General features: G+C 40.4%; 60 protein-coding genes and 1 pseudogene (2 of these 61 only partly in view). 42 read left to right on the forward strand and 19 right to left on the reverse strand.

Annotated elements, in window-relative coordinates; genetic code table 11:
* The 8 genes from menC to ABC374_RS03530 form a co-directional block, all read left to right on the forward strand.
* Positions 1-796 carry the 3' portion of an o-succinylbenzoate synthase gene (gene menC, locus ABC374_RS03495; RefSeq protein ID WP_413015950.1) on the forward strand. 317 nt of this gene lie to the left of the window's left edge, so the window shows 796 of its 1,113 coding nt (coding positions 318-1,113); its start codon lies beyond the left edge, outside the window; its stop codon occupies positions 794-796.
* A 151-nt stretch (positions 797-947) separates the two neighbouring features.
* Positions 948-2,027 carry a YkvI family membrane protein gene (locus ABC374_RS03500; protein ID WP_413015952.1) on the forward strand — a complete coding sequence of 360 codons (1,080 nt, stop codon included), beginning with the start codon at positions 948-950 and terminating at the stop codon, positions 2,025-2,027.
* Between the two features lie 162 nt (positions 2,028-2,189).
* On the forward strand, positions 2,190-3,605 hold the full coding sequence (locus ABC374_RS03505; protein ID WP_413015954.1) for a SpoVR family protein: 1,416 nt from the start codon (positions 2,190-2,192) through the stop codon (positions 3,603-3,605).
* A 169-nt stretch (positions 3,606-3,774) separates the two neighbouring features.
* Positions 3,775-4,260, forward strand: a complete 486-nt coding sequence (locus ABC374_RS03510; protein ID WP_413015956.1) for an arsinothricin resistance N-acetyltransferase ArsN1 family A — start codon at positions 3,775-3,777, stop codon at positions 4,258-4,260.
* A gap of 22 nt (positions 4,261-4,282) precedes the next feature.
* Positions 4,283-4,480: a hypothetical protein gene (locus tag ABC374_RS03515; protein ID WP_137018068.1), complete on the forward strand. Its 198-nt coding sequence runs from the start codon at positions 4,283-4,285 to the stop codon at positions 4,478-4,480.
* 72 nt (positions 4,481-4,552) lie between these two features.
* Positions 4,553-5,008, forward strand: coding sequence for a MarR family winged helix-turn-helix transcriptional regulator (locus ABC374_RS03520; protein WP_413015958.1), 456 nt, complete (start codon positions 4,553-4,555; stop codon positions 5,006-5,008).
* Positions 5,009-5,069: 61 nt separating this feature from the next.
* Positions 5,070-5,255 carry an FAD-dependent oxidoreductase gene (locus tag ABC374_RS03525; RefSeq protein ID WP_413015960.1) on the forward strand — a complete coding sequence of 62 codons (186 nt, stop codon included), beginning with the start codon at positions 5,070-5,072 and terminating at the stop codon, positions 5,253-5,255.
* A gap of 66 nt (positions 5,256-5,321) precedes the next feature.
* Entirely contained in the window at positions 5,322-6,446 is a 1,125-nt protein-coding gene (locus ABC374_RS03530; RefSeq protein ID WP_413015962.1) for an NAD(P)-binding domain-containing protein, read from the forward strand.
* Positions 6,447-6,559: 113 nt separating this feature from the next.
* Here ABC374_RS03530 and ABC374_RS03535 read toward each other — a convergent pair whose 3' ends face one another.
* Positions 6,560-7,654 (reverse strand): NADH:flavin oxidoreductase, encoded by a 1,095-nt coding sequence (locus tag ABC374_RS03535; protein WP_413015964.1) that lies wholly within the window; start codon positions 7,652-7,654, stop codon positions 6,560-6,562.
* 147 nt (positions 7,655-7,801) lie between these two features.
* Here ABC374_RS03535 and ABC374_RS03540 point away from each other — a divergent pair, with 147 nt between their 5' ends.
* From ABC374_RS03540 to arsC, 4 genes are all read left to right on the forward strand, one after another.
* Complete coding sequence (locus tag ABC374_RS03540) at positions 7,802-8,653, forward strand: LysR family transcriptional regulator (RefSeq protein ID WP_413015966.1); 852 nt, start codon at positions 7,802-7,804, stop codon at positions 8,651-8,653.
* A 237-nt stretch (positions 8,654-8,890) separates the two neighbouring features.
* Positions 8,891-9,232 carry an ArsR/SmtB family transcription factor gene (locus ABC374_RS03545; protein WP_350301558.1) on the forward strand — a complete coding sequence of 114 codons (342 nt, stop codon included), beginning with the start codon at positions 8,891-8,893 and terminating at the stop codon, positions 9,230-9,232.
* An 18-nt stretch (positions 9,233-9,250) separates the two neighbouring features.
* Positions 9,251-10,549 (forward strand): arsenic transporter, encoded by a 1,299-nt coding sequence (locus ABC374_RS03550; protein ID WP_413015969.1) that lies wholly within the window; start codon positions 9,251-9,253, stop codon positions 10,547-10,549.
* A 32-nt stretch (positions 10,550-10,581) separates the two neighbouring features.
* Positions 10,582-11,001, forward strand: a complete 420-nt coding sequence (arsC, locus tag ABC374_RS03555; RefSeq protein WP_095391033.1) for an arsenate reductase (thioredoxin) — start codon at positions 10,582-10,584, stop codon at positions 10,999-11,001.
* A gap of 82 nt (positions 11,002-11,083) precedes the next feature.
* On the opposite strand, the gene ABC374_RS03560 is transcribed toward arsC, so the two are convergent.
* A complete protein-coding gene (locus ABC374_RS03560) occupies positions 11,084-11,860 on the reverse strand; it encodes a SurA N-terminal domain-containing protein (protein WP_350301560.1) in 777 nt (258 codons plus the stop codon).
* A 425-nt stretch (positions 11,861-12,285) separates the two neighbouring features.
* Between ABC374_RS03560 and ABC374_RS03565 the strand changes: the two genes are divergently transcribed.
* Together ABC374_RS03565 and ABC374_RS03570 are read left to right on the forward strand one after the other, a co-directional pair.
* Positions 12,286-12,837: a PAS domain-containing protein gene (locus ABC374_RS03565; RefSeq protein WP_350301561.1), complete on the forward strand. Its 552-nt coding sequence runs from the start codon at positions 12,286-12,288 to the stop codon at positions 12,835-12,837.
* The gene (locus ABC374_RS03570) at positions 12,834-13,307 is read left to right on the forward strand and encodes an HD-GYP domain-containing protein (protein WP_413015972.1); all 474 of its coding nucleotides are present in this window, start codon (positions 12,834-12,836) and stop codon (positions 13,305-13,307) included. The genes ABC374_RS03565 and ABC374_RS03570 overlap by 4 nt, the downstream gene beginning before the upstream one ends.
* A gap of 126 nt (positions 13,308-13,433) precedes the next feature.
* Here the strand turns inward: ABC374_RS03570 and ABC374_RS03575 are convergent, their stop codons facing one another.
* Genes ABC374_RS03575 through ABC374_RS03585 form a run of 3 tightly spaced genes read right to left on the reverse strand, consistent with a single transcriptional unit; the run spans position 13,434 to position 16,033 of the window.
* Positions 13,434-13,985, reverse strand: coding sequence for a TVP38/TMEM64 family protein (locus ABC374_RS03575; protein ID WP_413015974.1), 552 nt, complete (start codon positions 13,983-13,985; stop codon positions 13,434-13,436).
* A gap of 1 nt (position 13,986) precedes the next feature.
* On the reverse strand, positions 13,987-14,664 hold the full coding sequence (locus ABC374_RS03580) for a response regulator transcription factor (RefSeq protein WP_413015976.1): 678 nt from the start codon (positions 14,662-14,664) through the stop codon (positions 13,987-13,989).
* On the reverse strand, positions 14,642-16,033 hold the full coding sequence (locus tag ABC374_RS03585) for a HAMP domain-containing sensor histidine kinase (protein ID WP_413015978.1): 1,392 nt from the start codon (positions 16,031-16,033) through the stop codon (positions 14,642-14,644). Before ABC374_RS03585 ends, ABC374_RS03580 begins: the two co-directional genes overlap by 23 nt.
* 410 nt (positions 16,034-16,443) lie before the next feature.
* On the opposite strand from ABC374_RS03585, the gene ABC374_RS03590 reads away from it, so the two are divergent.
* A complete protein-coding gene (locus ABC374_RS03590) occupies positions 16,444-16,566 on the forward strand; it encodes a hypothetical protein (RefSeq protein ID WP_284702813.1) in 123 nt (40 codons plus the stop codon).
* 373 nt (positions 16,567-16,939) lie between these two features.
* Positions 16,940-17,416 (forward strand): chromate efflux transcriptional regulator ChrS, encoded by a 477-nt coding sequence (gene chrS, locus ABC374_RS03595; RefSeq protein ID WP_133349124.1) that lies wholly within the window; start codon positions 16,940-16,942, stop codon positions 17,414-17,416.
* Positions 17,417-17,454: 38 nt separating this feature from the next.
* On the opposite strand, the gene chrA is transcribed toward chrS, so the two are convergent.
* From chrA to ABC374_RS03615, 4 genes are all read right to left on the reverse strand, one after another.
* Entirely contained in the window at positions 17,455-18,006 is a 552-nt protein-coding gene (gene chrA, locus ABC374_RS03600) for a chromate efflux transporter ChrA (RefSeq protein WP_350301567.1), read from the reverse strand.
* Positions 18,006-18,626 carry a chromate efflux transporter ChrB gene (gene chrB, locus ABC374_RS03605; protein ID WP_413015981.1) on the reverse strand — a complete coding sequence of 207 codons (621 nt, stop codon included), beginning with the start codon at positions 18,624-18,626 and terminating at the stop codon, positions 18,006-18,008. Before chrB ends, chrA begins: the two co-directional genes overlap by 1 nt.
* A 324-nt stretch (positions 18,627-18,950) precedes the next feature.
* On the reverse strand, positions 18,951-19,823 hold the full coding sequence (locus tag ABC374_RS03610) for a DMT family transporter (protein ID WP_413015983.1): 873 nt from the start codon (positions 19,821-19,823) through the stop codon (positions 18,951-18,953).
* A gap of 562 nt (positions 19,824-20,385) precedes the next feature.
* The gene (locus ABC374_RS03615) at positions 20,386-20,598 is read right to left on the reverse strand and encodes a hypothetical protein (protein ID WP_350301569.1); all 213 of its coding nucleotides are present in this window, start codon (positions 20,596-20,598) and stop codon (positions 20,386-20,388) included.
* A gap of 388 nt (positions 20,599-20,986) precedes the next feature.
* On the opposite strand from ABC374_RS03615, the gene ABC374_RS03620 reads away from it, so the two are divergent.
* The 3 genes from ABC374_RS03620 to ABC374_RS03630 all read left to right on the forward strand — a co-directional run bounded on the left by ABC374_RS03620 (position 20,987) and on the right by ABC374_RS03630 (position 22,564).
* Positions 20,987-21,349, forward strand: a complete 363-nt coding sequence (locus ABC374_RS03620) for a group I truncated hemoglobin (RefSeq protein WP_241593607.1) — start codon at positions 20,987-20,989, stop codon at positions 21,347-21,349.
* Between the two features lie 95 nt (positions 21,350-21,444).
* Positions 21,445-21,828: a cupredoxin domain-containing protein gene (locus ABC374_RS03625; protein ID WP_350301574.1), complete on the forward strand. Its 384-nt coding sequence runs from the start codon at positions 21,445-21,447 to the stop codon at positions 21,826-21,828.
* Positions 21,829-22,009: 181 nt separating this feature from the next.
* The gene (locus tag ABC374_RS03630) at positions 22,010-22,564 is read left to right on the forward strand and encodes a hypothetical protein (RefSeq protein ID WP_413015986.1); all 555 of its coding nucleotides are present in this window, start codon (positions 22,010-22,012) and stop codon (positions 22,562-22,564) included.
* Positions 22,565-22,622: 58 nt separating this feature from the next.
* On the opposite strand, the gene ABC374_RS03635 is transcribed toward ABC374_RS03630, so the two are convergent.
* Positions 22,623-24,035: a PQQ-dependent sugar dehydrogenase gene (locus ABC374_RS03635; RefSeq protein ID WP_413015988.1), complete on the reverse strand. Its 1,413-nt coding sequence runs from the start codon at positions 24,033-24,035 to the stop codon at positions 22,623-22,625.
* Between the two features lie 391 nt (positions 24,036-24,426).
* Here ABC374_RS03635 and ABC374_RS03640 point away from each other — a divergent pair, with 391 nt between their 5' ends.
* From ABC374_RS03640 to ABC374_RS03665, 5 genes are all read left to right on the forward strand, one after another.
* A complete protein-coding gene (locus ABC374_RS03640) occupies positions 24,427-26,016 on the forward strand; it encodes a bifunctional metallophosphatase/5'-nucleotidase (RefSeq protein WP_350301577.1) in 1,590 nt (529 codons plus the stop codon).
* A gap of 266 nt (positions 26,017-26,282) precedes the next feature.
* Positions 26,283-26,648, forward strand: a complete 366-nt coding sequence (locus tag ABC374_RS03650) for a hypothetical protein (RefSeq protein WP_413015990.1) — start codon at positions 26,283-26,285, stop codon at positions 26,646-26,648.
* Between the two features lie 587 nt (positions 26,649-27,235).
* Positions 27,236-28,591 (forward strand): APC family permease, encoded by a 1,356-nt coding sequence (locus ABC374_RS03655; protein WP_413015992.1) that lies wholly within the window; start codon positions 27,236-27,238, stop codon positions 28,589-28,591.
* A 27-nt stretch (positions 28,592-28,618) separates the two neighbouring features.
* Positions 28,619-30,244 carry an amidohydrolase gene (locus ABC374_RS03660; RefSeq protein WP_413015994.1) on the forward strand — a complete coding sequence of 542 codons (1,626 nt, stop codon included), beginning with the start codon at positions 28,619-28,621 and terminating at the stop codon, positions 30,242-30,244.
* 34 nt (positions 30,245-30,278) lie between these two features.
* Complete coding sequence (locus ABC374_RS03665) at positions 30,279-31,178, forward strand: carbon-nitrogen hydrolase (protein ID WP_413015996.1); 900 nt, start codon at positions 30,279-30,281, stop codon at positions 31,176-31,178.
* Between the two features lie 743 nt (positions 31,179-31,921).
* On the opposite strand, the gene ABC374_RS03670 is transcribed toward ABC374_RS03665, so the two are convergent.
* Both ABC374_RS03670 and ABC374_RS03675 read right to left on the reverse strand, forming a co-directional pair.
* Entirely contained in the window at positions 31,922-33,115 is a 1,194-nt protein-coding gene (locus ABC374_RS03670; RefSeq protein WP_413015998.1) for a chromate transporter, read from the reverse strand.
* A gap of 17 nt (positions 33,116-33,132) precedes the next feature.
* Positions 33,133-33,330, reverse strand: a pseudogene (locus ABC374_RS03675) (PadR family transcriptional regulator); the annotation flags it as partial.
* Positions 33,331-33,738: 408 nt separating this feature from the next.
* Here ABC374_RS03675 and ABC374_RS03680 point away from each other — a divergent pair.
* Both ABC374_RS03680 and ABC374_RS03685 read left to right on the forward strand, forming a co-directional pair.
* A complete protein-coding gene (locus tag ABC374_RS03680) occupies positions 33,739-33,879 on the forward strand; it encodes a hypothetical protein (RefSeq protein ID WP_342604408.1) in 141 nt (46 codons plus the stop codon).
* Between the two features lie 521 nt (positions 33,880-34,400).
* A complete protein-coding gene (locus ABC374_RS03685; protein ID WP_413016000.1) occupies positions 34,401-34,850 on the forward strand; it encodes a hypothetical protein in 450 nt (149 codons plus the stop codon).
* Positions 34,851-35,032: 182 nt separating this feature from the next.
* Here the strand turns inward: ABC374_RS03685 and uraH are convergent, their stop codons facing one another.
* The 4 genes from uraH to ABC374_RS03705 form a co-directional block, all read right to left on the reverse strand.
* Entirely contained in the window at positions 35,033-35,392 is a 360-nt protein-coding gene (uraH, locus tag ABC374_RS03690; protein ID WP_413016002.1) for a hydroxyisourate hydrolase, read from the reverse strand.
* Between the two features lie 9 nt (positions 35,393-35,401).
* A complete protein-coding gene (gene pucL / locus ABC374_RS03695; protein WP_413016004.1) occupies positions 35,402-36,895 on the reverse strand; it encodes a factor-independent urate hydroxylase in 1,494 nt (497 codons plus the stop codon).
* Between the two features lie 15 nt (positions 36,896-36,910).
* Positions 36,911-38,236: a nucleobase:cation symporter-2 family protein gene (locus ABC374_RS03700; protein ID WP_350301586.1), complete on the reverse strand. Its 1,326-nt coding sequence runs from the start codon at positions 38,234-38,236 to the stop codon at positions 36,911-36,913.
* Positions 38,237-38,394: 158 nt separating this feature from the next.
* A complete protein-coding gene (locus tag ABC374_RS03705) occupies positions 38,395-40,011 on the reverse strand; it encodes a PucR family transcriptional regulator (RefSeq protein ID WP_413016007.1) in 1,617 nt (538 codons plus the stop codon).
* A gap of 299 nt (positions 40,012-40,310) precedes the next feature.
* Here ABC374_RS03705 and ABC374_RS03710 point away from each other — a divergent pair, with 299 nt between their 5' ends.
* From ABC374_RS03710 to ABC374_RS03725, 4 genes are all read left to right on the forward strand, one after another.
* Positions 40,311-41,366, forward strand: coding sequence for a Rieske 2Fe-2S domain-containing protein (locus ABC374_RS03710; protein ID WP_413016009.1), 1,056 nt, complete (start codon positions 40,311-40,313; stop codon positions 41,364-41,366).
* 197 nt (positions 41,367-41,563) lie between these two features.
* Positions 41,564-42,811, forward strand: coding sequence for an allantoate deiminase (gene allC, locus ABC374_RS03715; protein WP_413016011.1), 1,248 nt, complete (start codon positions 41,564-41,566; stop codon positions 42,809-42,811).
* A 14-nt stretch (positions 42,812-42,825) separates the two neighbouring features.
* Complete coding sequence (locus tag ABC374_RS03720; protein ID WP_413016013.1) at positions 42,826-44,088, forward strand: pyridoxal-phosphate-dependent aminotransferase family protein; 1,263 nt, start codon at positions 42,826-42,828, stop codon at positions 44,086-44,088.
* Positions 44,089-44,118: 30 nt separating this feature from the next.
* The gene (locus tag ABC374_RS03725) at positions 44,119-45,498 is read left to right on the forward strand and encodes an allantoinase (RefSeq protein WP_413016015.1); all 1,380 of its coding nucleotides are present in this window, start codon (positions 44,119-44,121) and stop codon (positions 45,496-45,498) included.
* A 137-nt stretch (positions 45,499-45,635) separates the two neighbouring features.
* On the opposite strand, the gene ABC374_RS03730 is transcribed toward ABC374_RS03725, so the two are convergent.
* Genes ABC374_RS03730 through ABC374_RS03740 form a run of 3 tightly spaced genes read right to left on the reverse strand, consistent with a single transcriptional unit; the run spans position 45,636 to position 48,001 of the window.
* Positions 45,636-46,082, reverse strand: coding sequence for a PaaI family thioesterase (locus tag ABC374_RS03730; RefSeq protein WP_413016017.1), 447 nt, complete (start codon positions 46,080-46,082; stop codon positions 45,636-45,638).
* Between the two features lie 18 nt (positions 46,083-46,100).
* Positions 46,101-47,651 (reverse strand): solute symporter family protein, encoded by a 1,551-nt coding sequence (locus ABC374_RS03735; protein ID WP_413016019.1) that lies wholly within the window; start codon positions 47,649-47,651, stop codon positions 46,101-46,103.
* Complete coding sequence (locus ABC374_RS03740) at positions 47,648-48,001, reverse strand: DUF485 domain-containing protein (protein ID WP_350301592.1); 354 nt, start codon at positions 47,999-48,001, stop codon at positions 47,648-47,650. The genes ABC374_RS03735 and ABC374_RS03740 overlap by 4 nt, the downstream gene beginning before the upstream one ends.
* A 256-nt stretch (positions 48,002-48,257) precedes the next feature.
* Between ABC374_RS03740 and paaK the strand changes: the two genes are divergently transcribed.
* The 12 genes from paaK to ABC374_RS03800 all read left to right on the forward strand — a co-directional run.
* A complete protein-coding gene (gene paaK, locus ABC374_RS03745) occupies positions 48,258-49,586 on the forward strand; it encodes a phenylacetate--CoA ligase PaaK (protein ID WP_413016021.1) in 1,329 nt (442 codons plus the stop codon).
* A gap of 115 nt (positions 49,587-49,701) precedes the next feature.
* Positions 49,702-49,941, forward strand: a complete 240-nt coding sequence (locus ABC374_RS03750) for a ferredoxin (RefSeq protein WP_133349024.1) — start codon at positions 49,702-49,704, stop codon at positions 49,939-49,941.
* Between the two features lie 125 nt (positions 49,942-50,066).
* Positions 50,067-51,023: a 1,2-phenylacetyl-CoA epoxidase subunit PaaA gene (gene paaA, locus ABC374_RS03755; RefSeq protein ID WP_413016024.1), complete on the forward strand. Its 957-nt coding sequence runs from the start codon at positions 50,067-50,069 to the stop codon at positions 51,021-51,023.
* Positions 51,024-51,041: 18 nt separating this feature from the next.
* A complete protein-coding gene (paaB, locus tag ABC374_RS03760; RefSeq protein ID WP_413016026.1) occupies positions 51,042-51,401 on the forward strand; it encodes a 1,2-phenylacetyl-CoA epoxidase subunit PaaB in 360 nt (119 codons plus the stop codon).
* Complete coding sequence (gene paaC / locus ABC374_RS03765; RefSeq protein ID WP_413016028.1) at positions 51,391-52,191, forward strand: 1,2-phenylacetyl-CoA epoxidase subunit PaaC; 801 nt, start codon at positions 51,391-51,393, stop codon at positions 52,189-52,191. The genes paaB and paaC overlap by 11 nt, the downstream gene beginning before the upstream one ends.
* A gap of 24 nt (positions 52,192-52,215) precedes the next feature.
* Positions 52,216-52,713 (forward strand): 1,2-phenylacetyl-CoA epoxidase subunit PaaD, encoded by a 498-nt coding sequence (gene paaD, locus ABC374_RS03770; RefSeq protein WP_413016030.1) that lies wholly within the window; start codon positions 52,216-52,218, stop codon positions 52,711-52,713.
* Positions 52,714-52,733: 20 nt separating this feature from the next.
* A complete protein-coding gene (locus ABC374_RS03775; protein ID WP_034314904.1) occupies positions 52,734-53,039 on the forward strand; it encodes an EthD family reductase in 306 nt (101 codons plus the stop codon).
* The gene (locus ABC374_RS03780) at positions 53,036-53,812 is read left to right on the forward strand and encodes an enoyl-CoA hydratase/isomerase family protein (protein ID WP_413016032.1); all 777 of its coding nucleotides are present in this window, start codon (positions 53,036-53,038) and stop codon (positions 53,810-53,812) included. The genes ABC374_RS03775 and ABC374_RS03780 overlap by 4 nt, the downstream gene beginning before the upstream one ends.
* A 10-nt stretch (positions 53,813-53,822) precedes the next feature.
* A complete protein-coding gene (locus tag ABC374_RS03785; protein WP_413016034.1) occupies positions 53,823-54,596 on the forward strand; it encodes an enoyl-CoA hydratase-related protein in 774 nt (257 codons plus the stop codon).
* Positions 54,597-54,619: 23 nt separating this feature from the next.
* Positions 54,620-56,137, forward strand: a complete 1,518-nt coding sequence (locus ABC374_RS03790; protein WP_230177277.1) for an aldehyde dehydrogenase family protein — start codon at positions 54,620-54,622, stop codon at positions 56,135-56,137.
* Between the two features lie 120 nt (positions 56,138-56,257).
* Positions 56,258-57,130: a 3-hydroxyacyl-CoA dehydrogenase gene (locus ABC374_RS03795; RefSeq protein ID WP_413016037.1), complete on the forward strand. Its 873-nt coding sequence runs from the start codon at positions 56,258-56,260 to the stop codon at positions 57,128-57,130.
* On the forward strand, positions 57,127-57,671 hold the beginning of the coding sequence (locus ABC374_RS03800) for an acetyl-CoA C-acyltransferase (RefSeq protein ID WP_413016039.1). The gene runs 664 nt beyond the window's last position; the window shows 545 of its 1,209 coding nt (coding positions 1-545); its start codon is at positions 57,127-57,129; its stop codon lies beyond the right edge, outside the window. Before ABC374_RS03795 ends, ABC374_RS03800 begins: the two co-directional genes overlap by 4 nt.

A 57,671-nucleotide genomic window follows, 5' to 3' on the forward strand; every position in this document is an offset into this window, starting at 1 on the left:
AGCCATCTGGGACTTATATGCGAAAGAAAAGAATATTCCATTAAGTATGGCTTTAGGCGGAAAACTGGAAAAAATCGATGTTGGAATCAGTATCGGCATCCAAAAAACGGTACCTGAATTACTGGCGAAAATAGAAGCTGGATTGAAGGATGGGTATAAAAGAATCAAAATGAAAATACAACCAGGTTGGGATGTAGATGTAATCAGGGAAGTACGTAATCGATATCCTGATGTCCCGATCATGGCAGATGCAAACTCCGCCTACCGGCTGAAAGACATCGAATTACTGAAACAACTTGATCAATTTGATTTAATGATGATCGAGCAGCCCTTGTCATCGGATGATATTGTCGATCATGCTACATTACAAGCGGAAATCAAAACACCGATTTGCTTGGATGAAAGTATACATTCCGTCGAAGATGCAAGAAAAGCCCTTGAATTGGGGAGCTGTAAAATCATTAATATTAAGATCGGCAGGGTTGGAGGTTTAACGGAAGCAATGAAAATACATGAATTATGTAAAGAAAGGAATGTACCGGTTTGGTGCGGAGGCATGTTGGAATCTGGTGTCGGGCGTGCCCATAATATCGCATTGACAACACTTGATAACTTCACGATGCCTGGTGATACGGCAGCATCCGCGAATTATTGGCATAAAGACATCATCCAACCAGAGGTTACAGTGGAAGATGGGGTCATAACCGTTCCAAAGGCGGCAGGCATTGGCTATGAAGTTGATTATGCTGCGATCGATGAATTCACTTCCTATAGTAAAAGATATACAAATAAATAAGAATTGGAATAAAAGAAACTCCCAGCTTCATGGACATCAGCCCGTTAACTTGAAGCTGGGAGGCTATTAAAGAACAGGATCATGATGAAAGGGAAGATATTTCTTTTAACTTAAATTATCAGAATAATCATATAATTAGGGGGTATTTGATATGAAAAACAGTATAAATCTTGCAGGAGCATATATTGGAATCATCATTGGAGCAGGTTTCGCTTCAGGACAAGAAGTATTACAGTTCTTCACGAGTTTTGGAATCAACAGTGTATTGGGAATTGTGGTGGCGACAGCTTTATTCGCGTTTTTAGGCATGCAAGTTACCCAGTTGGGGAGCACTCTCCAAACACGCTCCCATAAAAGCATCATCGATCATATTTGTGGCCGCTATATAGGCAGGGTGGTCGATATTATCATCACATTTTTCTTGTTTGGCGTTACAGTCATCATGATTGCCGGTTCCGGAACGATTTTTGAGGAACAATTCGGGATTCCAAGTATAGTCGGTGCAATCGTCATGACGGTGCTCACGATTGGTACGCTTTTACTTAATGTTAATAAAATAATGTCCATCATTAGTGCCATCACACCGTTTTTATTCGTTATCATGATCATTATTTCAGGTTATTCATTTTTCACATCCGAACTAAGTTTCAATCAAATCATTTCATCTTCAAGTAAAGGAACGGCTGCAACCGGGAATTGGATGATGGGTTCATTACTTTATGTTTCATATAATATGACTGCCGGAATTGCCATGCTAGCCGTAATGGGAGGGACCTTCAAAAATAAGAAAGAGGCTGGTATGGGAGGAATTCTAGGAGGTATCGGTTTGGGGATCCTGCTATTCTTGATCAATTTGGGGATGATGTCCGACTTGAAGGGCATAGAAGGTTCAGGAATGCCTACCCTTCATTTAGCGAATCAAATTTCTCCATGGTTGGGATATACCCTATCAATCATCCTTTTAGGAATGATTTATAATACCGCTGTCGGGATGCTGTATGCGTTCACCGCCAGGCTGGTGCCTGCCGAAACGAAACGCTTTAAAATATCCGTGATTATGGTCGGGATACTCGCTTTTCTTGCAAGTTTCGTTGGCTTTATTAAATTGGTTGGGACGGTATATCCAGTCACAGGATACTTAGGTTTTGTCATCATTGCAGCGCTCATCATTTCCTGGCTCCGTTCCAAAACGAAAAAAGAGGCTGTGAATACGGAATTCGCGAAATTTTAATTTCAAAGGGATTGAGTGCAGAACTGCACGAAACCTATGGCCTGACATCTTCTTCGTGGAGGTGTTTTTTTTCTGTTATCGAGGACCTTTCTCATGATCACGGCATTTTTCCTCCTTTTTTTCATACATTAGTTTAAAGGCGAAAGACAAGGGGGATATCGGATGAATGAAGCGGAGCAAAAGGCTCTGGAATATGCCATTAGTGAAATTACTGAAATAGCAACAGGGTTCGGATTGGATTTTTACCCGATGCGTTATGAAATTTGCCCTTCAGAAATCATTTATACATTTGGTGCCTATGGGATGCCTACCCGTTTTTCTCATTGGAGCTTTGGGAAGCAATTTCATAAAATGAAGCTGCAGTACGACTTTGGATTAAGTAAGATCTATGAACTGGTCATTAACTCTGATCCTTGTTATGCTTTTCTGCTGGACTCCAATTCACTTGTACAAAATAAATTGATTGTTGCCCACGTTTTGGCGCATTGTGATTTCTTTAAGAATAATATACGTTTCAATAATACTAAGAGGGATATGGTAGAAAGTATGTCGGCAACGGCAGAAAGAATCCGTGAATACGAAATCCTGCATGGCAAAAAGGAAGTGGAAACCTTCCTTGATGCACTTTTAGCCATTGAAGAACATATCGATCCGTCGCTGATGAGGCCAAAGCTTGCCTGGACGATGGAGGATGAGGAAGAAGAAGAGGAAATAAAACCGACAGCCACACAATACGATGATTTATGGAACCTTGATAAAAAGGATAAACCAAAGAAATCCAACATTAAAAAAAGAAAAAAATTCCCGCCAAGGCCTGAAAAGGATATTATGCTTTTCATAGAACAGTACAGCAGGGATTTAACCGATTGGCAACGGGATATCATGACGATGATCAGGGAAGAGATGCTGTATTTCTGGCCGCAGCTGGAAACGAAAATCATGAACGAAGGCTGGGCATCCTACTGGCATCAGCGCATAATCCGTGAATTGGATCTATCCTCAGGGGAAGCCATTGAATTCGCGAAACTGAACGCAGGCGTCGTTCAGCCATCACGGACCAGCATCAATCCTTATTATCTCGGCTTGAAAGTGCTTGAAGATATTGAAGAACGCTATGATAATCCAACCGAAGAAATGCTCAGGCTGGGCGTCAAGCCTGGATCTGGCCGGGAAAAGATGTTCGAAGTCAGGGAAATCGAATCGGATATTTCCTTTCTCCGCAATTATTTGACGAAAGATCTGGTCATGCGGGAGGATATGTACCTATTCCAAAAGCAGGGCAAGGATTATAAAATCGTCGATAAGTCATGGGAACATGTTCGTGATCAACTCGTCAGTATGAGGGTTAACGGCGGTTTCCCCTATATCACAGTAAATGATGGGGACTTCATGCGCAATGGGGAACTTTATTTAAAACATTGGTATGAAGATATTGAACTGGATCTGAAATATCTCGAAAAAGTCATGCCATATATCTATCAGCTCTGGGGCCGCCCCGTGCATATGGAATCAGTCATGGAAGGAAAAGAAGTCCTGTTTTCCTATGATGGAAAAGGTATTCACCGGAAATATTTATAAAGCTGAAAAAAACTGCCGGTCACTCGGCAGTTTTCTTGTTTCAAGCTCTAATATTCGTTAAGAGCTACTTTGCATAAAAATCTATAATACTTGTAATTTGCAACTATTGATGTTATAAATCAACTATAGAATCTTGAAAAATTCATGTGGCAAACGAAAGGGGAAAGATATGATAATTCGTGAAGCGATCGACACAGACATGGGTTCGGTCAAAGAAATTTACAATCAAGGGATTGAGGATAGAATTGCCACGTTAGAAACGGAACTGAAGGATCAAGCCTACATGGAGGAGTGGTTTGCCAAACACAGCGGTCGATATAAGGTAATTGTCGCTGAACAAGAAGGGGAAATCGTTGGATGGGCTTCCTTGAATCAATATAACAATCGTAGTGCTTATAATGGGGTTGCCGATTTATCCGTTTATATCTCAAGAGATCATCGAGGGAAAGGGATTGGCGATTTATTGCTGCAATCAATCGAAAAGCTCGCAAAAGAAAATGACTTCAATAAAATTGTGTTATTCACTTTTCCCTTTAACCAGATTGGTCAAGGATTGTACAAAAAACGGAGGTACCGCGAAGTGGGAGTGTTTAAGAACCAGGGAATTTTAGACGGGGAATTTGTCGATGTGATGGCTATGGAGAAATTACTTTAAACAATTAGGGGGTAGGAGGATTATGACAGTAAACCATTCAAGCGTATTGTCTGTTGGTTATTTTGATGCTTATTTCAAGCTGGTTTTAGCTTCTCGTGAACCTATGGTGGAAAAGGCAAAAGAATTCATTGAAACAAACTTTTTTAAAGGTGAAGCGTGTTATTATGGCGAGCAAACTCACCGAAATTTCATGGCAGCTTTTAATAAGCTAAAAGGATAAATGAAAAAATAGTTGAATCAAATAGTTGTAAATTGCAAATAATTAGCGTATAAATAAAGTGAGGTGACAGTAATGGAAAATGAAAACCTTAGAGGTCTCTTCCAACTCTTGACTAGGCGGTTTGGATTATTGAATAAAAATTGCTGCAGTGCAGGTGGAATTGAAATTTCACTCGTTCAAAGCCATATCCTGTATGAAATAAACCGACAAAACAACTCTTCCATCCAGCAAATTGCAGAAACACTGGGAACGGACATTACGACCTTCAGCCGACAAATCCAATCCTTAATAAAAATGAATTTGGTCACAAAAACACAAGATGATGAAGATCGGAGAATTTCTATTCTTTCTCTGACCGATGAAGGAATGAAGGTCAATCAATTAATCGATCAGCAAATGAATGATTATTTGAATGAAATCTTCAAGACAATGAATGAGTTTGAAAAGGAATCCGTCGTGCGTTCCCTGAAATTGCTTAATGATAAAATGCTGAAGTCTTCCGTATGCTGTACTACTCCTTGGGGGTAGTATGATTTTTCGGAAATACTTGCAAATTACAACTTTTTTAAATGAAATATAGGAGGGAATAATGATGGTTCAATTTGATAAAAGTGCTTTACCCGTAGCAATTATAGGCGGGGGTCCTGTAGGGCTTGCCGCTGCCGCTCATTTACTGAAAAAAGGGGAGAAGTTTATCGTACTGGAAGCGGGAGATTCGGTTGGTTCCAGCATGCTGGAGTGGGGCCATGTAAGAATGTTTTCCCCATGGCAGTAAAACATCGATCAAACAGCAAAGGAGTTACTTGAGAAGTCTGGGTGGACTTCACCCAACCAAGAAGCTTTGCCAACAGGTCGCGAACTGGTAGAAGAATACCTTCTGCCGCTAAGTAACCTTCCGGAAATTAATGAAAACATCTTATTACAAGCAAAAGTAGTCGGTGTTGCCAAAAAGGCTCACGATAAATTGAAAACCGGAAAACGGGTCACCGTTCCCTTTCAACTGTATGTAGAAGTGGATGGTGACACAAAAGTGGTTGAAGCGAAGGCTGTTATTGATTCATCAGGTACTTGGACCAATCCAAATCCGATCCTTTCCAATGGTATCTGGACGAATGCCGAGAGAAAATTACTCAATCAAATTCACTATGGCATTCCAAACGTCGTCCAATTGGAAAATAGATATCAAAATAAATCGATCATGGTGATCGGGAGCGGTCATTCTGCAATAAATGCCCTATTGGATCTCGCGTCATTACAGCAAAAGTTTACGGATACCAAGATCTACTGGGTTCTTCGTAAAAAAATGATCAATGAAGTGTACGGCGGGCAAGAAAACGACGGTTTGGCAGCTCGTGGAGAGTTGGGCATAAGAATTCAGCAATTAGTGGAGTCTGGACGAATCAATATCCTCACTCCCTTTCATATTAACGGCGTGTATCCAGCAAACGGTAAAATCACTGTTGTGGGGGAACTTGACGGAGAAGAAACCACAATCGGTGAGATCGATGAGATCGTTGTGAGTACGGGTTTCAGACCTGATACATCCTTTTTAAATGAAATAAGGATAAACCTTGATTCAGCTGTGGAAAGCATAGAAGCGCTTGCTCCGCTTATTGACCCCAATATCCATAGCTGCGGAACTGTGCGGCCGCATGGTGAACAGGAATTACGGCACCCTGAAAAGAACTTCTACATTGTTGGCATGAAGAGTTATGGAAGAGCGCCTACATTCTTACTGGCAACAGGCTACGAACAAATCCGTTCCGTGGTGGCTTATCTGACAGGGGATGTCGAGGGGGCAAAAGAAGTGCGCTTGCAACTTCCTGAAACAGGAGTTTGCAGTGTGAATCTGACATCTAGTTCCTGCGATTCTGATATTCCTGCAACTGAAACAAACGATAGTTCTTGCTGTGGCAGTCCGGTTCCAGTGAGATTGGAAATAAAAAATAATTCCTGTTGTGAATGAACTAGAAGACCAGTCTGAAGTCAGGCTGGTTTTTTAATATGGGTACTTTTTATTTCGAGTTGCAGTATTAAATTAGTTTTGGAAAGGCGCTGTTGAACATATTATTTTTTCATTTATAATTCGAAATCTTTAATAACAGCAGTTGGGTGTATTACTTTTTCCGAATCGAATGCTTCTAAAGGTTCTTCATTTTGCACTTTCTTTACCCAGTCGTGATTAGCCAATGCTCCTTTGCCTAAAGTTATAATATCAGCATGACCATTATTAATCATTTCAGAAGCTCTTTCTGGGTTCTCTAACTTTCCATTTGCGATTATAGGTAATTGACTATACTCTTTGGCAAGTGCTACAAGTGAGGTCTTTCCTGTTTCAAATGCTGGCTGCCATGCTTTATATTCTGTTACATGAATATAATCAAGACCTGTTTTTCCTAATGCTCCAAAGATAATTGCGGCGTCCTGCTCTTTGCCTGACCAATGATAGGAGTAATCATTCACTTTTGATTGTGAAATCCTAATACCAATAGTGAAGTCTTCTCCTACCGATTTTCTAACTTCATTAATTATTTCTACTAATAACCTAACTCTGTTTTCTGTTGTGCCACCATAAGCATCAGTACGTTGGTTTGTATATTCCGTTAGAAACGCGTCTAATAAATAACCATTTGCTCCATGTAGTTCTATCCCATCAAAGCCAACGGATTTAGCTCGTTTTGCAGCTTCAACAAAACTGTTTTTAACATAGGCTAATTCTTCTTTTGTTATTTCTCTAGGTAATCGAAATGGTCCTTCACCTAAATAAAATTTTAGCTGTTCTCCTTTTGGTTGAATAGAAGAGGGAGCGACTGTTTCATCAGTGAATCGATTTCCCTGGGATAATGGCCCAGTGTGTTGTAACTGCATAAAGATTGCTGATCCTGCAGAATGAACGGCATTAACAACTTTTTTCCACTCTTGTGCTTGCTCTTCAAAAGCAATACCTGGCTGAAAATCGTACGTTTGACTATACTTATCATCAATATAGGTTCCCTCAGTAATAATGAGCCCAAACCCGCCTTCAGCAAAGGAACTATAATACTTAATCATTTTATCCGTGACAAAACCTTTTTCAGTAGCACTAATACGCGTCATTGGTGCCACGCCCACTCGGTTATTTAATGTAATTGTTCCTATATTAAATGGTTCAAATAATGAATTTATATCCGACATGATGTTTGCCTCCTATTTTTGCATTCTGATTAGTATTTGATTTAACAACTGTTTGATATTAGTTTAAATCCTCTATTTGATTTAGTAAAATTGATATATTAGATAATTTAATTCAAAAAAATTGAACATAAGGAGATAAAATTATAAATGGAGCTCCGTCAATTGATTACTTTTAAAACAATAGTACAAAAAGGTGGGTTTAATAAGGCGGCAGAACATCTTGGTTATGCACAATCCTCCATTACTACTCACATCAAAGAACTGGAGAAGGAATTAGGTAGACCAGTATTTGATCGCTTAGGAAAGAAAGTTATATTAACTCACTATGGAAATGAATTTTTGTCTTATGCCACCAAGATCATTGAACTATATAATCAGTCATTAAATATTGACAAAGAGCCACAAGGAGCTTTAACTTTAGGGATTTCTGAATCTTTAACGATTTGTAGAATTCCGTCGCTTCTTCTCGAATATAAAACGAAATATCCTAAAGTGAAGCTTTCATTGAAATCACTTGAAAATTATGATGTTACAAAAAGCCTTCAAAATGGGGAAGTTGACATTGCCTTATTATTAGAAAAAGATGGTTGGAGACAAGAAGAACTTTACTCTGAAAAACTTATAAGAGAAAGAATGGTTTTAATTAGCCCTCTAGATGTAAAAGAGTTATCTCAAACAGCACTGTACTCCGAATCTAGATGTAGTTATAAATCGGTTTTTGATGAATATATTCACCATCAGAATATGAACGTAACAGAAAGTTTAGAATTCCAAAGTATAGAAGCAATAAAACAATGCGTTAAAAGTGGTTTAGGAATATCACTAGTTCCTTACTTTTCGGTCAAAGAAGAATTAGAAAGCAATAAACTAAAAGGTGAAATTATTCCACAACACCATTCCTCTATATCAACATATTTGACTTATCATAAGGATAAATGGCTTTCTCCTTCTATAATTCGGATGATTGAACTCATACAAAAACACGCTGAAAATTGGTAATTCATAAAAAGAGATGCTGACTTAATAAGCATCTCTTTCATTTTTATTAAACTGACCTGTCCCATTAGTAAATAAGGAAAATCAACAACACCCTTTTTGAATTTAAGCAGACTAAATTTAAAAATTATATCGTTGAATATTTAATGCTTGATTAAATAAGAATATGCTTATACAATGTTGTTGAATAATCACATAAGCATATACTTATTTACTTTGTGCTAGGAGGGATTAAAAGCTATGAATGAAGCGTTGGATTTGGAAACCACGGCAAACATTCTTAAATTACTAGGTGATAAAACCCGTTTGACCATGATTAAGATCATGGCTGAGCATGAATGCTGTGTCTGTGAATTTGTGGACCTATTCGAGATGAGCCAGCCAGCTATCAGCCAGCATTTACGAAAGTTGAAAGATAGCGGGCTCGTGAATGAAGCGAGGAGGGGACAATGGGTTTTTTACTCGTTAAATCCGTCTTCTTCCCATTACACATTTATTCAGACGGTCATCAAGGACTTGCCAAGTCAAAACTTTAAATTAGAAAACTTAACAGCACAAGGAAAACGGATTTGTTGTGACTAACTAGGAGGTACTACTTCAGTGGGATCAGTTATTTTGTCAGTTATCATCTTTTTATTAACACTCATTCTCGTCATCTGGCAGCCGAAGGGATTGTCAATCGGATGGTCAGCTTGTGGCGGTGCGGTTTTGGCCTTACTTGTTGGAGTGGTGGACTTTACTGATGTCATGGACGTGACATCGATAGTCTGGAACGCAACACTCGCCTTCATCGCGATCATCATCATCTCGCTTATTTTGGACGAGATAGGATTTTTTGAATGGGCAGCACTGCATATGGCGAGAGCCGCCAAGGGAAATGGAGTAAGGATGTTTGTCTATGTAAGTATCCTCGGTGCTCTTGTGGCTGCTTTTTTTGCGAATGACGGAGCGGCACTTATCCTTACACCAATCGTATTAGCAATGGTTCGGGCCTTGAAATTTAGTGATAAAATGATTTTCCCTTTTATCATCGCCAGTGGGTTCATTGCCGATACCACTTCACTTCCTTTGGTGGTGAGTAATCTTGTAAATATTGTATCCGCAGACTTTTTCAATATCAGTTTTGCCGAGTTTGCCTCAAGAATGATCGTACCGGACATCTTTGCACTTGTAGCAAGCATCTTGGTTTTATATCTATTTTTCCGTAAAAGCATACCGAAAAATTACGATGTATCACAGCTTAAAAAACCAGTGGAAGCCATCCAAGACCACAGGATGTTTAGGCTGTCCTGGATCGTATTAGGAATATTGCTGGTTGGTTATTTTGCCAGTGAATTCATTGGGGTTCCTGTATCCATCATTGCAGGCATTGTCGCCATCTTCTTCCTCATGATGGCTAGAAGGAGTCCAGCGGTCAACACGAAAACCGTTATCAAAGGCGCACCATGGGCAATCGTCTTTTTCTCAATTGGGATGTATGTAGTGGTGTACAGCCTAAGAAATGTTGGCTTGACGAATGTATTAACGGATTTAATCCAAGTTACCGCCGATCAAGGATTATTTGTGGCAACGATTGGGATGGGCTTCATCGCTGCCATTCTGTCATCACTTATGAATAACATGCCAACCGTCATGATTGATGCCCTTGCCATTTCCGACACCCATACAACAGGCGCAATCAGGGAGGCCCTTATTTATGCAAATGTCATCGGTTCGGACTTGGGCCCGAAAATCACTCCTATCGGTTCTTTGGCTACGTTATTGTGGCTGCATGTCCTTTCATTAAAAGGCGTGAAAATCTCATGGGGAACTTATTTTAAAACGGGAATCATCTTAACCATCCCAACATTGTTCATCACATTGGCCGGCTTATATATATGGTTGCAAATCATTCATTAAACACTTACTTACAAACAAAGGAGAGAAACAGCATGGCTAAAAAAACACTTTACTTCTTATGTACAGGGAACTCTTGCAGAAGCCAAATGGCAGAGGCATGGGGGAAGAAATATTTAGGTAACGAATGGCAAGTGCTTAGCGCAGGAATCGAGGCCCATGGGTTAAATCCAAAAGCTGTAAAAGCAATGAATGAAGTTGGATTGGACATCTCCAATCAAACATCGGATATCATCGACCCTGACATATTGAATAATGCCGATTTTGTCGTTACATTATGTGGCGATGCTGCTGACAAATGTCCAATGACGCCACCGCATGTTAAACGTGAACATTGGGGCTTTGATGACCCGGCAAAAGCGGTAGGAACAGATGAAGAGAAATGGGCAACCTTCCAACGTGTTCGTGATGAAATAGGTGAAAGAATTGCACGTTTCTCTAAAACCGGTGAATAAATGAAATTGAAAAGCCGTGGGTGTGTAGGTTTACCAAAGACCATAAAGAAAGAGCTGCCAAAATAGGCAGCTCTTTTCATCATTAAATCTTAATATCGACCTTAGCATTTTTCTGAAGTTCTTCGACATGCTTCACAAGCTTTTCTTGTTTCTTTTGCAGCTCTAGTTGTTCCTTGATTTGCGGCTTCATTTCTTCGAGTTTCTGTACCTTCTGTCCGCTTGTTTTAGCTTGCTCCGCAACCTGGTCGTAATACTTTTGGATTTCTTCATCAGTTGGTTCTTCCACTTTAATCTCTTTTTCAACATACTTTGTATATGGGATGTTCTCTGCAATCTGGGCATTCAGCATTTCCGAATTCAGACCTGCTTGCTTCATCGCTTCCTTGAATTTCTCTTCATTCTCATATGGCTTTTTGATTTCGGCAAGTTGCTCTTCAATTTCGGCCTTGGAAGCTGTGTAGCCCTTTTTATCAGCTGCTTGAAGCAGCAATGTTTGCCCCACTAAAGAGTTGAGCGTTTGCTCTTTAATTTGTTTGGCGCCCTCCTTGGATGTTGGGTCTTGTCCGAATTGCTGCATCTGCGTTTGTGTGGTGGACAACACGGTATTATATTCCGCACCTGAAATTTTTTCGTCATTGACGATGGCTACCGTTTTCTTTTCATCCACCTTTTGCTTGTCTAGTTTCTTTTGCATTTCTTCCATCTGTTTTTGCTGTTCCTCAGTTGCTTTAGCCGTTTCTTTCTCAGTTGTTTTAGTCTCTTTCTCGTCATTTTTCTTATCCGCTTCATCGTTCGAACCACAAGCCGTCAGAACAACTGCCAATAATCCAATGATGATTGGGTACAATAGTTTCTTCATATTTCAGTCTCCTCTCATATTCAATGCTAAAAAATCATCTAATGCGCATTATAAATGAATTTCCCATTAAAACACAATAAATTCATTCTTTTTTCCAGAAAACAGGAAGATAGTATAGGCATCATCTCATTATATAAGTGTAACATTCGCGGAAATGAACCCATTTACCCTTCGACATGCAAAATTCTTAATGGGAATGCGAAGGCTTGATACCTGGTGGGCAGTCAGAAACTTGTAATCAATCTCTTAATCACAAAACGATGCTTAGTAACTATTGTATATAAAACTTGTATGGTATTATATACCTCATCATCCGAATATAGTTCATTTAGCCTATCTAATGAAATTATCAAATCATGAACGGAAAGAGCCGTGACACTATGAGACAGAATTGGAAATCCGGCAGGTTATTGGAGGTATAGATTTTGAAAGGGAAATCAAGGCTGCCATGCGAATTGGCAGGGTATTTAAAGCTGGGGGATGCCGTCATCATTACGGATCAAGATCATCGCATACTTGACATTAATCCATATTATGAAAGGACGACAGGGTATTCAAGGAACAGTATCATTGGGTTCAAAGCTGGATTCTTGAAGTCAGGGTTAACACCTTTATGTACATACACATCCCTGAAAAATGAGTTAAGGAAGGGGAATCCTTGGTCAGGGGTTTTCACCAATCGAAAGAAATTGGGTGAGATTTGGCATTCCTCGATTACGATTACCCCTATTCATCTAGGGGATCAGTGGTATTTTGTAGAGATTTTCCGTGAACTGGAACAATTGAAAGAAGGGATCTACCTTTCGGAAAAGAAAAGGGCAGAGACTCAAAGGGAATTGTTAAAGGTACTCGCCATTTCATGCGAAATCCGTGATCCAGGCATTGAAGCGCATTTATTGAGAGTTCAAAATCTAACCGAGGAGCTAGTTACGTTCATAATCGAAGATGCCAGCTGGAAACATCTAAAAGCTATATGAATCATATCGTCCATTCAAGTATTCTACATGATATCGGGAAAGCGGAGATTCCTGAGGGGATATTATACAAACCTGGCCCGTTATCTCCTTATGAACGAAAAATCATCGAAATGCATCCGTTAATGGGATCCGATATTTTGAATAAGATTTCAAGGGAAATAAACAATGATGTGATCAGCAGCCTGGAAGTGGCTGAAAACATCATCCTCCATCATCATGAAAAATGGGATGGAACTGGATATCCACATCGATTGAAAGGTGAGGACATCCCATTGGAAGCTAGAATCGTTGCCATTGTGGATGTATTCGATGCATTGACCAGCAGAAGGCCGTATAAAGATTCCTGGTCAGTGGAGCGGGCATTATCTTTCATAAACGAACAAAAAGAAAAGCATTTCGATCCATCCATCGTGGTGTCCTTCTTTTGCTATTTTAATGAAAAGGCTTCAAAGCCGTTCCCGGCACAGTGATATAAATCAAAGAACTCGTCGAATATATTTTCCCGATATAATGGGGTCATGCCTCATCCGCTTTCTGGATCTGGTAGTAACCCTTGGAGACCAAGGGTTACTGATTCTTGAAAGGGAGGATTTTTACTACATTCCTTTTTTCTTATTTCTATTAAAGTAATAAACGACTGCGATTACCAGAATCAACAGTACCAAAACAATCCTTACATCGTCCGATACCTTCAATACTTGTGTCACCGAATACGCCTCGACAAGGAGGGCAGGCAGTTTTCCAATGGATGTGGCGAGGAAGAAAATCATCATTCCCGTCTTGCTTAATGCTGCTGTAAGGTTGATTACGCCGGATGGTATAAAAGGAAGGAGCCTAAGCATCAGGATCATCCAAAATGCATGAAACCCTTGAGACTTTTGCAGCTTCATGACCCACCGGTTCTTCATGAACTTGGGTTGGAATGTTTGAAAGCCCTTTCGATATAACCAAAAGCTGACCACTGCACCGGCAATTTCCCCCATGTACGAAAGGATCAATCCCTTTTCAAATCCAAATACGGTGATATTGGCTGCCGTGATGAATACGCTTGGAACAAAACCAAGCACGCTAATCAATATATTGAATACTAAACTTACAGCAATGGAAAAAGGGCCGCTGGATAGTAATGCCTCAGAAATGAAATTCATATCAATCCACAGAACTCCATTTATATCCGATGCCCCAGACCGTTTTCAAGTGTTGATCTGCTGGAAAACCGGCATGACGTAATTTCTCTCTAATATTTCGAATGTGGGAATCGATTGTCCGATCTTCCGTATCCGTTTTAAATCCCCATATGGTCGAAAGCAGGTGGTCTCTGGAATACACTTGATCTGGTGATTTTAAAAACAAGCACAACAGTGAGAACTCTTTTGGTGTCAATGGGATTTTTTTGGTATCATAATGTGCTTCATAAGCGGATTCATTTAATTTTAGCCCTCTAAATATCACATTATCATCCTGATTATGCACTCGCCGTGTCACTGCTTCGATTCTGGCAAGTAAAACATCTTCATTAAATGGTTTCGTAATATAATCGTCTGCGCCCTTTTTCAACCCTTTCACCATTTCTTGTGCAGCATCCCGGGCGGTGAGCATGATTATGGGAATGTTGGTAAACGCACGGATCCTTTCACAAGTTTCCCACCCATCCATCTCAGGCATCATTACATCAAGAAGTACTATGTCCGCATGTTTATGCGCTAGGAACTGTAAGGCTTCATGTCCAGATTTCATCTTCATGCATGTATATCCGTGAGGTTTAATGTATAGCTCTAATAGATCAAGCATTCTCTGTTCATCATCAACCAGAACTATTGTCTTCATTTGTTATCTCCTTAAATGTGATAGTGAAGCACGTTCCTTGCTCCAATTTGCTTTTAACCGAAATTGTTCCTCCTTGTATCTCCACTAATTGCTTGACGATGGAGAGCCCCAATCCGAATCCACCGGTATCTCTGGCGCGTGATTTCTCGACACGATATAAACGATCAAAGATATGGGGGATATCTTCAGGGGGAATGCCAACCCCTTGATCGATTATGGAGATGGAAATCCTGCCAAGGCATTCAGTGGCTTTGATGGTGGTGACTGTATATTCGTTCGAGTACTTCAGCGCATTATCGAGCAGGTTAAGAATGACTTGCTCAAACCGTGAGGGATCTATATCTATAAATAAATCATCCTTACATACCAGATTCAATAGAATTCTTTCATTTGTAAAAGCCGGCAGCACTTTTTCATGAATGTTTTGCAGGAATGAAGAGAGCTGGACGGTTTCTTTTGATATGGTGAATGTATTTACATCCATTCTAGCCATATTGAATAGTTCGTCCAATAATCTGTTTAATCGTTCGGATTCATCATGGATGATCTCTAAGTATCGTGTTCGTTCGGCAGCATTCAAGTCTTTCCGGCGGGCAATATCAGAGTATCCCTTGATATAAGTTAGCGGCGTGCGCAGTTCATGAGAGATACTTGCCAAAAATTCATTGCGTTCCTTCTTTAAATAGTTCAATTCATTAGCCAAGCTTTGAATGGATTGGGCAAGCTCCCCGAGTTCATCATGAGATAGTACTGGCACAGCCACTGAAAAATTCCCTTTGCTGAGTTTGGTTGTCGCTTCCTTCATCGAAATAAGAGGTCTAGTCAAAGCTTTTGATAGAAAATAAATGGTGATAAGCATGAAGAAAAGGAGCAATGCAGTCGCAAAAAGGAAATGCCTATTCAATTGTGCAATCAAATCCTCAACATCCCTAGTATCTTTGAACATATAAACATAGCCTTTTTTTTCTTTATCACTGATAAATGGCGTAACGGTCGCTATATATCTTTCATCCTTCCAACTTGATTGGATGACCAGACCATTTCGGGGTAGTTGCGGGATGTTTTTTGCCAAGATTTTTTTCATTCCCCCATTTACCTTTACGGAAGATATCAGAATATCTCCTCTTGTGTTCGTAATCACGACATCTGTATCAGTATGGTACTCCATCAGGCCGATATGCTGAAGGGTAGAGTCGGAATACGTGATTTCCAACACATCACGATGACTATTGCCACGGGCCTTCAGTGATTCCAATTCTTGATTGATACGGGAATGGATCACTTTATTATGCAAGTAAATCATCGAAACGGTCTCCATCAAAAAAATGCAAACAAATATAGATAGTCCGAGCTTAAAGGAGATTTTCATGAGCATTCACCCTCTTATGGAATAAAGTCAGTTTAGCGAAAAAGTATGAAGAAAGTATGCAGTATTTTCAATTTCTTCGCATCTCTTAAACAACGATAATCCGAATGATGACTTGTTGCAAGAGAGACAATATTTTTAATGGACCCAAACTGCATTTTTTCAGTCTTGTATATGGAAATGGGGGAGGCGGTTTTTCCGTGCAATAACACTTTTGGAAGTGGTTATTTAAAAAATAGATGATGATCATTCATACTTGAGTGTTTGTAGACTGCTCTTATTTTGATTACACCTAAATAAATTGAAACTGCCGGGAAAATGGGCAGTTTTTGTATTTAGTCTATTCAAAATATTTTGTATTAAGGAAACATTTTGTCGTAAATGAATACTATGTAAAAAAGGAGCTGATCCATATGAATTGTACAAACCGTACACAGAAAAAAATAATGGCTTATTCCGCATTATTCAAAAAAATGGGCATTCTCAATGATGAGGAATACAAAAATATCGCAAAGACCTTTCAAACAAAGGATTGAGGAAGTGTCCATTGGAAATTCATAAACTTTTATCCTGCATTGAACGGGCTGTAAAACCCCCTCCTTCCAACTTCAAAGTAGGGGGGGAGACTTGCAGTCTGGAACTTAAGGGGGTGTCGGCGGTGCCGTCAATTTGTCTGGCCCTTAGTCTATCGCCTTCCATCTTTTTGGCGGCTGCACTCAGTTGGATGAAATGCTGCATCTTAAGTTTGAAAAACTACATATATGATGGAGATTCATATGCAAATAGAGGGGGGAAATTAGGGATGCCCAAAAATTTCTGCCTTTATTAGAAGTGAAAAGGAAGATTGTTGTGATCCGGTGGTGTTCTCTGCGATAATGGAATAAAGATATCGAAAAGGAGTTACGTAGGATGGCAGAGGACTTTAAGATTCCCAGCTTGAAAGTTGATGAAATCGATAAGAAAATCATATCGGTTTTACATGAAGATGCACGAATTTCATATACCGACTTAGCGAAGAAAGTGGAGCTTTCCAGAGTGGCGGTTCAGATGAGAATTAATCATCTTGTGGAAAACGGGGTGATCGAGAGGTTTACTGCGGTCATAAATCCAGCTAAGGTCGGCATCCATGTCTCGGCATTCTTTAACGTTGAGGTTGAGCCAAAATATCTGGAATCGGTCGCGCAGCAATTAGAATGTGAACCGGCTGTAACGAGTTTATATCATATGACCGGTCCGAGTAAACTCCATATGCACGGAATCTTTACTGATAATCAAGAGATGGAACGTTTTCTCAATGAGAAGCTGTATGCGGTCGTCGGTGTGGTCAGCGTTGATTGCCAAATTCTCATTAAACGCTATAAAAGCCGGATGGGCATGAAGCTTTAATAAAAAATCCCCCTATATAGGAGGATTTTTTATTATTATTATGTGTGCGGGATGATAAAGCCGCCGTACATAAAGGCAAGAATGATTACGAATGCAGGGTGGATCTTGAATTTACCTAAAGCCAAGAAGGCCAATCCAGCGATGACGATTGAATGGATGTAGCCGATGGATCCGACCGCATCCGCGGCCATATTCCAGGTGAGCAATAACATCATGATCGCAATTACGGGCTGTACAAGCAGTGACATGCCTTTTACAATAGGCGATTGCTTGTATTTTCGCAGGATTTTTAATAAATATATCAAAGCCACGGCTGAAGGGATGATCGTGCCTGCCAATGCAGCTAGAAATCCTGGCCAGCCATATACATCATATCCGACATATGCGGCTATTTTCGTGGCGATAGGTCCTGGGAGTGAATTTCCTAACGCAAGCATTTGAGAGAACTCGGTATTATCAAGCCAGCCATAACGGGTGACGATTTGATCATACATTAGCGGAATCGAGGCTGGACCTCCGCCGTAACCAAGCATATTGGCTATGAAAAACGCCAGAAAAACAGCAACTCCTATTGGGATAATAAGACCCATTAAGCGGATTCCTCCTTCCTATCCTTCTTTTTGTTTTTCAATCTATCCTTTAATTTAAAATGAAACGCTCCATATATAAGAAAAATCATGATGACGATACCCGGATGCAGGGAAATGACTTGCAGAAGCAAAAAGGAAATCGCAAAAAAGGTGATTCCGAGCACCTTTCCTAACCCTTTTACCGCCTTTTCGCCAAACTCATAAGCCATTTGACCAAGCATGACAGCAACCACCGGCATTACAGCAGCGATCATATTACTGATCATTGCGGAATTACTTAGAACATTAATGAACGCAATCAAGAAAACCATCGCAATGCATGAAGGTAAAACGTGAGCGGCCACACTTACGATGGCTCCCGGCCAGCCTTTTAGTTTATAACCAAGATATGCTGCCATCTTCGTGGCAATCGGTCCTGGGAGTGTATTGGCAATCGCCAAAGTGTCCCCGAATTCATCATCGTCGAGCCAGTGATAACGGGAAACTGCTTCGTGGCGGATGAGAGGGATGACTGATGGTCCGCCGCCGAAACCTAATATCCCCGTTCTCATCATCCCAATCGTCAATTCCGTATATGGTTTTTTCAAGAACGATTCCTCCTTTGTTATAAAATTTAGCATTCATTTCCAAAAGATTATGAATTAATGATAACAAAAATTATTTCGAAATGTACATAAAGTAACAATAATAATTACGTAATGAATGTATGTTTAAGATTTTTCAATATAATCGGCTGAAAAAAAATAAAATAATACAACTTTTTGTCTTAAGAATCAAGAAACCGTTGGGACGGTCCGCCTTATTATTAACATAAAGGGGGATTAGTAAGGATAAATTACAAATAAAAAACAACGTTTCTGCAATCCCCTTTTTTAAACCAAAAAAGAACCCTATAGGCAGCCTTTTTTAAAGAGACCGCTCTATAGGGTACAATTTAATGTGGGTTATTCTTCCCGAATGACTAATAACACACCGATAAAAATTAATATTGTGCCGATCCAAAAAGACAAGCCGATTTGTTCCCCTAGTATTAACCAACCTAAAAAAGTACCGACTATAGGCTGTAAAAAGAAAAATAATCCACCGCTTGAAGCGGTAAGCATTTGCAGTCCGCGATTCCACAGTAAAAAGGCACATGCTGTGGAAATAACGCCCAAGTATAATAGGCCGCCCCATATGGATGGATGCATGATTGCTTGAAAATCAAGCTCATCCAATCGACTGATCGTAACAGGTGTTAAAAAGACAATTGCCACAAGCACTGCATAGGTCGTTATAACAATTTGTGAATATTGCCCAGGGACACGTTTAATCAGAACAGACATAAGCGCCCAAGTTAAGGCAGCAATAAGCAGTGATAGGCCCCCAAGTTGGTGAGATGAGCCGATATGGGCATTCCCGACAATGGTACCGACACCGATTGTCGCTAAAATTACGGAAATTGATTTCTTGATGGTGATCTTTTCTTTTAAAACGATACGTGCAAATATCACCATAAATGCAGGTGTTGTGGAAGTAATGATAGCTCCCATTTGTGCAGTGGATAGCAGTGTACCGACTTCCTGGGTTACGATGGAAATTGTGTTTCCAACAAGTCCTATAATGAAAACCAAAAGCCAGTCTCGTTTTTCAATCCGCCAAGATTGTTTTGTTATAAAACCAATTGTCAGCAATGCTAAAATCGCAATTACATATCGTAATAATACTAATTCAAGTGGCGGAACAACGTCTACCACAACTTTTACCACAACATACATCCCGCCCCAAATGCTAGCAGCGAGTGATAAATATAAAGAACCTAATATAGTGTTTTTCATTTTGTACCCTCCGTTTTAACTAAACATTTCCAGTCCTTAACGGAGATGCAATTTTTCTGCCGTTAAGGGAGAATAACTGCAGGTACATCATTTTCGAATAGTGGTGACCACATCATCAGCTTTCAACTCACTTTCAAAAAAATATTTATTTTCAATGTTTTTAGCTAACATCAGTAAGTTATAAAATATACTCATTTAAATATACAAGATTTTAGATTGATAAAACAACAAATAATAGTATTGAAGCTAGCGAACCTTTAAGATGATCCGTCAATCAAGATAGTATACTGAAACTTGAAACACATGAAAAAACCCCACATGATCTATTAACAACTGGTGGGGTTTCTATTTGGCTTAATGGATTCTAGTTGGGATAGAAAGAGGGATTTAAAGGGAAGGGAAGCAAATGGTACAGTAATAATGCTGGTCAAATTGTCGGTAGCTAATAATGTAAGTGATAAAGCTGGAAAGAAAAGGTGGATTAGGATTAAAGAGCTCCCTTAAAGAGTTTAATCCTAATCCACCGTTAAGTTAAATTTGGTGCATGACTTTTCCGGAAACATCACAATCCGTTATATTTTCTTTCAATTTTCCTGAACTCGTCTGATAGTTCAAATAGGGTGTGTAATACGGCTGTTTGAATATATAGATTCATATAATTATCATTGCTCTTCTTTTGAAAAGATAAATCATGTTTTTCATTAATTTTACGAGTTATACATGCATTAATTTCGCTCCACATTTCTTTCGTTCCTTCTTTAACTTTAGTCTCCATAATCTCCCACTCCTTTTTTATTAGTTTATCCAATCTATTACATTCTTATACTTATTTTTTGGGCAATCTGGTAACTTTTTTATCTTAAAATTAATGTCTACAGTTTTATTTGGCATCCTTCTGTTTGAGTGCAAACTTGAAAAATAGGAGAAGTCATCACATTAGTGGTTATTAAATGCTGAAAAAAATATTGTGGACTAACACTATAGTCGCTTGGCTCAGTTTGTAGACGAAAGGGTTTTATCTAAAAGTGAAGACAAAGTTGATTTGAGGGGGGGGGACCCGCAGGAGAAATGGCGCCGTAAAGGGGATTAAATTGAAAGATAAGGAATAAAAACAAATTTTCTACAGAGAATACTTCTATTAATTACAAGTTAGGGGTGTATATATGGAACAAACACTTTATGAAAAAGTCGGCGGGGAAGAAGCGATAGCAAAAGTTGTGGACTATTTTTACTCCGAATTGGTTCTTAAGGATGAGACAGTTAATCATTTCTTTGAAAAAACGGATATGGAAAAGCAACGCCGTCATCAAACAAAGTTCATTAGTTTTGCATTAGGCGGTCCAAAACAATATTCTGGACAATCCATGGCAAAAGCTCACCAAGGATTGAATCTGCAACCAGACCATTTCAATGCCATTGTAAAACATCTTAACGATGCACTAGCTCACTTTGGAGTGAATGAAGCTGACATAGATACAGCTTTAACTAAAGTTGCTACACTAAGAGACGATATCTTGTATAAATGATTGTTATTGAGCTAGCAGCTCCTTTGCAACCAAATTAATAGTAATAATATTGTATGGATTAGAAAAAAATAGTGTTAGGGAAGGAGGGATTGCGAATGTCTGTGAAAAAGCGGGTAACAGGATTGGTCGTTGTGCTTGCAATGTTTGTAGTTGTGACAACTCTAGGCTCACTCGGCGTATATGCCGAATCCGGTGTTGTAGCTCAGCCTACGGTGAAATCGATTGAGGTCGAGTTGAACGATGATTACTTTAATCCGGAAGTCATCACTATTCCGAATGGAACAGTCACTACGTTGATATTGAAAAACAAAGGTACAAAAGAACACACCTTCACAGTGGAAAAGCTCGGAATTGACGCCGAGGTCCAGCCAGGTAAAGAAAAAACCATTACCGTGCAACCGAAACAGCCCGGTACATATGAACTGACATGCCGGTACCATTTCCAGGAAGGAATGGTTGGGAAAGTAATGGTCAAATAAAAAGCAGGGCCAATAAGGCCTTGTTTTTTTAATAGGCGATTAAGTTTTAGAGAGATTTTTTATTAAGCTATTTTTCATTACACAGGAAATTGATGTTTAGATTACTAATAATTGTTCCAACTCCAATAAATGGAAATATAATGTATCGTAACGTATAAACCATTTAGAATGAGGTGGAAAGGTGTATTTTTTTAAACCTATTTCTGATGAGGTTCGTTTATTTCAAATAATATTCAATAAACATAACAAAACGATGAAGCTCATTTTAGGGTCCATTTTTGCCTGTATTGCTGCTATTCTACAGGCTGCTGCTGGCTTTTTACCAGGTATCGGATATTTTATAAGTCCGCTAGCCACTGCACCTATTCTGTTATGTTCCATGTTTTCCATTCCTTTTGGAGTGATGACCTACCTTCTGACAATTATGTTGTTATTCATCCTACAGCCAACTGAACTGTTTGTATTTCCTTTTACAACAGGATTGTTAGGACTTGGCATAGGGGCATCCTTTTCCTTTTTTAGGAAGAGATTAAGTGTTATTGCTGCTGGTGCAATTCTATTAATGTCAGGAATTATGAGTCTACTATTTATTTTTCACTTTCCGGTTTTAGGTCCAGCCGTCTCAGTTTCCTTTTCATTTCTTATAACTGGCTTTATATTTACTTTCATTTATAGCTGGTTATGGGTTGAAATTGCTTTAATCATTTTTAAAAGATTAAAAATGATTATAATTTAGTGATTCTCCATCACTTAGTTTTAATTTCGATTCATAACAGGAATTTTATAGTTATGATTCATGGAACAATTTCAAAAACAGTACCTTGGTTGAAATCAGTCACTTTCATAGAGCCATAAACCCCTAAATATAATCTGCTTTGATCCAGGTTCGCCCCCAAATTAACATAATAAGCTGATTGAGACCCAAAATCATAATCGGTTTGTATCACACTAAAATCATTTTGTTGACCATTTGGTCTTACGGTGGTATAAGCTAAAGCCCCTCTTATCTTAGGTTGAGATTCTTTCCGGGCAAGATCGGTAAACACGACGCTTCCTGTTAAACCAGGGATGCTTTTCCCCATATATGCTTGTACTCCTGTAATTGCAGTTCCTCCAAACTTATCGGGTCTGGTATCTTCATGAAAATAACTTGTTAAAGGCTGAAGACGGCTCCCTGAAAGTGATACTGCTTCATTGTAATAAACAATTGTTTTTTCATCCAAATTCCGATTTTCAGTGCAGCCTTTAATAATCGAAGCAGGAAAAGTACCTTCCCAACCTCTCCAGCCAAAGTTAATAAATCCTTCTTTGTCAGGTTCAGAATTCATGGAATAAGCTTGAATAAGCTGAGTAACCGGTATTGGTTTATACTGAACGAATGAAAAAATCGACTCGACCAAACGCTGGCCGACATTTCCCGCATATTTAATATACTGATTATAAAATCTTTGAAATGAAATGCCTGGTATATTGCGCACCCCTTTTGCCATTACCATGAGCGTTTCCTGAATGGGTGTGGGAAGTTCATTGAAACGTGTGACAATGGGTGGATCATTGACGTACATATTCTTACCTACATCAATTTCAATTATTTTACCGGCGATTTCCAGATCATCCTGACTTAAGTTAAATGGATCATAGCGTGATCCGCCATCCCCGGTTGTTAAAACAAGTTTTCCTGTTTCAGGTGAAAAGTTCAAACTATTGAACCCATTATGAGTTGAAAATGGTCGTCTTAAGTTAAGTAATGTCCGTCGTTTTTGGGGTTGACCATTCGATTGTAAAATCCATTCTTCAATTGTATCAATATGATCATATTTAGTTTCTCTATTCATCCACCTTAGGTTTAAAGTTTTGGGATCACACGGGTCAGGCTTAAAAGATTCAGAAAGAGCACCTGGTCCTTGTGTTCCAGCTACTGAATAATGAAGATAAAACAGACCGTTATAATAAAATTCGGGATGAAACGCTAGGCCTAGCAATCCCCGTTCATCATATCCGCCACCAGATGCACCTAGTTTCAGGATTCGCGGGCGAATATCTAAAAAAGTCCTTATATCTCCGTTTCCTATGTAAAAGATCTCTCCTACCTGGGTTGCAATAAATAATCTTTCAATGGAGTCACCTGGAAGTATGGTTGTTTTCAAAACAGTAGGTAAATTTATTTTACTTACAATGGGCCGTAAACCAACCTTAACTTTTATCAACTGACTTTGCACCCCTTCTTATTGTTTTCTTTTTATAAGAATATGATTAGAGCCGTCCATTAGTACCAAATTAGGCCGGGGAATCTGAACTAAAGGAGTGCGTTAATTGAACTAAAATAAGTGAAATTTTTAAGAATAGGATAAATTCAAGTACTATCGGTTTAATGGGTAGAAAAATTAGAGCCTTTTTAAATAAAACTGTATTTTTTGCTAATCAAAATCTTAACAGATTTCTAAATGTTAAGCCGTATGAGTATTTTAAAAAGATATGCATGTACTTGGTTAACTTAACAATTATTATATGAAATATAACAAAAAATCACGGTCCCTTTATACGGATATAAAATTCAAGAGTTATTCTTGATTTACATCTAGAGGGAGGGATCGGAAATTGTCAAAATTTCAGGCCATATCTTCTTTATTCATCTTGGTATTTATCATCATTTTCGTAACTTATAAAATCACAGCATTCTCATCCAATCATTCCACAACGGATCATTCCACATCCAACCGCTACATCCAACTACAATTATTAGGCGTTAATGATTTTCACGGCCAACTAAACAAATATCAAATGGTTTCAGGAACCATGGCGGGCGGTGCTGAATACTTGGCTGCCTATTTAAAAAAATATAAACAAGAAAAACCAAATACATTACTCGTTCATGCTGGTGATATGGTAGGAGGAAGTCCTCCAATCTCTTCTCAATTTCAAGACGAACCCACGATTGAATTTTTAAACCTCCTGCACTTTGATGTCGGGACACCTGGAAATCATGAATTGGACGAAGGCGTATATGAAATGAAACGTCTCATTCATGGAGGATTCAATAAAAAAACAGGTTATTTTCAAGGTGCCAATACTGCTTACAGTTCTGCAAATATCATCGACAGAAAGTCGGGTACTCCTTTGTTACCACCGTATGTTATTAAACAAATTGACGGAATTAATATTGGATTTATCGGTGTGGTCACAAAAGAGACCAACCTGTATGTGGCACCTGAAAATCGAAAAGAAGTAGAAATTACGGATGAAGTTTCAGCTATTAACCGAACCGTTAAGCTTTTAAAGGAAAAAGGGATCAAAGTGATTGTTGTACTGGCACATGATTCAGCTAAATCAGATAAGGCAGGAGCAAATTCCAGTGGAGCTTTAGTGGAGATGGCTCCAAAAATCGATGATGAGGTCGATGTCATTTTTGCGGGTCACAGCCATGAATATGCCAATACCGTTGCAGCGGGTAAACTGATCGTTCAAGCTTATTCTAACGGGAAAGCCTTTTCTCAAGTAAATCTTGAAATTGACCCACATACTAAAATTATTGTTAAGAAACAAGCAAAGATAGTTGCCACTTCACATCATCATATAAAACCGGATGAAGAAACGGTTGCTCTTCTAAATAAATATAGAAAAAGATTGGGGAGCAATTTTAATCAGGTAATAGGGGAAATGCCGGAAGAAATCAGACGAAATCAAGGTGCAAACGGTGAATCCCCATTAGCGAAAATGATTGCAGAATCTGAGCGGGAAGCCATGGGGGTAGATATAGCTTTTGTCCATCAGGGCGAAATGCGAAAAAGTTTAAAAAAAGGGAAAATCACTGTAGAAGACCTTTATACAAACGTGCCTATGGGTAATAATGTCAGTAAGTTAATTTTAACAGGAGAGCAGATAAAACTTGCTTTAGAACAGCAGTGGACGAAAGATTATGAAAATAGGTTACAAACGGTTGGTTTAACGTATAATTGGGACCCCGATTCTCCAATTGGCAACCGCATTGTTGCGCTGAAAGACATGAAGGGTCAAGAGATTCAGGCAAGCAACGAATATGAAGTAGCGGTTAGTAATTATTTGGCTTCAGGCGGTGATAACTTCACTGCATTTGAACAAGGTAGACTCGTAGAATCCGGTCCGCAAGTCGTCACTGCACTAATACGCTATATCCAACAGAAGTATCCTCCCCATTCATTGAAAGAATGAAGGGGAAAATACAAGGATTTGCATAAGTAAGTGAACCCAAAAAGTTAGACACTTTATTTACTTAGGCAGCCTTGAGGGCATGAACCCGGTAATCTACCGGGCTCATGCCTTTTAATTTTACCTTGATTCGTTGATGAGGGGTTTTTGAGCAAAGGGGTAACGTGTCATACGACATAGATATATGAATAGAACATCACTAAATTAAATAATATGATAACGGGGAGAAATGAGGTGATTGCCTGTTAGAAAGACTTAGAAAAATTGATATGAAAACAGCTGTATTTATGGGGATTAGCTTTTACTCTTTGACTATCTTAATCCATGTTCTTATTATTAACGGCATTATCCCATTGACATGGGTTAATGGTGGAAGGTCTGAATCTCTGGCTACTCAGCTACCAATTTCTATTATGAATACCATTATTTCTATAATTGGAGGTTTTTTCACCCTGTTTGTTGGAAGAAATATATTATATAAAGGAATAACCGTGATATGTTGGTTTTTTGTTGTGCTTTGGTCATTTGGGTTTATCCTGCAATTATTTGGAACAGCTTTTGAAAAAATGGTTTGTTCGTTAATATTGCTTCTTGGAGTCATCTCGAACTTGCGTATGGCAATTGAAACAAGATAGCACTAACACTTAAATCTTTATATGTACAGACTGTACACAAATGGTCTCATCCAAAACCTTGATTAAGACTGTTTAACCTTTATTTTTCACAGTAATCCTTAATGGATTGAAGAAATTTGCGACACACCTGCCGAATAACTGGCTGGCGGAGACCCCACAGACGCGTCGAGGAGGCTTGGCAGACAGTCGGCGGAAAGGGAGCGGATTTCTGAAATCAAGCTGGAACTTTTAAAAGGAAAAAAATGCAGGGAAACTTTCCAAACTCATTTAAAGAAGTTTTAGAGAAACTTTTTATAAAATCTACAAATATTTTCGACTATTGTTAATTTACTCTTTCAAAGGAGTTGCTTTGGCAGCTCTTTTTCTTATGGAATAAAAAGGGGCATTCAAGAAGTAGTCGAACTGGTATTAACTTCCGTCACTGACGACTAATTATGCAATATTAAATAATTGATGTAGAATTGCATAAGCCTATTAATTCATTAAATAATCTGTATATTGCAATTGTTGGCAAAATACCATTATTCCCCACTTGGTATGGTATTTGCATATAAGTTAATTAATCACGAATAAGGGTGGAGTGATACATGGAGAATGCAAAATTAAGACGTTCGTTAACAGTATTTCCTTTAGTGCTATTTGGATTGGCTTATATGGCACCTACAACAGTTTTTTCTACTTATGGGGTTGTTGCGGAAATAACGAAAGGGATGGTACCTGCTGCTTATATCATAGCTTTGGCTGGTATGCTGTTTACAGCCTATAGTTATGGTCAAATGGTTAAGGCCTACCCTGTTGCCGGTTCTGCATATACATTTACTCAAAAGGCTCTTAATCCTCACCTTGGGTTCTTAGTGGGCTGGGTTATCCTATTGGACTATTTATTTTTGCCAATGATCAATGGATTACTGATCGCTATTTACTTAAACGCATATTTTCCATCCGTTCCTTTTTCCTTCTGGTTAATTGCCTTTGTCATTTTAATCACCACTGTAAATATAATTGGAGTGAAAATAGCAACAAAAATAAATGTTTTATTAGTTGCCTGTCAATTTCTAATAATAGTTATATTTACATTCCTCTCGATTAAAGGGTTGCTTAACGGAATGGGTTCAGGAACATTATTCATGAGTTCTCCATTTGTGAATGGAGATATACCACTATCTTTAGTACTAGCAGGATCTTCTGTTTTATGTTTATCTTTTTTAGGATTTGATGCTGTTACCACATTTTCAGAGGAGACCATTAATCCGAAAAAAATAATACCAAAAGCCATTTTCCTCGTCGCATTAATAGGGGGAGGTCTGTTTGTCACCATCTCATACATCAGTCACCTTGTTTACCCAAATTTCCAAGCCTTTAAAGATCCAGATTCCGCTTCCTTGGAAATCGCCATGTACATAGGGGGTAATTTATTTCAATCTATTTTTCTAGCAGGATATATTACCGGGGGGTTGGCATCTGGTTTATCAGCTCATGCAAGTGTTTCGCGACTTTTGTATGCGATGGGGAGAGATGGAGTTCTTCCAAAGAAAATATTTGGTCATATTCATCCAAAATTCCAAACTCCAACACACAACATTATCTTAGTGGGTATTTTTGCTTTATCTGCTTTATTTGTTGATTTAGTGACAGCATCATCCTTTATTAACTTTGGGGCGCTTGTTGCCTTTACCTTTGTTAATCTTTCGGTTATTTCCCATTATTTTATTAGAGAAAAACAGCGATACGGAATGCACACACTAAAATACCTAATATTGCCTCTGATTGGTACTGGTTTCACAATTTGGTTATGGACCAGTCTTGATTCAAAGGCACTTTTACTCGGACTGGGATGGTTAGGAATTGGTGTCATCATGCTGCTTTCAAATACGAAAATGTTTAGTAAGCGGCCGCCTGAGCTTTCTATTGATAGTGCGATTGAAAAAGAAATTCAGGCATAAAAGCTATATTCATCAAGGAGGATAAAAATGGTAATTGCAGACATCATTCTTTCTGGTCAACATGTTTTTACTGGGTTACAAGATGAGCCAATAAAAGCAGCTATCGCCATTAAAGATAATAAAATTATTAAAATCAGTTCTAAAGAAGATATAATGTCATTCCTTGGAGATCAAACAAAAGTGTATGACATGGAAGAGGGACTAATTATACCGGGATTTCATGATTTTCATATGCACATTATGATGGGAAGCATTTTACAGAAGGATAGTGCCAAATTATTTGATGCAGCTTCAGAAGAAGAGGCAGCCAAAATAGTAGGTGAATTTGCAGAAACGAGACCAAATGATGAGTGGATATTTGGTGTTGGCTGGGATCATACCAATTGGAAGAACAAAGTGCTGCCACATAGAACAACACTAGATAAATATATTTGTGATCGTCCTGTTTTATTATTCAATGCAGAAGTGCATTACGCATGGATCAATAGTAAAGCAATGGAAATGATTCAATTAACGAAGGATACACCAGATCCGGAATATGGAGAAATTGGAAAAGATGAAAATGGGGAACTGACAGGCCTTTTATTTGAACAGGCAATTGGGTATGCATCAGAACATGCATACAAATTACCGAAAGAAAAACGTGTAAACCTATTCCAAGGTTTTCTTAATGAAACAAAAAGATTGGGAATCACATCCGTTAATGATTTATACGGAGCTAAAATTGCGCCAAATCCATTAGACGATCTTGAAATTTTTAAGGAATTTGAGAGAGAAGGGTTACTAACTACTAGAATTCACTTTTCGCCTGAGTTAAAAATGGATTTAGCTGCCGCAAAGGAATTACAAAAAAATTATCAGTCAGACAAGCTTACCTTTTCTGGATTAAAACAATTTATAGATGGTGTTGTGACAAGTCATACTGCTTTTTTATTGGATCATTACAAAGACCGTCCAGATACAAAAGGCGGAACAACTTATCCAGCTGAAACAATTAAACAATTAGTAAAAAAGGCAGATAAGGAAAATTTTCAAATTCGTTTCCATGCTATTGGTAACGGTGCAGTCCGCTTAGCATTGGATGCATTTGAAGAAGCGAGAAACGTAAATGGACAAAGAGATGCTAGACATGTCATTGAACATGTGGAGGTATTGCACCCGGATGATGTTCATCGCTTTAAGGAATTAGATGTAATCGCTTCCTTTCAACCTAAACACATTGAATTAATGGAAAGTGAGGCATATACAGCTAGAATCAGTGAAAAACAACAACCTCTCTATTATCCTATCAAAACACTAGTGGATACTGGTGCTAAAATTGCCTTTGGTACAGATTTTCCTGTAGTGCCCCTAAATCCCATGATGGGTATTTATCAGGCAATCACGAGAAAAGATTTAACCGGGAAGGCGTGGCAAGAGTCAGAAGGAGTAACATTGGCACAAGCGTTAAAATATTACACGGCTACACCGGCATTCGGGTCTTTCAGAGATAAAGAATTAGGCACATTGGAAGCAGGGAAGATAGCGGATATCGCAGTATTAAATAAAAATTTATTTAGCATATCAACAGAGGAAATTCTTGAAACAGAAGTGAAGATGACGATTATGGATGGAAAGATCGTATATGAAAACCAGGTCGTCCAAAAGGTATAAGATAAAAGAATATTAAAAGGTAGGTAGTGAGAAAATGTCAAAAGTAAAAGTTGGTCTTATTCAAATTCATTGCGGAGAATACATTGAGCAAAATATTCAAAAAACGATAGAGAAAATAAAAGAAACAGTAAATAAAGGTGCACAAATCGTTTGCCTACAGGAATTATTTTCTTCGCAATATTTTCCGCAAACGGTCAGTGTGAAAAATTATGATTTAGCTGAAGATGTAGATAGCGGTACATTAGCCAAAATGGGTGAATTAGCAAAGGAATTAGCAATTGTCTTGATTGTCCCTTTTTACGAAAGAGCAGGTGCTGGAATTTATTTTAATAGTGCAGCTGTATTTGACGCTGATGGAGAATGTTTAGGGATTACAAGAAAAAATCATATTCCGGATGGTCCCCAATATCATGAAAAATATTATTTCGTTCCAGGCAATACTGGGTATCCTGTCTATGAAACGGCTTATGGAAAAATAGGAGTCGGGATTTGTTGGGACGAGTGGTATCCAGAAGTTGCCCGAATTTTGAGCTTACAAGGTGCAGAGATATTATTCTATCCTTCCGCTATTGGTTCAGAGCCAGATCATCCCGAGATATCGACAAGATCATCCTGGGAAAAGGCAATTTCCGCTCATGGCATTTCTAATGGTGTATTCGTTGCTGCGACAAATCGAGTGGGCCAGGAAAAGGACATGAATTTTTACGGCGGTTCATTCATTAGCGATACATTCGGGAATATTCTAGCTTCACTTGATGATGAAGAAGGAATTATTGTGCAAGAAATTGATTTAAAAGAAATAGAAGAGACTAGAAAAATTCTGCAATTCTTTAGAGACCGTCGTGTTGATACATACGGCCCTATATTACAAAAAGAAATACTCCCAACCCCATCCCCTTCTAAAAAGGGAACAAACAAAGCGCTGTTTAGTTAATCATTAAAAAATAATGCAGGTGTTTTCTCTTAGGAGGTCCAAAATAATAACCGTCTCTGCTAACTTTGCCATCTAATGTTTACTTTATAAAGGTAATTTTAAGAGCTTGAATAAGGGAAATTGGAAGGGGGGAAGCTTGCTGATAACGTTGTCCTCGACCGTGATCTTTTTGCGGTTCCGCTTGAGGAGATACCTGAAACGAAAGTGAAATGACCATCATGGACGGTAAAATCATCTTCACTGCTCCTGAATAACACAAATATGCTTAAATGCGTAATAAATTATACAATGGAGGTATAATAGGGTTCAGTCGATTATAGCGAAATATATTTAAAAGAAATAGCAGGTGGGACTACCTGTTATTTCTTTTTTGCTAATTGAGAGCTATGCCTTAAAAGGTATAGCGTTTTTGTTTATACAAGCAGTTTTATCAAAATTTAAAATAAACAGGTGTATAAGTATAAAAACAAGGAAATAAATTCTGAGGAAATAAAAATTTTAGGTGAAGTTATTAGTTTATTATACATGACTAATAGGTGTACTTTTTTATATTTTAAGATAATTCAATGAAGATTGTAGCTTTCATTGTCGTAGCTTTTTCTAATGCAACTAATGGGGTTTTTATTTCAATAATAGGGTTGTACTAGGGGAGCCTTGGAACTAACGGTGCAGGTTAGTTCCATAGGAAATATAGAATGAATAAGATGAAAATGTGAAACGATAAATGAATAAAATACCTCGATTCATATTAAAGTCATAAGTGAGCCGCCAGTAGCACCGGTTATCACTATAAACCAAGCAGGCAATTTCCAGTATACAAGCATACTAAATAAGATGGCAGCAAAAGCAAAGTCTATAGGAGCTAAGATGGAGCTGGTCCAAATGGGATTATAAAAAGCCGCAATCAAGATGCCTACAACTGCTGCATTTACTCCCATTAATGCCCCTTTTACTTTAGAATTACGGCGTAATGTGTCCCAAAATGGCAATGTCCCTAGAATAAGAAGAAATGCAGGTAAGAAAATAGCAATTGTTGCTAATAAGCCACCTTGCCATCCGTTTATCACGGCACCTATGTACGCTGCAAACGTAAATAATGGTCCTGGTACAGCTTGTGTTGCACCATACCCAGCAAGAAATGCCTCTTTGTCTAGCCATCCAGTAGGGACAAATTCACGTTCAAGCAATGGCAAGACTACATGTCCACCACCAAACACTAAAGAACCAGACCGATAAAAGCTATCAAACAGAGCAATCCAATTTGATGAAGTAACCTCTCGTAAAATTGGAAGTAGAAACAGTAATCCGAAAAATAAAGCTAAACTAACAAAACCGACACCACGCGAAATCGGAAAATGAACGTTAGATTCATAACTTTCGTCGTGTTGTTTATAAATTAGAAAACCAATCAATGCTGCCAGTATAATAATACCGACTTGCACATAGGCAGTCTGCCAAATCAAGGTCCCAACCAAGGCTATTAATGCAATTGTTTTTCTCTTTACATCTGGAGTTAATTTTTTTGACATCCCCAAAATGGCGTGTGCAACTACGGCTACTGCTACTATTTTTAATCCGTGGATCCAGCCTGCATTTGAAACATCCATTCCTTTGAAAAATAATGCTAATATTACTAACGCTATCACCGAAGGCAGTGTAAAACCAAGGAAAGCTAAAATTCCACCGAAGAAACCTCCCCGCATAACTCCGACTCCAATTCCAACCTGACTGCTAGCTGGACCAGGCAAGAATTGACACAAAGCAACTAAATCAGCATAGCTTTTTTCATCCATCCATTTTCTTCGTCTAACATACTCATCATGAAAGTAACCTAAATGTGCTATTGGCCCACCAAACGATGTTAAACCAAGCCTTGTTGAAACCAATAGTATTTCAATTAGTGACTTAAAACATCTATTTGTTTTGTTTTGATCCAACTAAAGTATTCCTCCTATTATTTAAGTTCATAAGCTTTCTTTCTGGCTTCCATAAATATTTCTTTTTTCAGTGGTCGAATAAATAATTTTCTTATTTTCCCATCGACGTTTCGTTCCTCATTTATTAAAAGTCCATCAGATTCCATTGTGTATAAAGTACCTGAATTGACGGTTTATCCATGTCATTTTAGTTCTTCGAACATCCAAAGACCAAAATCGATTATATATTGAAGTATACTATTTATAAATATTTAGTTTCTAAGTCCAACAATTAATTTACACACTCTTAATATTTGCTCAACCTAACATTATTTATCAAAAAGTGGAAACATTTATAGCCTTTAATGTTTAGGTAAATCCATAATGAAAGTCATTACCGGAAGCTGATTAGCAGCTTTTTTTCTTTTGGAGAAAAAAAGCAGTATTTAAAAAGAGGAGGGATTTAACACTTAGCGTACTCCTTTTTTTGTTAAGTGAGACGGTTAGCGAAGAACAATATGGGAAATACTAAGAGTATGAAAACATTACCGAATTTTCAGAAAAATACATTGACGGGAAAATACAGTTGTTATATATTATTAATAAGTTAAATTTATTGTTATATAACAGAAGGAGGAGTCAAAATGATGAATATTCATGATAAAGCCTATGAAAGTTATTTAAAGATTTGTGAAAGGTATGAAATCGAGTCGATAAACTTCGACCACTTCATCAAAAATCTAACCAAAGACCAGTTGGATGAATACAGTAAATTAGCCGTTTAAATGAAAGGGCGTGATTGCACAAGATGGACCTCCCGGTTGATGTAGATGTAGAAGCCAGTTAAAAACCCCACCAGGTGCTATGGGAACAGGTGGGGTTTTGTTATGTGTTTAGCTTATTTCATTTAGTTGCACGCCGCTATTTGGTAAGGATATTATAGCCCCTCTTACTAGTCTTAACTGACCTTTTCTGTGCTTCTAATACCACCACTATGTGAACAAACCCACAGTATAAGATAAATAGCTCCTATATTTAAAATATCCCATTATTTTAAAGAGCATTGTAGTAATTCGGCGTCCCGATAAAAAAGCATTGCAACGATAATTCAAACTGGTGCTTGTCTAAAATGTAGTGACATAGAAGACCGCAGAACAATAGCGTTTTTGTTTAGTACAGCTGCTTTATAAAACTTAATTTCTGTTGTGAAGCTAGACCTTTGATATACAATATATGTAAGGGGGGTCGGTGATTAATGTATCAGGGTTGAATATCTAGAATAAGGGTCAGACGATGGAGGTTCGCAGTGAAAAAAATCGGGGTTTTATTTGGAGTAATTGTTATTATAGGTATTGCACTTTATGTTATACTTGCTCAACCAAATCTTGAAGCGGATTTATTAGGAACAGGAGAAGATAAAAAGGTCATATTAGTAACTTTAGAGAATACGGGATTTCGTGATATTCAATTACTTGATATCCACATTAACGGTACTGAAAAACCCGATATAGTTAAGCTACAAGTAAATAAAACAGGTAAAGGATTTGCTATTACAGATACTTTCGATGATCCGGGATATGAGTTTATGGATTATGACTCAATAGAAATTGAGCCTGAAAAAGAAGTGAATAAGAATAAAGAAGATATTGTTTCTGTCTATGCGCTGTCCATAAAACATAGTGTCGAAGTTCATTCATTATCTGTGAGTTATAAATATTTAGGTAAGGAATTTGAAGAAATTGCCAGGTTTGATTAGTTCGCATTTGCTATATAGTTTCCTCATCTTCTTTTGAAATCAAGAATCAGTATAAAGACTCGCTATCCACCTTTACTGATGCTTTTCATTTGTACACATTTAGGTTGCTTATCCAGCTAACTATCCTAACTGTAATCGATCAAACAAGAAACTGCCGGAGAAGGTCTTCTCCGGCAGTTTCTTTAACTTCCCCGATACACTTGATAACCCCATGGGGAAACGAGCAGTGGCACATGATAATGAGAGGATGGGGAAGATAGTCCGAAACGTACGGGTACCTGGTCCAAAAAGGGCGGATCAGGAAGTTCGATGGACTTATTCCGGAAGTAATCCCCGATATGAAAAACGATTTCGTAGTTTCCCATTTTAGTGTTTTCTGCGTTCAGCAGCGGGGCATCGAGCCTCCCGTCTGTATTTGTGACCGCTGATTGGAGCAGCTGCCAGTCAGCGGTGGATAATTCGGAAAAGTATAATTCAATCGTCACGTTTTCGGCAGGCTGGCCATGCATTAAATCCAATATATGTGTTGTTATACCAGGCATAAATACTCCTTAACCGATGTTTTCTTCAGCAGCAGCCAGGATTTTGTTATTTTCGAGATTTTCTTTTTTAACGGTGAAGACCTGAAAGCCATATGGCGGGCGCGGCTCTGTATATACTTTTCCTTTGGATTCCGGGATTTCGGAAACGACTGTATCCCATGTGTGGTTTTGTGATTCGAATGTAACTTCAAGAAGCTGAGGGAATCTGGTTAAAATACGGCAGCCGATTTCATAAATCAGATTTTGGATCGAAGGAGTCTCCATTTCATGGAAAACGGATGTAGCAATATCGATTATCTGTTCAGCAGCCACGTATTTAGAAGGATCCACGCCGAATGCATCCTTTTGATCCTCATAGACCCAGTGGAGATTCAAATAGATGAAAAGCGGCCGATTTCCATCTTCGGGAAGCGTCGTATACTCATCACGGACAAAACCGACAAAAGAGTTCCCGCTTACTTTGATTAATTGAAGGTCAAGGATGGAACTGCTTTGCTGAACGATTTCGCTGCCGTTTTCCCCGCGGATGATTTCGACGGCTGCCTTGGCCCGTTCGTTGCGGGACTTTTTGAATACAAGGTCACTCGGTTTCAATTGAAGATCCGTCGCTTCAGTCACAGTTTCGAAAGGGATATCCTCGGCAATCAATTTAACCGTATCGATTTGAGGATATTTGTTCAGGAAGGCTTCTGACACATATGAAGCAAATCCTTCTAATGTTGCTCCTTTGAATGTGGCTAAATGACGTTGGATGAAGTTTTTCATCGAATCTGTCGCGACGACCATGGAATTGTCTCCTTCTGTGAAGGAGGGAAGAAAAGAGGAGCCGCCAATGGAAACTTTTACATTGGTGCCAAAAATGATATGATCTCTGCCTGAAAAAGTGGATTCTGGTATTTGTTTGATTCCGGTTAAAGGCTTTGAATAGGTCCTATAGGCAAAAACATTTCCTTTTCCATAACTTAGTGTTTGTGCGGCTGATTTATTTTTCATTGAATTCTCTCCTTCGATTTTTATTTTATCCTGTAAACGAAATAGGGCAATTTTATGAATTTCAGATAGGGCCTTATCGAACTCTATTGTTTCTGAATGGTGAATCCTTGTTTTCATCGATTGATATATGTCATTTTTATCTTTACCGCGTACAGCCAGGATAAATGGAAAGCCGAATTTATTCATATATTGCCGGTTCAATGATATGAAACTTTCATATTCATCGGCAGTAAGGTCCTTTAAACCGGCGCCATGCTGTTCCTTAGTCGAATCATCACTCATTTCAACTTTGTCCCCTAGGTTCGGGTGCTTCCTGATTAATGTTAACTTTTCTTCCTTTGACGAATTGCTTACAATGTCCACCATGCATCGATGCAGATTGATGATAGATGAAAATGGTCTATTGGCTGCCGCCTTTTCTGCAATCCAAGGTGAATGTTCGAAAGTATCACCAAGGAACATCGTGAACTCCTTTTCGCTAATTGCATTTAGTGACTTAATAGTAATCATTCTAAGGGCTCCTTTTTAAATGCTTTTTGCCATGAACTGATCTGTTTCCGCGATGGTTCTATCTGCCGCCTTTTTCCTTCGAGGAGTCAAGATCACATTCAGGATGATGGCTGTCAGGCTTCCTGTGATGATTCCATCACCGACAACGATACGGATTGTTTCCGGCAGGCTTGAGAATAACTCGGGAACGACGGTGGCGCCCAGTCCGAGTGAGACTGAACAAGCAATGACCAATAAATTAGCATTATCCGAGAAATCGACGTCATTCAACATTTTAATTCCTGATGAAACGACCATTCCGAACATGACGACGGTAGCACCCCCGAGAACGGCAGTAGGAATCAGGGTAGCGAGTGCTGCGATTTTCGGTACAAGTCCAAGCCCGATTAAAATGAAGCCGGCTACAATGGTGATTGTTCTTTTTTTCACACCGGATAATTGAACGAGGCCTACATTCTGGGCGAATGTACTATAAGGAAAGGCATTGAAAATCCCGCCTAAAGTGAAGGCAAGGCCTTCTGCCCGGTAGCCCTTGACAATATCTTTTTCACTCAATTCCCTGCCGGTTATTTTTCCGAGAGCAAGGAATGCGCCAGTGGATTCGACAAGGATGACTGTGCCAACCAACATCATCGTAAGTATGGGTGCTATTTCAAAGCTGGGTGTACCGAAGTACAAAGGAGCGGGAATATGGAACCAAGAAGCCTCGGCAACGGTGGAAAAGTCCATCTTCCCAAAAAACGTTGAAGCGATCGTTCCTGCTATGATGCCAATCAGAACGGAAATGGAGCGAATGAATCCAGTGAAGCAGCGATTGATTAACAGAATAACGGCGAGGACTCCTAAAGAAAGCATCAAGTTCTCGGCTGAGCCAAAGTCTTTGCTGCCGGAACCGCCAGCCATATTCTTTATGCCGGTGGGCACTAAGGATAATCCAATGATGATGACGACGGTACCGGTCACGACAGGCGGGAATAATTTAAGCAGTTTACCAAATATGTTGGAGAAAAAAATGATGAATAATCCAGCGGCGATGATTGATCCATAGATAGCGGAAATGCCATAATTGCTGCCGATGGATATCATGGGGGTGACTGCGACGAAAGAAGTTCCCAAAACTATCGGGAGGCCAATGCCAAAATATTTATTTTTCCAAGATTGCAATAATGTAGCGATCCCGCAGGTCAATAGATCAATGGCAATAAGGTAGGCTAACTGTTGAGAATTGAATCCCAATGCCCCGCCGACGATGATCGGCACCAATATGGCACCTGCATACATGGCAAGAACGTGCTGAAGACCTAACGAGAAGGCCTTGGACTTGTTAATTCTGTCATTCATAAAAAAACTCCCTTCTGCAATAGCATGTCATTTTATATCACGTGATTCTGTTATGATTAATATCATAATAAAAAATCAGAAAATTGTCATTAGTTAGATTAGACAATTTTTGGTTGTGGATATAGACAACTTGCATAAAGTGATGGGAGGCTTTTGTTTTATATTTTAAGTAAGGTTTTAATGCGAAGGGCAAGCCGTATCTGGAGTGTGGTCTCCGAATCTTTCAGGCTCTTGCCGAGCAGCTCTTCGCATTTCTCGAGTCTGTATACAACTGTGTTTCGATGTACGAATAACCTTTTGGCAGTTTCAGATATTTGACAATGAGTTTCGAGATAGACGGATAATGTCTGTAATAAAGATTGCTCCTCCTCGGTGAAAACCTTTGAAAATCCCTGTAGTGCATAATGGTGAAAATTCATGAGGTCTTCTTCGGGGATGATCCTCAATAATTCCATAATATCCTTCGTTCGGAATATTTGGATGTATTCGGTCCTTTTCGAAAGACCTCCTTCGAGAAGGGAGTCGTTCGCTTCTTTGAAAGAGTTCTTGGTCTGTAAAAAACTCTGGCTCAAATGGCTCACTCCGAAAGAAATCGTGCAGCCGAACTGGCTGGCTGTTATCCTTTGCAATGATTTTAGCGAGGTTTCGACAGTCTGGAGAACGTCGGCAGAGACTTCATTCACTTCATATAAAAGAATGCATTTCTTGCCTTTGGTAAAGAGATGAATGGGATTGGGTGATAGGCAAAGTTCATCTTCCAAAAACTCGTATATCGAATCAGCCCTTCGTTGCAGCTGTGTGTAACTTATGTCCGAATCGGATTCATCGATCTTTCCGACTGCGCATATATAGGTTTGTTCATTGGGTAAGGAAAACTCCTTTGCCCGATTTATGATTTCCTCTTGTGAGGAGAAACTGCCATCAAGAAAATGAAGGAAGAAATCATTTCGGATATTCCGATCATGCTGTTTAAGGGCGTGTTCTTTCATCAAGGCAAAAGAAATGACATTGGTTGCCTGTTCTATCGTCAATGTTATGAGGTTATCGCTAGTCTTGATTTCTCCCGATATCGTCAAATAACCAAATTTTTCTTCATTCATAAAGATGGGGAAGACGGTATAGGGCTGTTTATTGGAAAGGGACGAAAATGAAAAGAAAGACGTTTTGGTTTTGTGGAATCGGAATCCCTCTTCGCTCATTTTTTTGATTATTGGAATAATTCCGGATGTAGAGATTGGTTGGAGTATCGGTTTTAGGTACTGGTCAACTAATAAGATGGGGTATCCAATCATATCCGATAAATGATCAAGCAGCTTTTGAATCCCTTTGCCGCGCATGATTAAGTTTGTGAATTGCTTATGTGTTTCCATGGCATAGGTCAATTCCGCTGCACGTTGATCCAAAATCCCCCGTAATGTATGGTTGATGATTTCCCCGAGTGACAATTCGGCCGGGAGTTCAATGATTGGAAAGGATAAATCATTGGCAAGAACCAGTGCCTCCTCAGGTATTTCCTTTATGTACCTCCTTGTCTTTATTCCCAGGGCTGCGCAGCCTTGGTTTGCCATCGCTTCGACGAGTGATGACAAGAGATGCGGCTTGTCCTTTATGTGATAAGCGGTCGTTACAAGGAATTCATTTGGTTTTAAAAAGTTGATGATATCCGGAGCGTCCATCATATTGACTGTGCGGACTTCCCGTTCGAGCCCTGTTCCTCCGGCAATTAAATGCATGCCGGTTAATGCTGGCAATGTTAAAAGTTCGGCTACCTTCATCTGAAACACCTCATTTTGGAAAATTTGAGTATTGAGTGTAAGTTTATAAATACAAGGGAAATGAATCGGTTTTAAATTAGTGCATGTTACTGATATTAGTCGTTTACTAACGTGTTTTGCGGATTTTCATTATCATATCATACAAACCCTTTGGCATATCCTACAAATTTCGTTGTATGGATTGCTGGATAAATAAAAAAGTATTTGCGTGTTAGGTATTATAACATTGTTAGTGACATATTATCTCGATTTTGTTAATATTTATAAAAAATTAACGTGAGGATAAGGGAGACGATAAAATGAGTGAAGGCACAGTTGCTTCCGGTAAGAAAAAAAGAGTAACGCCGTTTCCGAAAGAATGCACATTCAGCAAAGGGGACTGGGATGTATTATCGCAATATTGGTTTCCTGTGGCTGCAGTCGAGGAGGTATCGGAAAAACCGATAGGCATTAAACTTCTGGATGTGCACCTTGTCCTTTATCGGGCCAATGGGAAGATTATCGTTGCGAGGGACCTTTGTCTGCATCGCGGTGTGCCATTAAGCATGGGGTGGGTGGATGGTGATGATATCGTATGCCCTTACCACGGTTTTAGATATGGTCCGGAAGGGAATTGTACGGGGATACCTGCGCATCCCACCGCTAAAATATCCCCGCGTCTTTGCATTAATATTTATCCCGCGATAGAGCGCTACGGCTTGGTTTGGACTTCGATTGCGAGCGATAAAGAGGATATTCCGAAGTTACCGGCCTGGGATGATGAGGAATATTTGAACATCCTGCCGCCATCCATAGACATTGCCGGTTCAGCCGGTCGGCAGATGGAAGGTTTTTTGGATGTGTCCCACTTTGCTTGGGTTCATTCGGAAAGCTTCGCTGATCGTAACAATCCTATCGTTCCTAGTTATAAGGTGGAAAAAACGGAGTATGGCCTGCATGTGGAATACTTAAGTTCCGTCAGTAATTACGGAAAAGGCATGCGGCATTTAGAACCTGACAACTTTGAGTGGCTGCGTGTTTTTGATATCTATCCACCGCTGGCGGCCAGGCTTACTGTCCAATTCCCGGAGGATGGAAAACTTCACATCCTGAACTGTGCCAGTCCGGTTTCGGCACGAAAGACAAGAATGTTTTCGCCGATGGCCCGTAACTTTGATATAGATGCCCCGGTTGAAGATACTTATGAATTCAATTTGCAGATTTTCAATGAAGATAAGGAAATGGTGGAAAATCAAAAGCCGGAGGAGCTGCCTCTCGATTTGCAAGCGGAAGCGCATATCGCGGCAGATAAGACGTCGATCGCTTATCGTCAGCTATTGAGGGAATTGGGCTTAGGTTCAAATTATACAAGTTGATAAAAAGAGGGTGTCCGGTTTAATGGGCGCTCTCTTCTTTTATTGGCTTACTTTCAGTTGGTTATTTTGCACAAAAAAACACCAAAATACTAACAGAATTGTCAATGAAGTTAAATGCGAAAGCAAGTAAAATAATAGATAACATAAATTTGTGAATATTCATAACATGAATGGATTTTGAGAAGGGAAGCGATGTGATGGGCATTCAAATCGAAAAATTCATAGATGAAAAGGATGATGTTGCGTCGATGATAGAATGGTTGGCATCTTTCGGGGCAACGGAGAATAATGGGGTGACCCGGTTATTATATTCCAAGGAATGGATGAGCGCTCAGCAGGCAATGAAAGCTGAGATGGAAAAAGAAAAGCTCAGTACATATTTTGATAGTGTAGGCAACTTGTTTGGCAGGCTTGAGGGAACGGATCTCTCCGGTGGAATCATTCTGACTGGTTCTCATATAGACACGGTCAAGGATGGGGGGAAATATGACGGCGCATATGGGGTCATCGCTAGTTTCCTGGCAGTTAAGAGGTTGTATAAAGCCTATGGGGCGCCGCGAAAGACGATTGAAGTCGTTTCCTTTTGTGAGGAGGAAGGAAGCAGATTTCCCTTAACGTTTTGGGGGTCGAGGAATATTAAAGGAATCTATGGTCTTGAGCATGTCAGGGATTTAAAAGATACAGAAGGAATTCCTTTTTTGGAAGCCATGAAAAAGTCAGGGTTTGAACCTGAAGCCTATAAAACCCCGGTCCGCGATGATATTGAACGGTTCGTCGAAATTCATATAGAACAGGGGATGGTGCTTGAAAAGAATGAGAATGCAATTGGGGTCGTCAGCCATATTGTCGGGCAGCGCCGTTATACGGTTAAAATCATGGGTGAGAGTGATCATGCGGGCACCACTCCCATGTCATACAGGAAGGATGCTGTCGGTTTTGCTTCGGAATTCATTTCTTTTTTAACGAAAAAAGCGAAGGGGATGGACCCGGGTTTAGTTGCGACGGTTGGCAGAATGGATGTTAAGCCTAATGTTCCGAATGTCATTGCTGGTGAAGTGGAGCTCAGTCTCGATATCAGGCATCACGAGGAAGAGGTTCTTGAAAGGTTTTGTAAGGAAATCTTTTCGACTTTCGATTCCTTGGCAAAGGAGGCTGAAATGAAGTTGGAGGTTTCACAATGGATGGATGTCAAACCTGTTGCGATGGATCGGGAAATGAATCGCCTTGTCCGAAAGATAACTGAAGATAAAAATATACCATACCAAGATATGGTCAGCGGAGCCGGCCATGATGCACAGGTATTTGGTTCGTTTTGTCCGACTTGCTTGCTGTTCGTTCCAAGTAAGGGGGGGATCAGCCATTCGCCTAAGGAGTTTACGAGTGTTGCGGATATGGAAAAGGGAATCGACGTTTTAAGTGAAATACTATATAAATTAGCCTATTAAAGGAGTTGGGGAAAATGGCATATTCAGAATTGAATGCACCGATGAGAACGATCATGACACCAGGACCGGTCGAAGTGGACCCGCGTGTTTTAAGGGCGATGAGCACACCGATATTAGGGCAATTCGATCCTGCATTCACTACAATCATGAATGAAGTGATGGAAATGCTGCGTTTGGTTTTTCAAACGAAAAATAAATGGGCATTCCCGATCGATGGCACCTCAAGATCGGGTAATGAAGCGATTTTATGCAGCATCATTGAGCCGGGAGATAAGGTTCTGGTTCCCATATTCGGTAGATTCGGTCATTTGTTGGTCGAAATCTGTGAGCGATACGGAGCTGAAGTCCATACGATGGAATGTCCTTGGGGAGAGGTGTTCGAACCGCAAGCTGTCATCGCGGAAATCAAGAAAGTCTCCCCTAAAATAACAGCAATCGTTCATGGGGAAACTTCCACTGGTTGTATGCAGCCTTTGAAGGAAATCGGGTTGGCCTGCCGTGAATTGGGTGTCCTGCTTGTGGTGGATGCGGTTGCCTCCATCGGGGGCACCGATGTTAAGGTGGATGAATGGTGTATTGATGGGTTGATAGGAGGGACGCAAAAATGCTTGTCCGTTCCTTCAGGTATGGCACCGATTACGTATAATGAGAGAATAGAAGAAATCATCCAGTCCCGCAAAAAGGTGGAACGTGGTATTGCGACGGATGAAGACAACCAAAAGGTTTCTCTCCGCCGTCCGATCACCAGTAATTATTTCGATTTAAGCATGCTGCAGGATTATTGGGGACCGCGCCGCTTGAATCACCATACAGAAGCTACTTCCATGATTTATGCGTTACGTGAAGGGTTGCGCCTTGTGCTTGAAGAAGGTCTGGAAACGCGCTTTGCCCGTCATGAACTCCACGAAGCTGCTCTCGTTGGAGGGATCAAGGCAATGGGGCTAACGTTATTCGGGGATGGGAAAAACAAACTTCCGTGTGTAACTTGCATCGGAATTCCAAAAGGAATCGACGGTGAGGCTGTAAGAGCCATGCTGTTGAATGAATTTGGCATCGAAATCGCTTCCTCGTTTGGTCCGCTTCACGGGAAAATCTGGAGGATCGGGACCATGGGATTCAGTTGCAGGAAAGAAAACATCCTCTTTGTATTGGCTTCCTTGGAAGCTGTCCTTTTGCGCCAGGGGTTCCAAGCTAATCGGGGAGAGGCTTTGCAGGCTGCACTGGATGTGTATGTGGGAAAGACGGAGAAAGTGTCTGCATCAAGGGGTTCTCTTTGATTATAAAACTATTTTGGAGGAGTGGTCCGTATGTCAATATATGATCTTATTATCCGCAATGGATATGTAGTTTTTCCTGATGGAGTGAAGAAAGCTGATCTCGCCATCCAGGATGGGGTGATTGTTAAGATTGGGGATATCCTGGATGGTAAAGGTGATGCAGAGTATGAAGCGGATGGCCAGCATATCTTTCCTGGTATGATTGATGTCCATGTGCATTTTAGCGAACCTGGCCGCGCAAATTGGGAGGGCTTTGAAACAGGATCGCAAATGATGGCGGCGGGAGGCTGCACCACATATTTCGATATGCCATTGAATGGAATCCCTTCAACGATTGATCGAAAGGCTTTCCTTGAAAAGGGCAAGCTCGGTGAGATGAAGTCGGTTGTAGACTTTGGATTATGGGGAGGACTGGTCCCGGGAAATATCGATGATTTAGAGGATCTCGCCAAATCCGGAGTCATCGGATTTAAGGCCTTTCTTTCAGCGACGGGAAATGAGGAGTTTGAACGGGCAGATGATTTCACCCTTTTACATGGAATGAAGAAAATAGCGGAATTGGGAAAGGTCTTGGCCCTTCATGCGGAAAGTGATCCGATCACTCAGTGGTTCAAGTGGGAAAAAGAGAAGGATGGACTATTCAGTGCGAATGATTATGCAGCTACAAGACCTGTGCAAGCGGAAGCGGAGGCTGTGGAACGTGCCATTACATATGCAGAGTTAACGGGCTGTCCGCTGCACTTTGTCCATATTAGCAGTAGTTTGGCCATCGAAAAAATTGAATCGGCCAAACAAAAGGGGCTGGATGTGACGGTCGAGACGTGTCCGCATTATTTATTATTCAATCAGGATGATTTAATAGAAAAAGGCGCGGTTGCAAAATGTGCTCCCCCGCTAAGGGAAAGAGAAGAACAAGAAAGATTGATTACCCGTTTAATGGAAGGGAAATTCGATATGATTTCTTCTGACCACTCACCATGCCCTTTTGAGCTGAAAGATCCTGCCATACATAATATTTTTGAAGCGTGGGGCGGAATAAGCGGGGGGCAATTTTCGCTGATGTCGATGATAGAATTGGCAGTTTTACATGGTATCCCGCTTCATAAAGTCGCTGAGTGGACAGCTTCAGCCCCGGCAAAAAGGTTCGGTCTTTCCTCTAGAAAAGGACAAATTAAGGTAGGGAAGGATGCAGACCTTGCCATCGTTTCACTTAATGGTACGCATGAAGTTTCGGAAACGAATTTCTTCGCGAAACATAAGCAAAGCGTTTATATGGGCCATACCTTTCCTTGCCAAATCACGGCTACCATTAATAGAGGGAAAATAGTTTACGAGTCTGATGTAATCAGTGAAAGGGAGCGTGGGGAGTGGCTAAAAGTGATAGATTCCAGTATTGCGGTCAATAGCTAGGAAGAAGGGTTATAAAATAAGGGAGGGGGATTCCAAATCGGGGATCCCCTTTTTATTAGCTCTGCGTATGTATCATGGGCAAATCAAGGGGAAAAGAAACCGGACAAGATGATTGCTTGTCCGGTTTCAAGCGTTACTTATTCAACTTGGTCGACGAAATATTGATTTTTCCTGTATACCATCGCTTCCATGGTTGCAATCAATTCCCTTTCATTTAACACGTCTATTTTATACCATGCCAGTTTATGGTTTTTCTTTATCTCTTCCGCTCTGGCAGTTAAAGTCTCACCCCGTTTGCCAGCTGATAAGAAGTTGATGTTGTTTGAAACGCCAACCGCAATTTTGCCATATGAATTGCTGGCTGCGGCGAACACGTAATCAGCAAGTGAAAAGATAATCGCACCATGAACTGTTCCGTGGCTATTTAGCATGCGGTCACTAGGAATCAATTCAGCTTCCGCTGTGCCGGGACCGAGTTTCGTCAACTTCATTCCGAGAAAAGAGGCATATGGTTCGTCCACCAGCACTTGCTTGATTTTATCGTAATGCAATTCATGAATATCCTGATCTAATTGAATGGTCATTTGAAACCTTCCCTTCCTTTAATGGTTTTTTGCAGAACTTATTCCATATCCTGTGTTAGATTTGAAGAGTACTTCCGAAAACTTGTTCTCCTCATCTTTTGGCTTTGACAAGACTGTGCCTAAATAGGCTCCGATAAAGCCAAGAGGCACGGTGAAAATAGTCGGGTTGCTCATCGTGAAGAGGGGATCTCCTGTGAAAATACCCATTCCAGGCTCAGGATTCCATACATTAGGACTGAGCATGACCAGTATAAGGGAGCTGATTAAACCGAATAGCATTCCGGTGATTGCTCCGGTTGAGTTGAATCGTTTCCAATATATTGTACATAGGATGATCGGTAAATTGGCACTGGCAGCTATTCCTAGTGCAAGAACAGAAAGGAAAGCGACATTCAAAGATTGTGCAAATAAAGCGAGCAAAATCGAAATGACCGCTACGCTTATCGAGGCCATACGGGCAACAAGAATTTGCTGTTTTTCCGTAATGTTTCCGTCTTTGATGATTTCGCCATATATGTCATGTGCAAAAGCGGATGCCGACGTTAAAACAAGACCGGATACAACCGCTAAAATCGTCGCAAATGCCACAGCAGAAACGAAGGCGAATAAGAACTCCCCGCCCACTGTTAATGCAAGAAGTGGAGCGGCCATGTTCCCGGCCGAGTTTGCTTCAACAATTCTATCAAAACCGACGAAAGCAGCAGCCCCGAAACCAAGGAAAATCGTCATGATGAAAAATATTCCAATAAACCAAGTGGAATATACCACGGATTTCCTGGCAGTAGCTGCGTCCTTCACTGTAAAAAAGCGAACGAGTAAATGTGGAAGGCCTGCTGCTCCAAGGACAAGCGACATATTAAATGAAATCATGTCAAGTCCATCGGTGTATTTATTGCCAGGATTCAAAAAATCATTACCAAGAGGTGTTGCGGTTTGAGCATGATGGAACATCTCTGAAATGTTAAAATTAAAACGGGAAAATACTATGAACGTCAAAACAGCTGAACCGCATAGTAAAAGAACAGCTTTGGTGATCTGCACCCAGCTTGTCGCTCTCATTCCACCGAAAATTACATAAATCGTCATCAATACACCAACTAGAAGGACGGATAGCCAGTAATCGATGCCGAGTAATAGTTTAATTAATCCTCCTGCGCCAACAAGCTGTGCAATCATATAGAAAACTGAAATGACAAGTGTGTTTGCGGCAGCTATCCCGCGCACTTTTTTTGATTTAAAACGTGCTGAAATCATGTCTGCCAACGTATATTTACCTAAGTTACGAAGTGGTTCCGACACAAGATACAATAAGACAAGAAAGGCAACAAGGTTCCCGATGCTCATGTAAAAGCCATCGAAACCAATCAGTGCGATTGCACCCGTAATTCCTAGGAAAGAAGCAGCTGACATAAAGTCACCGGCCACGGCCAATCCATTTTGCCATGCAGTCAATCCGCCGCCGGCAGTATAAAAATCACTGGCATTTTTCGTTTTCTTTGAAGAATAATAGGTTATTGTAAGCGTTAACAAAATGATTCCTAAAAAAAGCGTAAGGGATAACATGCTCATTTGCCAAGCTCCTCCTGATATTTATTCAAAATGTTTTTAGCCATTGTGTCATATTTCGCCGATTTTTTTATATATACAATTCCCCCGATCCAAACGACAGCAAATTGGAGTAGTGCGTATACCCATGCCCAAGTTATATTGAAAAAAGCTTCACCTTTCAATACATCCGTATAAGCAGCTAAAATTGGCAGAATAAAATAAAAAGCAAGAAAGAATAGAGTAACAGGTACAATGAAAGCTTTTTTCTTTTGAAGTAAATCCTTGAACTCATCTGTTTCAATTAATTGACGATACTTAGTTTCGTTGTCATGATTTTCTGCTAAATGACCCATTTTAATCGGTTGTTCCATAATAAGCCCCCTTTTTAATTATAGTACGATTTTAAAACGAGTAACTAAAAATATGATATACCATTATTAAATTAACATAGTCAGAAAATTATGTAAATTAAAAAAGTTTTGTGAAATTATACAAAACATGATTGACATCGTTAAAATGACGTATTAATCTTAAAATGAAGCATAACAATAAATTCAAATTCCGTTTTAATATCGTTATGAATGAGAAGTCGGATGGAACACTAGCTAATTTGAGGGGGCTGAAACAATGTACAATCCTGAAGTTGAAACGGCAAGCCGCGCTGAGATGGAAAGTCTTCAAACGGCACGACTAAAAAAAACGATTAGCCATGTATACGAAAATGTACCTTATTACAGAGAAAAGTTTGAAGAAATGGGCATTGGTCCAGAGGATATTCAAACTTTAAGCGATGTGTCAAAGCTTCCCTTTACAAAAAAACAGACTCTTCGTGATCAGTATCCATTCGGTTTATTTGCCGTTCCGATGGAGGATGTAACACGCATTCATGGTTCATCCGGAACGAGCGGAAAGCCTACAATTGTCGGGTATACGAAAAATGATTTGGAAAACTGGGCCACGATCGTCGCACGCGGAATTGTAGCTGCAGGAGGACGCAAGTCAGATATATTCCATAACGCATATGGATATGGTCTGTTTACAGGTGGACTGGGCCTCCATTGCGGTGCAGAAAAGTTAGGGGTTGCCACAGTTCCTATTTCAGGGGGGAATACCGATCGCCAGATTACGATCATCAATGATTTTAAACCGCGTGGGATTTGTGGAACCCCTTCTTATATATTGAATATTGCAGAAAAGATGGAAGAGATGGGGCTTGACCCAGCCAACAATGGGCTTGAGTATGGGATTTTCGGAGCTGAGCCGTGGTCAGAGGAAATGAGGGCTACCCTAGAGAAGAAACTTAATTTGAAAGCAGTCGATATTTATGGCTTAAGTGAAATCATGGGGCCAGGAGTTGCAATAGAATGCCATGAAGCACAGGATGGACTGCATATCGCAGAAGACCATTTCCTTGTTGAAGTCATTAATCCGGATACACTTGAACCGGTTGAGGACGGCGAGGATGGGGAACTTGTCTTTACAAGCCTTACAAAGGAAGCGCTTCCAATCATTCGTTATCGTACAGGCGATATTGCCTCCATTACCCATGAACCATGTAAATGCGGACGCACCACAACAAGAATGTCCCGTGTTAAAGGAAGAACGGATGATATGATCATAGTCAGGGGAGTGAATGTATTTCCATCTGAAATTGAGCGTGTGTTATTCCAAATGGAGGGTATTGTTCCTCATTACCAGATTCACCTCGTTAAGAAGGGGAATATGGATAGTGTTGAACTGCATATAGAAATTGAAAGCGGTTTCTACAAAGAGATTGAAGAAGACTTAGCGCATATAAAAGTAGAGAAATTAAAGAAAACGATTCAACATCATATGAAATCCACATGTCTTGTAACGATGGATATTGTTGTTAACATTCCAAAAGGCATTCCGCGTTCAGAAGGAAAAGCCATTCGTGTCGTGGATAAGCGGAAGGATGAAGCCATTAGCGTATGAATGGGGCAGTGGGTAAAAGGGTGTATGAATAAGAAAACTGCAGTGGACGTTACGATAATTGGACGGTAGGGAAAGCAGAAAGAATTAATGAAATTGAGATAAGGAGGAAGGCATCATGGCTAAATATGCAATTGTGGATCAAGAAACTTGCATTGCTTGCGGTGCATGCGGTGCCGCTGCGCCGGAAATCTTTGATTACAATGATGAGGGAGTCGCATTCGTCATCCTGGATGAAAATGAAGGCACCGCAGAAGTCGAAGAAGATTTATTTGATGACTTGGATGATGCACTGGAGGGCTGCCCAACAGAGTCCATCAAGGTGGAATCGTCGCCGTTTAACGTATTAGTTGAATAAAAGTCTGGTCCAATTCCGATAATTTCCTTTTATTCAGTAAAAAGACAGAATAGTCTTGCATTAAATATAACAGTAAAATATAATAACGTTATACAAACGTTATATTATAAAAAGAGGTGATTTGGATGAACGTTCTTTTAAATGAAATGGCAGGAGAAGAAAAGCTAAATCAATTCATTGCCAGAATCGAAGCGGGAGAAAAGATAGAAGCGGATGATTGGATGCCGGAAGAATACCGGGGCACTTTAATCAAGTTAATATCGATGCATGGAATCAGTGAAATCATGGGGGCGCTTCCAGAAAAGGAATGGGTACCTAAAGCTCCGACCTTAAATAGAAAACTTGGAATCATGGCAAAGGTGCAGGATGAAATGGGGCATGGACAATTACTGCTTCGAGTCGCGGAGGATTTGCTAAAGCCTTATAACAAAAAACGGGATGACCTAATGCAAGATTTGTTTAAAGGAGATTTAAAGTTTCATAATGTTTTCCATATGGAAGCCAAATCCTGGGGCGATGCTGGATTGATTGGCTGGCTGGTTGATGGTGCAGCCATCATTTCCCAGACGAACATGCTTGGCGCCTCATACGGACCTTATGCCCGGGCATTACAGAGGATTTGCGCGGAAGAAGTTTTCCATGCCCAGCATGGTGAAGCGATAATCATGGCTTTGGCTGAAGGGACGGAAGAACAAAGGGAATTGGTTCAAGACTCCATCAATTATTGGTGGGAATCTTTATTACTTTTCTTTGGACCTCCCAGTAAGAATGAAGTGGGCACATCCAAACAGGATATAACGATTAAGTACAGAATCAGAACCAGTACGAATGAACAACTTCGACAAGCCTTTTTTTCTAAATATGTGAAGCGGATCCTTTCACTTGGCTTCAGCATTCCCGATGAAACGCTTAGGTTTGACAAAGCATCTGAAACCTGGATTTACCAACAACCCGATTGGGGGAAATTGAAGGTGTTCGCAAGGAATGAAGGTCCCCGTTCGCAGGATCGCTTAAGTCTTCGGAGAATTTCTTATGAAAATAATAAATGGGTACGTGAGGCATTGGCGCCAAAGGTCATCTAAGGGAGGGGGAAGGACGATATGGAAACTAGACAAGGAAATTACTTTGAAGAATTTGAAGTATTTAGCCGTAAAACGCAATCATCACCCGTTCAATACCACTTCAGCCTACTGGCCCCGAATGAGGATATCGCCATCATGATGGCACAAGAAAACTTCATGAGACGTGAAGCGGTTGATGATATCTGGGTTGTGAGGAGACAGAATATACGGAAAATGACGGCCGAGGAAAAGAAAACGCTTCAACGTATCGATAATAAAGACTACAGGACCACAAAAGGATACGGGTATTTAAAGAAAAAATGGCGGAAGTATGAGCAGGGAATGCTCGATGAAAAAGAGATAATGTCTTGGGCTGGAGGTGTGAAAAATGAAGAATGAATCATTGAAGGACATCGCAATCAAGGAATTGCTGCTTCAACTGGCTGACGATGACTTCATCCATTCATACCGTGGTGCAGAATGGTTGGGACTCGCACCGCATATCGAAGAAGATGTTGCATCCGCTTCGATATCTCAAGACACGATGGGGCATGCAGCCATATATTATAAATTACTTGAAGAACTCGGTGAAGGGGATGCTGATAAGCTGGCTCACGACCGTCCCGCCAAGGAACGGCGCAATGCGATCATTCTCGAATTGGTCAATGGTCCTGGCTACTACATGAAAGACCCGGATTATGATTGGGCGTTTGCGGTAGTGCGGAATTATTTTTATACCCAAGCCAAAGCGATTAAGGTTCAATCCCTTCATTCATGTTCATATGAACCGCTTGCTGAAGTGGCCCAAAAGGTACAGATGGAACTTTACTATCATTTGATGCACTGGAAAACATGGTTCGTCCAATTGCTGGGATCTGGTCACTTGGAAGCGATTTCGAGAATGAAAGCGGCGATCGGGAAAACAATGCCCGATTTTGCTGGCGTATTTTCACTTGGACAATATGGAGAGGAAATGGTTGAGCTCGGCTTGATAGAGGGCGAAGCTGTCTTACAGAAAAAATGGATCGAGGCCATCACACCAATTTTTGAAAGTGTCGGCTTGGCATCAACGATTCAAATAGGGATGGCAAGAGGTGATGGTCGTAATGGCCAGCATACGGAAGATTTGGAAAAGGCGCTAGAAACGCTAAGTGAAGTATACGCAAGCGATAAAGCAGCTTCATGGTGAATCAATAGAAAGGGGAGGGGTACCATGGCGACCGTACAGTTAAACACAGAAGAAATATATAAGCTCCTGGAAGACGTTAAAGATCCCGAAATCGATACAGTAAGTATTCTGGATTTAGGGATGGTTGAAGACGTGACGGTTTCGGGCCAGGATGTTTCGGTAAAAATGCTGCCAACTTTTCTTGGGTGCCCGGCATTGTCGATCATTCAAAAAAATGTGGAAACAGCCCTTCGACAGCTGCCTGCCGTAAAAAATGTAAGTGTGGAATTTTTACGTTCCCCTTCATGGACATCCGATCGAATTACGGAAAAGGGGAAAGCTGGATTGAAGGTTTTCGGAATCTCCCCTCCTCCTCGACAAATGAAAAGTGATGGATCATGGCATGTGGATTGCCCATATTGTGAATCGACATATGTCACGATGGAAAATATCTTCGGTCCAACGGCCTGCCGCAGCATTTTATATTGTAAGGCATGCAAAAATCCGTTCGAAGCGATGAAACCACTGATAAAAATAATCTAATAAAATGGAGGTTCTATAAAATGGTAAAGTTAATCGCCCTATACAAACAACCTGAAAACAAGGAAGAGTTCGATGAGCACTATTTCAATGTACATGGTCCGATAACGGAAAAAATTCCCGGTCTTCAAAAAATGGAGGTAACTAAAATTGTAGGGACCCCAATGGGCAAAGACTCTGAGTATTACATCCTTTGTGAAATGTATTATGAAGACCACGATGCATTGCAACAAGGAATGCGTTCCCCGGAAGGAAAGGCATCAGGGAAAGACCTAATGGGCTTTGCCGGGAAACTTGTAACGATGATGATCGGCGAAGAAATAAAATGAATGCGCTTCAATTCATTGAAACGTCAATCGCGGATGGCATTGGTTATATCACTTTAAATCGGCCGAAGCAACTGAATGCCCTTAACAGGAAAATGGTGAGGGAAATAGTTTTAACCATGGAAGAGTTCGACCGGGACCCGCAAGTGAAGGTGATTTTGCTATCGGGCAATGGAAAAGCATTTTCCGCTGGAGCTGATATTGACGAGATGGTGAACGACAATCCAATCAGTATGGAGTTAACGAACCAATTTGCCGATTGGGACCGAATAAGCCTAGTCAAGAAGCCTGTGATTGGTGCGGTGAAAAGTTTTGTATTCGGCGGTGGTTTTGAACTTGCTTTATCCTGTGATTTCCTGATTGCTGCCAGCGATACCCAGTTTTCCTTTCCTGAAGTGACACTTGGGGTCATGCCTGGTGCAGGAGGAACCCAAAGGTTGACGAAATTGGTAGGCAAGACGAAGGCACTTGAATGGATATTGACGGCTGAAAGGATAAAGGCAAAGACAGCTCTGCAATATGGTTTCATTAATAAGATCGTGGCACCTGAATTGTTAATGGAAGAATCGGTTGATTTTGCTAGAAAGATAGCAAAGCAACCCCCCTTAGCTGTAAGGCTGATCAAAGAATCCATCAATAAGGCCGTTGATTATCCCTTAAATGAGGGCATGCAATTTGAACGGAAGAATTTCTATATCCTTTTCGCATCAGAAGACCAAAAAGAAGGAATGAAAGCATTTGTTGAAAAAAGGGAGCCAAAATTCACAGGCGGATAAGGGGTGCTCTATGTACGAAACGATCAAATATAGGGTTGAAAATGGAGTGGCTTGGCTTACTTTGAACCGCCCTGATAAACTAAATGCCTTTACGTCCCAAATGAATAAGGACATACAGAAAGCGATCAAAATATCCGCGGGGGCAGATGAAGTCCGGGCCATTATCATTACTGGGGAAGGCAGGGCCTTTTGTTCGGGGCAGGATTTATCGGATGTTGAGGAGGGCATGAATTTAGGCCAGAAGCTTCGTGAGGATTACGGTCCGATGATGGAGCAAATAGCAAACTGTGAAAAACCGATCATTGCAGGAGTCAATGGAGTGGCTGCAGGTGCTGGCTTCAGCCTGGCGCTGGCATGCGATTTTCGGCTTGTTTCTGAAAAAGCCAGTTTTTTAAATGCCTTTGTCAATATCGGATTGATTCCTGATTCGGGGAATCTGTATTACCTTTCGCGAATCGTTGGTCATGCGAAAGCCTTGGAATTATCTTTATTGGGAGAAAAGGTTGCGGCTAGTGAGGCGAAAAATATCGGGCTCGCTACAAAAGTGGTCGGTGTGGATGAGTGGAACGAGCATTTGAAAGCCTTTGCAGAGAATATCGCAAACAAACCAACGAAGGCAATAGGATTAATCAAAAGATACTTAGAGGCGTCCTATCATCTTTCATTGGAAGAATACTTAAAAGAAGAAGCGGAGGGTCAGCGCATTGCTGGCTTAACGAAGGATTATGCAGAAGGTGTGGCAGCATTCACTGAAAAAAGGAAAGCTCAATTCATAGGCAAGTAATATAGAAAAGGGAGTGGGATTACATGGTTAGAGTACAAGAGGCGGCATTTGAAAAAGCGGAAATGAAGCGTGATTATTATCATCTGATCATTAATGGGGAAAGAGTGGAAAGCTCTGATGGTTCCACAATTGATGCGTATAATCCTGCAACAGGTGAAATCATTGCCAAGGTTGCAAAGGCGACCAAGGAAGATGCAGAAAAGGCTGTTCAAGCTGCACGTGAAGCATTTGATAACGGGAAATGGAAGAGGACTCCGATTAACAAACGGTCTCGTGTTTTGAACAAAATTGCAGCGATCATGCGTTCACGCTTCAATGAATTGGTTGAATTGGAAGTCCTGAACAGCGGCAAATCCATTTCTGCAGCGCAAGGCCAAGTCATGCAGGCAATTGAAGATTTCGAGTTTTATGCAGGCGCTTTAGTTGCACACCGCGGATCTGTCAATAATGTTCCTGGTCAATTCCATAACTATACGGAAAAAGAGCCAGTAGGTGTTTGTGCTCAAATCATCCCTTGGAATTACCCTATGATGATGGCAGCGTGGAAAATTGCACCTGCAATCGCAGTCGGCTGTTCGGTCATTGTCAAGCCAGCTTCGTTAACGCCGCTGACTGCCATTGTATTAGGGGAAATCTGTTTAGAAGCAGGTGTTCCTTCAGGCGTGGTCAATATCATTCCAGGTCCTGGATCGGACGTAGGGAATTATCTTGTCGAGCATCCGAAAGTGAATAAGGTTGCCTTCACGGGCTCTACGCCAATTGGCAGGGATCTCATGGGCAAAGCATCACAGACATTAAAAAGGGTGACATTGGAGCTTGGCGGTAAGTCCCCTAATATTGTTTTTGAAGATGCAGACCTAGAAGCAGCCATCGATGGATCTTTATATGGCATTTTCTACAATACTGGACAGTCTTGCGAAGCTAGATCCCGTTTATACGTTCACGAAGACATATATGATGAGTTCGTTGCCAGATTCGTAGAAAAAACGAAAAAATTGAAATTGGGCAATCCTCTCGACAAAGAAACACACGTCGGTGCAGTCATAGATCAAGGGCAATTGGATGTCATCGACAATTATGTACAATCTGCCATTACTGATGGAGCGAAAATCCTCACAGGAGGAAAGCCAGCGGTCATCGAAGGTTTCGAAAACGGTTATTGGTATGAGCCGACGGTCATAGCGAATGTCAATCATGATATGGATGTTGTGAAAGAGGAAATATTCGGGCCGGTCGTTGTCATAATGAAATTCAAAGATGAAAAAGAAGCCGTGAGACTCGCGAATGATACGGAATTCGGTTTGGGTTCAGCCCTCTGGACAAAAGACGGCGGGCGTGCGACTAGAGTGGCCAATCAAATAGAAGCGGGAATCGTCATGGTGAATTGCCCATTCTCCGCATTTCCTGGAACACCTTTCGGAGGGTATAAGCAATCAGGATTCGGCAGGGAACTTTGTATTGAGACACTTGATCTTTATACAGAAACGAAAAGCATCATTTCCTATCATGGAAGCCGTCCCTTAAATCCCTTTGGAATTTAATAAAACATAAAATAGGCGGCTGGCTGAACGGTATGTCGGAAAAGTAATTCAAGTATGAATGAATGCTGATCTGATTCATCCGCAGCCAGCTCTATTTATTTTTGAAGGAGGAATGAACGAATGATTAGAAATCTAGTGATTGTCGGATCTGGTGTCATGGGCAGGGGAATAGCTTATGTAGGAGCAACAGGAGGCTTTAATGTAGTACTGGTGGATGTGAATCAGGATGCTTTGGAAAGTGCAAGAAACGAGATAGATGCCATATTCGAGAAGGGTGTGCGCTACCAAAAAATCACCCAGGAAGAAGCGGCAGCTGCAAAAAGCAGATTTTCCTATTCTTCCAATTTGAAAGAATCAGCAGCATATGCCGACTTGATCATTGAGGCAGTTCCGGAAAAGGCGGAAATTAAGAGGGCAGTCTTCGAAACGATTGAAGTCCATGCAAAAGAAGACTGTTATTTTGCAACCAATACGTCCACGATGAGCCCGACGGAAATTGGTTCTTATGGAAAACGTCCTGAAAAAACGATTGCCATGCATTTTTTCAATCCTGTACAAAAGATGCCGCTCGTTGAAATTGTACGTGGTCTTGAAACTAGCGATGAAACGGCCGCCGTAATAAAAGAGGTAGCCGGAAAAATGGGAAAAGAAACAGTGGTCATAAATGAATTCCCTGGGTTTGTTACCAGCAGGGTCAGCTGTTTGGTAGGAAATGAAGCGTTCTTTATGCTTCAAGAAGGTTTAGGCACACCAGAGGAAATCGATAAGGCAATAAAGTTAGGGCTGAATTACCCAATGGGACCATTTGAGCTAGGTGATTTGGTGGGACTGGATGCCCGTTTGAATAATTTAAAATACTTACATAGTAAGCTTGGTGAGAAATACCGCCCGGCTCCCCTCCTTGAACAGTATGTTAAAGCTGGCAGGCTCGGCCGTAAGTCAGGTAAAGGTGTGTACGATTATACAAAAGACGGCGAGCTGGTGAGGAAATGAAGGATGTTGTGATCATTGATGCTGTGAGAACACCAATCGGAAGATATAAAGGCGCTTTGAAAAGCGTTCGCCCGGATGACCTCGGTGCAATTGTAATCAAGGCGCTGACCGATCGCAATCCAGAGCTGCCGCCAGATCAAATTGAGGATGTCATTTTCGGGAATGCAAATCAAGCTGGGGAGGATAATCGCGATGTGGCCCGGATGTCCGCCCTTTTAGCTGGTCTTCCGGTAAATGTAGGTGGAACGACAATAAATCGTTTATGTGGCTCCGGATTGGATGCCGTCATGTACGCTGCACGCTCCATTGCAGTTGGTGAAGGCGATATTTATATCGCAGGCGGTACTGAAAGCATGACAAGGGCGCCGTACGTCATGGCCAAACCTGAGAGTGAATTTCCGCGGGGTTCAATGGAGCTTCAGGATACAACGATTGGATGGCGTTTCACGAATGAGAAACTTAAAGAAATGTATGGTGCGGATTCCATGCCTCAAACGGCTGAAAACGTCGCCCTGCGTTTTTCGGTTTCAAGGGAGGACCA

This window comes from Peribacillus phoenicis (assembly GCF_047238085.1).
GTDB lineage: Bacteria > Bacillota > Bacilli > Bacillales > DSM-1321 > Peribacillus.

Excerpts from the sequence above, each read along its gene's own strand:
- ABC374_RS03785 (WP_413016034.1), top strand. The coding sequence starts at position 53,823 with ATGTACGAAACGATCAAATATAGGGTTGAAAATGGAGTGGCTTGGCTT.
- paaA (WP_413016024.1), top strand. The coding sequence starts at position 50,067 with ATGAACGTTCTTTTAAATGAAATGGCAGGAGAAGAAAAGCTAAATCAA.
- ABC374_RS03515 (WP_137018068.1), top strand. The coding sequence starts at position 4,283 with ATGACAGTAAACCATTCAAGCGTATTGTCTGTTGGTTATTTTGATGCT.
- ABC374_RS03580 (WP_413015976.1), bottom strand. The coding sequence starts at position 14,664 with ATGAAGACAATAGTTCTGGTTGATGATGAACAGAGAATGCTTGATCTA.
- ABC374_RS03535 (WP_413015964.1), bottom strand. The coding sequence starts at position 7,654 with ATGTCGGATATAAATTCATTATTTGAACCATTTAATATAGGAACAATT.
- ABC374_RS03790 (WP_230177277.1), top strand. The coding sequence starts at position 54,620 with ATGGTTAGAGTACAAGAGGCGGCATTTGAAAAAGCGGAAATGAAGCGT.
- ABC374_RS03615 (WP_350301569.1), bottom strand. The coding sequence starts at position 20,598 with ATGGAGACTAAAGTTAAAGAAGGAACGAAAGAAATGTGGAGCGAAATT.
- ABC374_RS03575 (WP_413015974.1), bottom strand. The coding sequence starts at position 13,985 with ATGAATTTCATTTCTGAGGCATTACTATCCAGCGGCCCTTTTTCCATT.
- ABC374_RS03700 (WP_350301586.1), bottom strand. The coding sequence starts at position 38,236 with ATGAATGACAGAATTAACAAGTCCAAGGCCTTCTCGTTAGGTCTTCAG.
- ABC374_RS03775 (WP_034314904.1), top strand. The coding sequence starts at position 52,734 with ATGGTAAAGTTAATCGCCCTATACAAACAACCTGAAAACAAGGAAGAG.
- ABC374_RS03730 (WP_413016017.1), bottom strand. The coding sequence starts at position 46,082 with ATGACCATTCAATTAGATCAGGATATTCATGAATTGCATTACGATAAA.
- chrS (WP_133349124.1), top strand. The coding sequence starts at position 16,940 with ATGGCAGAGGACTTTAAGATTCCCAGCTTGAAAGTTGATGAAATCGAT.
- ABC374_RS03525 (WP_413015960.1), top strand. The coding sequence starts at position 5,070 with ATGATGGTTCAATTTGATAAAAGTGCTTTACCCGTAGCAATTATAGGC.
- paaB (WP_413016026.1), top strand. The coding sequence starts at position 51,042 with ATGGAAACTAGACAAGGAAATTACTTTGAAGAATTTGAAGTATTTAGC.
- ABC374_RS03510 (WP_413015956.1), top strand. The coding sequence starts at position 3,775 with ATGATAATTCGTGAAGCGATCGACACAGACATGGGTTCGGTCAAAGAA.
- ABC374_RS03795 (WP_413016037.1), top strand. The coding sequence starts at position 56,258 with ATGATTAGAAATCTAGTGATTGTCGGATCTGGTGTCATGGGCAGGGGA.
- ABC374_RS03725 (WP_413016015.1), top strand. The coding sequence starts at position 44,119 with ATGTCAATATATGATCTTATTATCCGCAATGGATATGTAGTTTTTCCT.
- ABC374_RS03655 (WP_413015992.1), top strand. The coding sequence starts at position 27,236 with ATGGAGAATGCAAAATTAAGACGTTCGTTAACAGTATTTCCTTTAGTG.
- pucL (WP_413016004.1), bottom strand. The coding sequence starts at position 36,895 with ATGATTACTATTAAGTCACTAAATGCAATTAGCGAAAAGGAGTTCACG.
- chrA (WP_350301567.1), bottom strand. The coding sequence starts at position 18,006 with ATGGGTCTTATTATCCCAATAGGAGTTGCTGTTTTTCTGGCGTTTTTC.
- ABC374_RS03705 (WP_413016007.1), bottom strand. The coding sequence starts at position 40,011 with ATGAAGGTAGCCGAACTTTTAACATTGCCAGCATTAACCGGCATGCAT.
- ABC374_RS03620 (WP_241593607.1), top strand. The coding sequence starts at position 20,987 with ATGGAACAAACACTTTATGAAAAAGTCGGCGGGGAAGAAGCGATAGCA.
- ABC374_RS03720 (WP_413016013.1), top strand. The coding sequence starts at position 42,826 with ATGGCATATTCAGAATTGAATGCACCGATGAGAACGATCATGACACCA.
- paaD (WP_413016030.1), top strand. The coding sequence starts at position 52,216 with ATGGCGACCGTACAGTTAAACACAGAAGAAATATATAAGCTCCTGGAA.
- paaC (WP_413016028.1), top strand. The coding sequence starts at position 51,391 with ATGAAGAATGAATCATTGAAGGACATCGCAATCAAGGAATTGCTGCTT.
- ABC374_RS03735 (WP_413016019.1), bottom strand. The coding sequence starts at position 47,651 with ATGAGCATGTTATCCCTTACGCTTTTTTTAGGAATCATTTTGTTAACG.
- allC (WP_413016011.1), top strand. The coding sequence starts at position 41,564 with ATGGGCATTCAAATCGAAAAATTCATAGATGAAAAGGATGATGTTGCG.
- ABC374_RS03585 (WP_413015978.1), bottom strand. The coding sequence starts at position 16,033 with ATGAAAATCTCCTTTAAGCTCGGACTATCTATATTTGTTTGCATTTTT.
- ABC374_RS03665 (WP_413015996.1), top strand. The coding sequence starts at position 30,279 with ATGTCAAAAGTAAAAGTTGGTCTTATTCAAATTCATTGCGGAGAATAC.
- ABC374_RS03560 (WP_350301560.1), bottom strand. The coding sequence starts at position 11,860 with ATGAAGAAACTATTGTACCCAATCATCATTGGATTATTGGCAGTTGTT.
- ABC374_RS03505 (WP_413015954.1), top strand. The coding sequence starts at position 2,190 with ATGAATGAAGCGGAGCAAAAGGCTCTGGAATATGCCATTAGTGAAATT.
- paaK (WP_413016021.1), top strand. The coding sequence starts at position 48,258 with ATGTACAATCCTGAAGTTGAAACGGCAAGCCGCGCTGAGATGGAAAGT.
- uraH (WP_413016002.1), bottom strand. The coding sequence starts at position 35,392 with ATGCCTGGTATAACAACACATATATTGGATTTAATGCATGGCCAGCCT.
- ABC374_RS03545 (WP_350301558.1), top strand. The coding sequence starts at position 8,891 with ATGAATGAAGCGTTGGATTTGGAAACCACGGCAAACATTCTTAAATTA.
- chrB (WP_413015981.1), bottom strand. The coding sequence starts at position 18,626 with ATGCTAAATTTTATAACAAAGGAGGAATCGTTCTTGAAAAAACCATAT.
- ABC374_RS03500 (WP_413015952.1), top strand. The coding sequence starts at position 948 with ATGAAAAACAGTATAAATCTTGCAGGAGCATATATTGGAATCATCATT.
- ABC374_RS03660 (WP_413015994.1), top strand. The coding sequence starts at position 28,619 with ATGGTAATTGCAGACATCATTCTTTCTGGTCAACATGTTTTTACTGGG.
- ABC374_RS03680 (WP_342604408.1), top strand. The coding sequence starts at position 33,739 with ATGATGAATATTCATGATAAAGCCTATGAAAGTTATTTAAAGATTTGT.
- ABC374_RS03650 (WP_413015990.1), top strand. The coding sequence starts at position 26,283 with ATGAAAACAGCTGTATTTATGGGGATTAGCTTTTACTCTTTGACTATC.
- ABC374_RS03780 (WP_413016032.1), top strand. The coding sequence starts at position 53,036 with ATGAATGCGCTTCAATTCATTGAAACGTCAATCGCGGATGGCATTGGT.
- ABC374_RS03710 (WP_413016009.1), top strand. The coding sequence starts at position 40,311 with ATGAGTGAAGGCACAGTTGCTTCCGGTAAGAAAAAAAGAGTAACGCCG.
- ABC374_RS03590 (WP_284702813.1), top strand. The coding sequence starts at position 16,444 with ATGAATTGTACAAACCGTACACAGAAAAAAATAATGGCTTATTCCGCA.
- arsC (WP_095391033.1), top strand. The coding sequence starts at position 10,582 with ATGGCTAAAAAAACACTTTACTTCTTATGTACAGGGAACTCTTGCAGA.
- ABC374_RS03625 (WP_350301574.1), top strand. The coding sequence starts at position 21,445 with ATGTCTGTGAAAAAGCGGGTAACAGGATTGGTCGTTGTGCTTGCAATG.
- ABC374_RS03520 (WP_413015958.1), top strand. The coding sequence starts at position 4,553 with ATGGAAAATGAAAACCTTAGAGGTCTCTTCCAACTCTTGACTAGGCGG.
- ABC374_RS03570 (WP_413015972.1), top strand. The coding sequence starts at position 12,834 with ATGAATCATATCGTCCATTCAAGTATTCTACATGATATCGGGAAAGCG.
- ABC374_RS03750 (WP_133349024.1), top strand. The coding sequence starts at position 49,702 with ATGGCTAAATATGCAATTGTGGATCAAGAAACTTGCATTGCTTGCGGT.
- ABC374_RS03740 (WP_350301592.1), bottom strand. The coding sequence starts at position 48,001 with ATGGAACAACCGATTAAAATGGGTCATTTAGCAGAAAATCATGACAAC.
- ABC374_RS03540 (WP_413015966.1), top strand. The coding sequence starts at position 7,802 with ATGGAGCTCCGTCAATTGATTACTTTTAAAACAATAGTACAAAAAGGT.
- ABC374_RS03610 (WP_413015983.1), bottom strand. The coding sequence starts at position 19,823 with ATGAAAAACACTATATTAGGTTCTTTATATTTATCACTCGCTGCTAGC.